The sequence below is a fragment of the Streptomyces sp. NPDC090021 genome, from assembly GCF_044748225.1.
In the GTDB taxonomy this organism is placed as follows: domain Bacteria; phylum Actinomycetota; class Actinomycetes; order Streptomycetales; family Streptomycetaceae; genus Streptomyces.
In genome coordinates, this window is sequence record NZ_JBIVFO010000033.1 from 1 (window position 1) to 54,772 (window position 54,772).

The following is a 54,772-nucleotide window of genomic DNA, read 5'->3' on the forward strand; positions in this document are numbered from 1 at the left end:
GTACGAGGACGATCCTCCGCCTTGCGATCGCACGCACCAGACGCCGCGGGGCCCGCCCTGCGGGCGGACGGCGCTACTTTCGAAACACGCCCTAGTCGGACCGGTCCGCCGGGCCAGTAGGCTCTGCGCTCATGGGAGAGCAGGAAACGCCTACCGGTCCGGTCAAGCGCCGGCTCGGCGTGATGGGCGGGACATTCGACCCGATCCACCACGGACACCTGGTGGCCGCCAGCGAGGTGGCCGCCCTTTTCCACCTCGACGAGGTGGTGTTCGTGCCGACCGGCGAGCCGTGGCAGAAGTCCCAGCGGGCCGTCTCGCCCGCCGAGGACCGCTACCTGATGACGGTCATCGCCACAGCGTCGAACCCGCAGTTCTCGGTCAGCCGTATCGACATCGACCGCGGCGGGCCGACCTACACGATCGACACCCTGCGGGACCTGAAGGCGCTGAACGACGACGCCGACCTGTTCTTCATCACGGGCGCCGACGCGCTCGCCCAGATCCTGACCTGGCGGAACGCCGAGGAGCTCTTCTCGCTCGCCCACTTCATCGGAGTCACCCGGCCGGGCCACGTGCTCACCGACGACGGGCTCCCCGAGGGCGGCGTCTCCCTGGTCGAGGTGCCCGCGCTGGCGATCTCCTCCACGGACTGCCGGGCCCGGGTCTCCCAGGGGGATCCCGTCTGGTACCTGGTGCCGGACGGCGTGGTGCGCTACATCGACAAGCGTGAGCTGTACCGGGGAGCCTGAGCTTCCGGAGAGAGGGGCCCCGCGGTGAACGACCGACAGGATCCGTACGACCCGTATGCCGGCCACGAGCAGCAGCTCATCGGCTACGACGCGTACGGGCGGCCGGTGTACGGCCGGGCGCCCGCGCAGTCCGCCCCCCAGTACGAACAGCAGGGCTACGGCTACGACCACCAGGACTACGGCCACCAGGACTACGGTCGGCAGCAGCCGCAGCAGTACTACCAGCAGCAGCCGGCGGGCCAGGAGTACGGGCAGCAGGAGTACACCCAGGCGCCCTCCTACGGGTACGACGCGCAGCAGGCCCCGCAGCAGGCCCCGCAGCAGGCCCCGCAGCAGGCCCCCCAGCAGACGCAGCAGCAGGCCCAGCAGTGGATCCCGCAGCAGACGGCGCCCGGGCCCGCGGCCGCCGAGCAGGCCCCCGCCGCCGCGGAACGGCCGGCGGGCCAGGTCCCCGAGCCGCGCCGGCCCGAGGGCGGGTCCGAGGCGGGGCGGGACTACCGCACCGAGATGTTCGCCTTCATCGACCAGCCGGACGAGGACTCCGAGGACGTCATCGACTGGCTCAAGTTCACCGAGAGCCGCACCGAACGCCGCGAGGAGGCCCGCCGCCGCGGCCGCAACCGGGTGGTCGCGCTCATCGTCGTCCTGGCGGTGTTCGTCGTCGCGGGCCTCGGCTACCTCTGGTACGCGGGCAAGCTGCCGTTCCTCGACGGTCCCGGCGGGAAGAAGACCGCGGCCACCGCGGACGCCGGGGCGCAGAAGCGCGACATGATCGTCGTACACCTGCACAACACCAAGAAGGGCGGTACCTCCTCGGCGCTGCTCGTCGACAACGTCACCGCGAAGCAGGGCGCCACCGTCCTGCTGCCGAACGCCCTCGCCCTGACCGGCCAGGACGGGACCGCCACGGCCCTCGGCAAGGCGGTCGGGGAGGGCGGTCTCGGCACCCGCGAGGCCCTCGACTCCGTGCTCGGCACCCGCATCGGCGGCACCTGGCGCCTGGACACCCCCTTCCTGGAGAACCTGGTCGAGCTGGTCGGCGGCATCGAGGCCGACACCGACACCGCGGTCCCGGCCGACGACGCGGCCAAGACCCCGGCCGTGGCCCAGGGCCAGAAGCAGAGCCTGAGCGGCCCGATGGCCGTCGCGTACGCCACGTACCGGGCCCAGGGCGAACCGGAGGCCAAGCAGCTGGAGCGGACGGGCAGGGTGCTCCACGCGGTCCTGCGCAAGTTCCCGGGCGACCCGAAGGCGGGGGCGGTCACGGTCGAGAGCATCGGCCAGATCCTCGATCCCGCACTGAACGCGCAGACCCTCGGAACGATGCTGTCCAAGCTCGGCGCGCACGCCAAGGTGGGTGCGTACCGCACTGACCTTCTCGCGGTGAAGCCGGACGGAACGCTCACGGACGAGGCCAACAAGAAGGTCGTCAAGGAGGTGCTCGGCGGGTCCGCCGGCGCGGCGCAGCCCGGCGCCACCCCGCGCGTCGGTCTCAAGGACGCCTCCGGCGACGAGAAGACGCAGGTCGCGGCCAAGGCGGCGCTGATGAACGGCGGCTACGCCTTCGTGGACGGCGGCAAGGCCGACAAGACCGCGTCCGCCTCGCAGATCACCTACCAGGACGACGCCCAGCGCGACCGCGCGATCGAGGTGGCCAAGACGCTGGGGCTGCCGGAGACGGTCGTGAAGAAGGCCGAGAACGTCGTGAACGCCGACGTCGTGGTGATCCTCGGCAAGGACTACAAGGCCTCCTGACCGGGCCGCGGCCCGGCCGGGAGGGGGCGTTCGCGCCCGCGCGGAACGTTCCGCGCGGGCGCCGTCGGCGGTACATGAGACCCTTGTAAGGATCTGCCCGCCAACCCGAAAGCATGGCCAGTGACCGCCACGGACCGCTCCATCGAGCTCATCACCACCGCTGCCCAGGCCGCGGCCGACCGGCTCGCGCACGACATCATCGCGTACGACGTCAGCGACGTGCTGTCGATCACCGACGCCTTCCTGCTCGCCTCGGCGCCCAACGACCGTCAGGTCAAGTCGATCGTCGACGAGATCGAGGAGCGCCTGCAGAAGGAGCTCGGCGCCAAGCCGGTGCGCCGTGAGGGCGACCGCGACGCCCGCTGGATCCTGCTCGACTACGTCGACATCGTCGTCCACGTCCAGCACAGCGAGGAGCGGGTCTTCTACGCGCTGGAGCGCCTGTGGAAGGACTGCCCCGAGATCGAGCTCCCCGAGGACGCCAAGCTCACCATCGGCAAGGCCGAGGAGCACGCCAAGCTGCGCGAGGCGGCGGGCGACGACGACCTGGACGGTGATCTGTTCTGAGCACGACCACCTCGGGCCGGTCGGGCCGGAAGATCGTCCTCTGGCGGCACGGCCAGACCTCGTGGAACCTGGAACGGCGCTTCCAGGGCTCGACGGACATCGAGCTCACCGAGACGGGCCTGGCGCAGGCACGCCGCTCGGCGCGGCTGCTCGCCTCGCTGAAGCCGGACGCCATCGTTGCCTCGGACCTCAAGCGCGCCGCTGCCACCGCGGCCGAGCTGGCCGCGGTCACGGGCCTGCCCGTGGCGCACACCGAGGCGCTGCGCGAGACGTACGCCGGCGAGTGGCAGGGCCTGACGCACGAGGAGATCGTCGAGAAGTACGGCGAGCAGTACGCGGCGTGGAAGCGCGGCGAGCCGGTCCGCCGGGGCGGCGGTGAGCTGGAGACCGAGGTCGCGGACCGCGCCGCGCCCGTGGTGCTGGACCACACCGGTCGGCTGCCGGTGAACGGCACCCTCGTCGTGGTCAGCCACGGTGGCACGATCCGTACGACCATCGGCCGGCTGCTGGGTCTGGAGGCGCGCTCCTGGGAGAGCCTGGGCGGGCTCTCCAACTGCTGCTGGTCCGTCCTCGGCGAGGGCGCACGGGGCTGGCGCCTGCTGGAGCACAACGCCGGCACCCTGCCGGAACCGGTGCTCGGCGACGACGACTGAGCAGGCTCCCTGCCGCTTCCCACCGGGGGTCCGACCCGGATTTCACTTTCCGGCTGGTCACAGGCTAGAGTTCTTCTTGTTCGCAGCGAAGAACACCGGAGACGGGGGAAGCGCAGCGGAGAGCGGGGCTATAGCTCAGTTGGTAGAGCGCCTGCATGGCATGCAGGAGGTCAGGAGTTCAATTCTCCTTAGCTCCACAATCAGGATCCCGTCCCCAAGTGGGGGCGGGATCCTTGTTTTTGTACCCTTTGCGTTTGCTGACCTGGCCCGCACCGGCGTGGCAGAATCGGACGGCCGGAGGGGGAGTCGACGGCCCGACGCGGGAGGGAGTCGCGAACGGATGGGTGCACACCGGCGCCGGTGCGACTGGTGCAACAACGGGACGCCGATCGTGCGGGACATGGACCCGGTCAACCCCGAATACCAGTACTGGTGCGAGGAATGCGCGCGGGCGCTGATCATAAAAGGCGACCCGATCGAGACGTACCGGGAGCTGGAAGGGGAGCCGATCTACGGACGGCTGCTCGACGAGCACTGCACGCTCAAGCGGTTCTATCAGTTCGCGAGAGCGTGACAGGCCGTCGCAAACCGGACATGGCCCGGGGTTGGTGGAAACCGATTTTTGGACCAGGGCCATGACCGTGTAATGTTTGGGACGTCGCCAAGGGGAACCGGCAAGGGAAACCGAAGCGGCAAGCAGGGCAAGGGGCTATAGCTCAGTTGGTAGAGCGCCTGCATGGCATGCAGGAGGTCAGGAGTTCAATTCTCCTTAGCTCCACGGTGAAGAGGCGGGCCACCCGGATCGGGTGGCCCGCTTCTCGTTGTGTCACCCGGTGGAACGGCCGAGCGTCGTCGGGGGCCGCTGCGGTACCCTGACGCCATGCGTGCCGTACGCCTCCTGCTTACCGAGCCGCGCTGATCAGTACCGACCTTCGAAACGGTCGGCCTCGGCGCGGCGCCCCCTCCTGTGCGAGGGGTTTTTTCGTTTGGACAGCAGGGACGGCAGAGACGATCGATGGAGCTTCAGAAATCATGAGCGAGACGAACACCCCGGCCCCCGAGGCGGCCGAGGCGCACCGTTACACGGCTGCCATGGCCGCCGACATCGAGGCACGCTGGCAGGACGTCTGGGACGCGCAGGGCACCTACGAGGCCCCGAACCCGACCGGTGACCTGGCCGGGGACCCGGCGGTCGTCGCGCGGCCCAAGAAGTTCATCATGGACATGTTCCCGTACCCGTCCGGTGCGGGCCTGCACGTCGGTCACCCGCTCGGCTACATCGCCACCGACGTCTACGCCCGCCACCAGCGGATGACCGGCCACAACGTCCTGCACACCCTGGGATTCGACGCCTTCGGCCTGCCGGCCGAGCAGTACGCCGTGCAGACCGGCACGCACCCGCGCGTGTCGACCGAGGCGAACATCGAGAACATGAAGATCCAGCTGCGCCGGCTGGGCCTGGGCCACGACAAGCGCCGCTCGTTCGCCACGATCGACCCGGACTACTACAAGTGGACCCAGTGGATCTTCCTGCAGATCTACAACTCCTGGTACGACGCGGACGCGAAGAAGGCCCGGCCGATCGCCGAGCTGGTCGCCGCCTTCGAGGACGGCTCCCGTGAGGTCCCCGGCGGCCGCGCCTGGGCCGGCCTGACCGCGGCCGAGCGGGCCGACGTACTGAACGGCTTCCGGCTGGCCTACTCCTCCGACGCGCCCGTCAACTGGTGCCCCGGGCTGGGCACCGTTCTGGCCAACGAGGAGGTCACCGCCGACGGCCGCTCCGAGCGCGGCAACTTCCCGGTCTTCAAGTCCAAGCTGAGCCAGTGGAACATGCGGATCACCGCGTACGCCGACCGGCTGCTGGACGACCTGGACGCGCTGGACTGGCCCGAGGCCATCAAGCTGCAGCAGCGCAACTGGATCGGCCGCAGCGAGGGCGCGCGCGTCGACTTCGCGCTGGGCGACGAGGCCATCACCGTCTTCACCACCCGCCCGGACACGCTGTTCGGCGCCACGTACATGGTGCTGGCGCCCGAGCACCCGCTGGTCGAGAAGTTCATCCCGGCCGCCTGGCCCGAGGGCACCCACCACGTGTGGACGGGCGGGCACGCCACCCCGGCCGAGGCCGTCACCGCCTACCGCAAGCAGGCCGCCTCGAAGTCGGACGTCGAGCGCCAGGCCGAGGCCAAGGACAAGACCGGTGTCTTCACCGGCGAGTACGCGATCAACCCGGTCAGCGGCGACAAGGTCCCGGTCTTCATCGCCGACTACGTCCTGATGGGCTACGGCACCGGCGCGATCATGGCCGTTCCGGCCCACGACAGCAGGGACTTCGAGTTCGCGCGCGCCTTCGAGCTGCCGATGCGCTGCGTCGTGCAGCCGTCGGACGGCCGCGGCACCGACCCGGCCGAGTGGGACGACGCCTTCGCCTCGTACGACGCGAAGCTGGTCAACTCCACGGGCGAGGGCATCTCGCTGGACGGCCTGGGCGTCGTCGAGGCGAAGGCCGCGATCACCGAGTGGCTGGCCGGGCGCGGCATCGGTGAGGGGACGGTCAACTTCCGCCTGCGCGACTGGCTGTTCAGCCGCCAGCGGTACTGGGGCGAGCCCTTCCCGATCGTCTACGACGAGGACGGCGTCGCGCACTCCCTGCCGGAGTCGATGCTGCCGCTGGAGCTGCCGGAGGTCGAGGACTACTCGCCGCGCACCTTCGAGCCGGACGACGCGGACTCGCAGCCGGAGACCCCGCTGTCGCGCAGGGCCGACTGGGTCAACGTCGAACTGGACCTGGGCGACGGCGTGAAGTCCTACCGGCGCGAGACCAACACCATGCCCAACTGGGCCGGTTCCTGCTGGTACGAGCTGCGCTACCTGGACCCGAACAACGCCTCCGCGCTGGTCGACCCGGAGATCGAGCAGTACTGGATGGGCCCCCGCGAGGGTGCCCCGCACGGCGGTGTCGACCTGTACGTGGGCGGCGCCGAGCACGCGGTGCTGCACCTGCTGTACGCCCGCTTCTGGTCGAAGGTGCTGTTCGACCTGGGCCACGTGTCGTCGGCGGAGCCGTTCCACAAGCTGTTCAACCAGGGCATGATCCAGGCGTACGCCTACACCGACGAGCGCGGTGTCTACGTCCCGGCGGCCGAGGTCGAGGAGCGCGACGGCGCCTACTTCCACGAGGGCAAGCGGGTCAAGCGCGAGCACGGCAAGATGGGCAAGTCCCTGAAGAACGCCGTCACGCCCGACGAGATCTGCGAGGAGTACGGCGCCGACACGCTGCGCCTGTACGAGATGGCGATGGGCCCGCTGGACGTCTCCCGTCCGTGGGACACGCGCGCCGTGGTCGGCCAGTACCGGCTGCTGCAGCGCCTGTGGCGCAACATCGTGGACGAGGAGACCGGCGCGGTCACCGTCGTCGACGCAGAGCCCGCCGAGGACACCCTGCGCGCGCTGCACAAGGCCATCGACGGGGCGGGTGCCGACATGGCGGGGCTGCGGTTCAACACCGCCATCGCCAAGATCACCGAGCTGAACAACACCCTGACGAAGGCGGGCCGCCCGCTGGAGCGCTCGGTGGCCGAGCGGCTGGTCCTGCTGGTCGCCCCGCTGGCCCCGCACATCGCGGAGGAGCTGTGGCACCGGCTGGGCCACAGCGAGTCGGTGGTCCACCAGGACTTCCCCGTGGCGGACCCGGCGTACGTGGTGGACGAGACCGTGACCTGCGTGGTGCAGGTCAAGGGCAAGGTCAAGGCGCGCCTGGAGGTCTCGCCGACGATCACCGACGCCGAGCTGGAGCAGCTGGCCGTGACCGAAGCCGGCGTCGTCGCGGCGCTGGGCGGCGCGGAGATCCGCAAGGTGATCGTGCGCGCGCCGAAGCTGGTGAACATCGTGATCTGAGCCGCCGGAAGGCTCCGCCCCCGGTATGGGGGAGATCCCGTACGGGCAGGTTGGGGGTTCGAATGGAACCCCTGGCCTGCCCGTGGCGTTTACCGTGGAAGGGAAGAGCCGACGCCTGGGGAAAGGGGCCGTCATGGAGGCCGCGTTGATCATCTTCGCGCTGATGTTGCTGACATTCGTGGGCCTCGGCGCGTACCTCACGGTCAAGGCGGTGGGCGCGGCCAAGCGAGGCGTGGAGCGCACCGTCGTACAGGCGCGGCGCACGGTGGAGGACACCACGCTGCGGGCCAGGAGTTTCGGACAGGTCGGAGTGGCGGGTGCGCTGGCGCAGCTGCGGCTCGACCTGCGGACGTCGATGCGCGCCACCCAGCAGGCGCTGGCGGAGGGGTCCCGGACGGACGCCTCGCTGCGGGAGTCCCTCGCGCTGTTCGAGCGGCTGAGCGCCCACGGGCACGAGCTCGACGGGGAGCTGAAGCGGCTGGAGCAGGAGCCCGACAAGCAGCGCACGGCACAGCTCCTGCCGGACCTGCGGGAGCGCGCGGGCCAGATCATCCAGGCGGCGGACTCCCTGCGGTGGGCCGCCCGCGACCGGGCCCGGCGCTTCGCGGAGGACGAGCTGTCGCTGCTGTCGGAGCAGATCGAGATGGAGTCGGGCGCGCTGCGCGACTGGTCCCGCGAACCGGTGGACGACCTGGCGGCGGCGGCCGCCGAGTGGGACGCGGCCCGGTCCGCGCAGACGCCGTCCGCTTCCCCTTCCCCTTCTCCTTCCCCGGCCTCTTCCCCTTCTCCTTCCCCGGCCTCGAACCCGACCTCGAAGCCGGCGCCCACACCCCCGCCGGCTGCCCTGAACCCGCCGACCCCGACGATGCAGTACCCCTGGCAGAAGACCCCCCGCCCGGAAAGCGCCGGCTGAACGGGTCCACCACCGCTGGGCCGACAGGGCCCAGGTGTATTGCCCAGCGAGATGGGGGACGCGGCCGGCGGGTGGTTTGCCTGCGGGAGGCGCACAGGAACGAGTTCCGTGCGCGCGGCCGCCCCTGCGGTTGCTCACCCTGACGCGTCGCTGTGAGGACCGGGTCCAGATAGGGCCGGAGCCGGGGGCGGGCCCCCGCCGGGCGGCTGCCACCGTATGTTCCGTAGGCTCTGCCCACCCCGGCGGAGGCCGAGTGACGCCTTCTCGCGTCCCCGGAGGGGGCCCGGCTGCCGTCCTGCCCCCACGAGCGGTAACCTCCGCCTCATGTCCCGCCATGTCGCCATCGTCACCGATTCCACGGCCTATCTGCCCCGACCGGCCATGGCACGGCACGGAATCACCGCCGTGCCGCTCACCGTGGTGCTCGGCGGCGAGGCGCTCGAAGACGGCACGGAGATCTCGGCGCGCAGCCTGGCCGTCGCCCTGCAGAAGCGCCGCTCGGTCACCACGTCCCGCCCCGGCCCGGAGGAGTTCGTACGGGCCTACCGGGCCGCCGCGGACGCGGGGGCGACCGGCATCGTCAGCCTGCACCTGTCCGCCGAGTTCTCGGGGACCTACGACGCCGCCGTGGTGGCCGCCAGGACCGCGCCCGTGCCCGTACGCGTCGTGGACACCGGCATGGTCGCGATGGCCCTCGGGTTCTGCGCGCTCGCCGCGGCCGAGGCCGCCGAGGCGGGCGGAACCGTGGACGAGGCCGTGGCGGCGGCCGAGAAGCGGGCGGCGGACATGGCCGCCTACTTCTACGTCGACACCCTCGACTATCTGCGCCGCGGCGGCCGGATCGGCGCCGCGCAGGCCCTGCTCGGCTCGGCCCTGGCGGTGAAGCCGCTGCTGACGCTGGACGGCGGGCGGATCGAGATGCTGGAGAAGGTGCGTACGGCCTCCAAGGCCATCGCCCGCCTGGAGGAGCTGGCGGTGGAGCGGGCCGGCTCCGCCGAGGTGGACGTGGCGGTGCACCACCTCGCGGCACCGGAGCGGGCCGAGAAGCTCGCGGAGCGGCTCCGCGAGCGGATCCCCGGCCTGGTCGAGCTGCACGTCAGCGAGGTCGGTGCGGTGATCGGCGCGCACACCGGACCGGGGCTCCTGGCTGCGGTCGTCTCACCCCGCTGATCACCGGAACGAGTGGCCCGGTTATCCACAACGGGGCGGTCATCCACCGGAATTGAAGGGTCCGCACGGCGGTCGGGATCTGCCCCTACGGTCGTGCCATGACTCTTCGAACGCGTACTTCCCGCACTTCGCGTACTTCCCGCACGTCCCGTACCTTCCGTCCGTCGGGCGCCACCAGCGGCCCGGGCCGTTCCCGCCTCTCCGACGGCCGTCAGCGCCACGGCGGTGGCCCCGGCAGGCGCCGCCACGGTCTCCGGGCCGCGTCTCCGCCTCCATCTCCACCTTCGCATCCCCGTCCGCGCCCCGGTCCGGGGGCGGCTCCAGGGCCTGCTCCCGGTCCGCATCCCGATCCGGGGGCGGACGCGGTGCGGCGCAGGGCCGAAGCGTTGCTCGGCGGCGGCTCGCCGCAGCAACCGCCACCGGCCGCGGAGGATCCCCCGGCACCGCGCGGTGAAGCGACCGCCGAAGCCCTGCCCGCCGGCAGGGCGCGCGGGCTGGCGGTGCGGGAGCGGCTGCCGCTGTGGCTGCAGGCCCGGTGCGCGGTGGAGCCGCGCACGGTGGCCGCGGTCGGGGTGGTGCTGGCCGTCGCGGTGGGCCTGGCCGGGCAGCAGTACTGGTCGGCCAGGCCGCGGGAGGTGACCGCACCGGCGCCGGCCGCTCCGCCGGTGCTGCCGGCAGGGGCCACCGCGTCGGCGCCGACGCCGGGCGCGGCAGGCGGCGGCGCGGGGCCTGCTCGGATCGTCGTCGACGTGGGCGGCAAGGTCCGGGATCCCGGAGTCCGGCGGCTGCCGGCCGGTTCACGGGTCGAGGACGCGCTGGCCGCCGCCGGGGGAGTGCGTCCGGGCACGGACACCACCGGGCTGAACCGGGCCCGGGTGCTGGTGGACGGCGAGCAGGTGCTGGTGGGGGTGACGGCGCAGCCGCCACCGGGCGGGGCCGCGGGCGGGCCGCCCGCCGGGCCGCTCAGCCTGGGCTCGGCCACCGTCGAACAGCTGGACGGCCTGCCGGGGGTGGGTCCCGTTCTCGCCCAGCACATCGTGGACTTCCGCACCGCACGCGGCGGCTTCCGTTCCGTGGAGGATCTCCGTCAGGTCAACGGCATCGGCGATCCTACATGTAGACGCTAACCTATGACCATGAAGCCAACAAGGGCCGTGCTGCTTGTTCGAATCAGCTACCGGAAGCCCGAGGAGGACGCCGAAGAGACCGGCGTCGAGGCAGGCGGAAAGCGCCGCCGCGCCGAGTTCTCCAAGGGCATCGGCCGCCAGGAGGACGACGGGCGTGCGCTCGCCGAACGTCTCGGCTGGCAGATCGTCGAGGTCATCCCCGAGGACGACACGTCCGCCTTCAAGCGCCGCAAGATCAAGCTTCCCGACGGGACCACCGCACTCCGCACGGTCCGGCCGGGCTTCCGGCGCGCTCTGGAAATGCTGGCCTCCGGCGAGGCCGATGGCCTCATCGCCGACGACCTCGACCGAGTAGCGCGCGACCCGCGCGACCTCGAAGACCTCATCGACGTCGTCGAGTCCCGCCGGCCCCGCATCCCCGTCGAGTCCGTCACCGGGTCCCTGCGGCTGGACAACGACGCCAACATCACCATGGCGCGCGTCATGGTCGCCGTCGCTAACAAGTCCAGCCGCGACACCGCCCGCCGCGTCACCCGCAAACACGAGGAACTGGCCGCCGAGGGCAAGCCGGGCGGCGGAGGCTTCCGCGGCTACGGCTACACCGCCGACGGCCACGAGCCGATCGAGGCGGAGGCCGCCATCGTCCGTGAGATCGCCGCCCGGGTGCTCGGCGAATGGGACGGCTGGACCGACGAGCAGCGCGCGAAGATCGTGCCCGAAGTCGGGGAAAGCCTGACCTCCATCGCCACCGACCTCACCCGCCGGAAGGTGCCCACGGTGACCGGTAAGCCCTGGGGTGACCGGTCCGTCCGGTCGGTCGTCACGAAGCCGTCCGTGGCGGGCCTACGCGGCTACAAGGGCGAAGTGGTCGGTAAGGCCGTGTGGGAGCCCATCATCCCCGTAGAGACGTGGGAGCGGGTCTGCGCCCGCCTCGCCGGCCGGGCCCGGAGCGTGGACCTGACGCTGCAACGGTGGCTGACCGGGGTGCTCCGGTGCTCGCTCTGCCAGTGCATGCTCATGGGCTGGCAGGGGACCGGCGGCGTGCGGTACTGGTGCGCCACGCCCGAGGGCGGTTGCGGGAAGATCGCGGTGAAGGCGTCGTTCGTCGAGGACGAGGTGGAGCGCCAGGTGCTGGAGCTGCTGGGTAAGCCGGCGGTCCTGGAGCAGCTGCGGCATGTCGCCGACGCCGAGACGACCGCGGACGCGCGCGCGGAGCTGGCCGAGGACGAGGCCCAGTTGAAGCAGATGGCGGGCATGTGGGCCCGCCGTGAGCTGACGTTCGCCGAGTACACCGAGGCTCGCCGGATCGTGGAAGCCCGCGTCAAGGAGTCCCGGGCCCTCATTCACTCCCGGGCCCCGCGGGTCCTGCGGGCGCTCCTGGAGGGCGATGTGCGGGCCGGGTGGGGGCGGCTGACTCCGGCGGAGCGGCGGGACGTTGTGCTCGCGCTGGTGCCTGGCTACGACGTGCTGCCGCACGACCGGAGCCAGGGCAACAAGTTCAACCCCGGCCGGCTGGTGCCGCTCGACTAGGCCTCGTCGCCGAACCGTTCCCGCGTCTGCTCGGCGTTCGCCTGGAGGAGACGCGGGCCGGGTTCGGCGCCTTCGCGGCCGGCGGCCCCAGGGCCGAGCCATCCATCCTTGCGAGCCTTCGCCACCCAGCTGGACACCGTGGCCTCTGGCCGCTCCAGTGCGGCCGCCAGTCGCTTTACCGCGCCCCGGGGCTTCCCTGGGGCTGACTCGGCGATGTACCCCTCCGCGACCGCCTGCATGAGTTCGTCGGGCAGTGCCGCCCGCCCCGGCGCCGACTTCGCCGGGCTGCTGGAGGCGATGATCTGGTCGGCTGTCCGGGTGGGGGCCTGGCCTGTAAATACCGTGCTGGTGATCGGGCCGACGGTCGGTGTGCCCTTCAACTCCTCGACTGCGAGGTGGTACCGGACGTCATCCAGGATCGCGCCGACGGGTACATCGCGGAGCATCCGGGACGTCACGCTCGCGCCGGCGCCGCCGTGGGGCCGCACTTCCAGCCGCGTGATGACGAGCCCCTGAGGGCCCCGCGAGACGTCTCCGTTGGCGCGCCAGTCGGCGCCGCCCTTCGCGAACTTCCGGACCACGCCACGTACGGCCTCTGCCTCAGTCGGCTCCATGAAGCTGGTCACCTGGGCAAACCGCTCGGAGAACTGAGTCTCTGTCTCTCGGGGGTTACTCACACTCCGAATGTCGCACCCCGTACAACGGCAGGTCAACGCCCCACGGCGAAAAAGGCCGGATTGGGCCCACCGCGAGATTGAACCAGTGGGGTAGGCCTACCTACTGGACAAACCTAGGGGGTGGGCCTACCGTATTTCCCATGAGTTCAACAACCTCCGAGCTCATCAGAGCCCGCCTGCGCATTCGCCGCAGCCTCCCGGAGCCGCACGTGTGTCGTGCGGCCCGAGAGGCCGCGGGGCTGACGCAGAAGGACGTTGCAGATGCCGTAGGCGTGACCATTCAGGCGGTCAGCTACTGGGAAGCCGGATTGCGGCGCCCCCGAGGTGAGCGCTTCGAGCGGTACGCCGAGGCCATCGCAGCCCTGCGGGACGCCGCATGAGCGCCCGCACCCTGTCCGACATCTACGCCGAACGGCCGCTCACCGAGCAGCAGGCCCGCCGGATCGTCGCTCTCCTCGGCCTCGCAGACCGGGCCACAACAACGAGGGGGAGGGCCGGGGGCGCAACCCCGAACCCTCCCGCCGAATCCGCTCCACAGCAAGCAGCTAGCTGACACGCCAAAGCCCCGGGACTCAATCGCTGGCCGGCGATCCCGAGGCTTCGACAGAACGGATGTGTTTCTGATGATGGCACACCACACCCCGAACACGCTCGCCTCCGCCCTCGACGCGACGGGCAAGACCCTTCCGCTCCTCGCCGACCTCCCGCCGGCCCCTGCCCGCCAGTCGCAGGCCGCCGACCTCCTGAAGCAGATCAAGCAGGCCGAGCAGGACAACCCGGCGATCGGCAAGCTCCTCGACGTCGTCGCCGAGGAGGTCCGCAAGGCCGCAGACCCCGCGGCCGTCATCGACCGCGTCCTCGAACTCCTCACCCCGAAGACGCCCTGCCCGGCCCTCGGCGGTGCCTGCGTCGCCGACCACACCGACTCCTTCGTCCACCCCGACGACGACGAGCACCGCGGCCAGCTCCACGGCTTCGCCGACGGCAACGGCCAGCCCGACCACCTGAACATGCGGCTCGCCAGCACCGCGGACGGCTCGCGCCGGTTCGTCGAGCTGTGGGGGTTCAGCCAGGACGGCGAACTCACCCCGGCCGAGGCCCGCGCCTACGCGATCCAGCTGCGGGCCTCCGCCGAGCGGCTGGACCAGCTCGCCGCCACCCTCGACGCCGTCGAGGACACACAGTGACACGCCCGCAGATCCGTCCCCGCCTGGCCCCCGCGGCTGGGCGGGGACGCCCCCTGCACGCGGTTCCCTCGCAGGCCACCCCCGGTCAAATCACCGGCCTCCGTGCGGAGTCGCAGATCGTCGCGCTCGGCGTCACCGACTGGCCCGTGTACGGGTCCGCCGAGTGGCTCCAGCTCCAGCCCCGAGACCCGCGCACGTACGCGGCCGTCCTGGAGGCCGCCGAACTGCACCGCCGCCTTCAGGCGGACCCTGACCTGCCGGACGCCGAGTGGTACGCCGCCGTGTATGGCGACGCGCGCCAGATCGCCGCCGCGGTTCTCGCGGCCACCAGAAGGGTCCGGTCCGTCCGCGAGATCCGCGGCGCCCGCGCGCAGCCGCGGCCGCCCCACATCCTCAAGGCCACCCCGGGGTGGCCGCCGATCGCGGTCCCGGGCCAGCCCGGCCGCTACCTCGTCCATGGCCAGGAGAACCCCGAGTGACCACCACGCACGACCCAGCAGGCCTGCCGCCGGAGTACATCCGCGCGGCAGGCCTTCCGGGCGTTCCCGCGCAGGACCGCGACGCGTCGCCGCTCTGGCTCCCCAACGAGACGGGCGTAACCCCCACAGCTGGGAAACTCTGGGCCCCCGACCCGCAGGCCGCTCTCACCTCCGAGGAGCACTTCGAGCAGCGCGTAGCCGCCATGGCGAGCGAACTCCTCGACACCGACGGCCTCGACAAACTCAGGCCGCTAGAGCCCCTCCTCGGCGACCTCCTGCACCGCAACACGCTCGCCCGGGCCATCGGCCCCTCCGGCACCTTCAAGTCATTCGTGCTCCTCGACATGTGCGGACACATCGGCACCGGCATGAAGTGGCACGGCCACTACGTCCGCCAAGGCCTCGTCGTCTACCTCGTCGCCGAGGGCGCCGAAGGCATCCGCAAGCGCGTCCGCGCATGGGAGCAACACCACGGCGTCCGCATGGACAACGTGCGGTTCCTGGCCCGCCCAGTACAGGCCATGGACCCCGAGTGGGAAGTCCTCACCGAGGTCATGCGCCGCATGGAACCGTCCCTCATCGTCGTCGACACCCAAGCCCGCATCACGGTCGGCATCGAAGAGAACTCCAACACCGAGATGGGCCGCGTCGTCGCCCGCCTCGACCGGCTCCGCGTCGTTACCGGCGCCTGCGTCACCCTCGTCCACCACACCGGGCACGTCGGCGAGCACGGCCGCGGCGCCTCCGCGGTCAAAGGCGCCCTGCACTCCGAGCTGATGATCAGCCGCAAAGGCGACCGGCTCTCCAACTTCGTGCTGACGGTCAAGAGCGGCAAGCAGAAGGACGAGGAGGAGGGCGACGGCCACCTGTTCGGCCTCCGGAAGATCTCCATCGACGGGGAGTTCAAGCCCGACGGCCGGCCCGTCACATCCCTCGTCCTGGTCTCCCTCGACGCCGTGCCCGACCGGGAGCCGCTCGAAGGGTCGTTGGAGTGGATCGTGGCCCGCCTCGACGCCGCCGGGGTGCCCGACGACTACGGCCGCCGACGGCTTCGCACCGAGCTTCAGAAGCTGGGCATCCCCGCCCGCGACGAAAAGCTTCAGGAGGTTGCCAACCTTCGTCGAGAGCGGCGCCAGGACCGGTTCCCGGGTCAACCCCCTCTAGCGGTTCCCGAGAGTGGCCCCGGCCCATCGAAAGTCGCAGATCAGAGCGGTTCCGCACCGGGTGGGAACACGTCGGAACCGCACCCATGTCCGCCGGTGGTTCCCTCTCTCTTTCTGGAGAGGGAACCGGCGGCGGTGGAACCGCCGATCTGCTCTGTCTGCGGCGGCGAACTCGACACCGAATGGGCCTCACAAGGCCACGACCGACACGTCATGTGCTGAAGGAGTCCCCATGCCCAACTTCACGAACCTCGTCGCCGGACCCGCCGACCTCATCGCGCACCTCACCGCGAACTACCGATGCGGCCACTGCAACAGCGAGACCGAAACCCGCACCGACCCCCACGGCTTCCCCCACCTCGTCATCCACCACGACGACGGATGCCCCGTCCTCGAAGGCACCCTCAGCAGCCTCCCCGACACCCTCCGAGCCGCCACCACCCCCTGACGTCCGGTCGCGGCGGCTGACTTCTCGCGCGCGCACGCGAGGCTCGCCGCCGCTCCGGTTCTCCCCCCTCTTCGCATGTGCAGCTACAGACACGGACGGAAGGACCCCCGACATGCCCACCCCCAAGACACCGCCCTACCCCCGCCGGCCCGAACTCGACGCCGCGAACGCCCGCATGCGGCACGCCTTCGCCCGCCTCGGCCGCGAGGCCGCACGGCACCAGGGCGAGGAGAAGACGACCGTCACCACGGCCCTGGACAAGCTCCTCGCCGAGGCCATCAGCACCCTCGACAGGCTCGCCGACGAGGCCGGGCGGGCCGAGGACCAGTCGCCCCGGAATCAGGCGCTGTACGCCCGCCACGGGGCGCGGATGGCCCAGTTCGAGGCCCGGATGTCGTCGCAGGCCCGCGGTGTCCGCGGCTGACGGGCCGCGGCTGCTGCCGGACGGGTCGGCGACCGTGCCGGCCCGCCTCGCATCCACCACCTTCCACGCCCTCATGCGCTACCTGACGGACCAGAACCGGGCGAACGGCGGCGCCCTCACCCCGGAGGCCCGCGAACTCCTCCGCGCCCTGCACACGAGCGCCCAGGGCCGTACCGCCCCACCTGCAACTTCCTCCGAAGGAAGCGTGATCGCCGACTCAGCCACGCTCGGAGCGAGTGAGGTTGCACGGGTCCTCGGCTGCTCCAGACGCTGGGCGACTCATCTCCTGGGGTCCGGCCGGCTACGCGCCTGGCAGGTCGGCCGGACATGGGTGACAACACAGCGCGACCTCGACCGATACCGCCACGGCGAGGAGACGCACAATGCCCGACACGAACCAGGAGCAGCGCCCGCGGCCTGACCTCCTGGCAGCGATCCACGCGGACCAGGCAGCCAAGCAGGCCGCCGCCGAAGAGGCCGCCGCACCCGAACGCGAGCGCCAGCAAGCCGAGATGGCCCACGACGCCGCCCTGTTCGGTACCCCCGGCTGGAGCCGCCTCAGTGACGCACGCCGGGCGCGGGCCGCCCGCTACTCGGCCGAGCAGGGAGCGGCAGCGTGATGACTCCCGCCGAGGCCCGCGAGGCCCTGGACACCGCCCGCAGCGAGGCCGCCGAGGCACACGCCACCGTCGAGGCCCTGGCCGAGCGGGTCCGCGACGGCGACGAGCACGTCACCCCCGAGGAACTGGCCGGACAGCGCAGCCTCGCCGAGCTCGCCGGCCTCCGCGTCGAGGCCGCAGAGCGCAAGCTCGCCGCCGCCGAGGCCGCGGACCGCGACGCCCGTGCGAAGGCCATCGCCGCCGCCGCACGCCAGCTCATCGAAACCGACGACACACAGCCCGTCCTCGACGCCGTACAGGCCGCTGTCGCCGCACTGAAGCACCTCGTCACCGTCACGACCGACCGCACGGCGCGGATCCTGACCGTAGCCACCGAGGCCGTCGGAATGAACGAGGAACTTAAACTCACCGACCCGGACGCCGGCCCCTGGCCGTCGACCCGGTACGGGTTCCGCGCCCAGACCTTCCCCGCACACGTCGCCGTCCTCGACGAGGGCAACGCCGCCGCCCTGCGACCCGGCCGCATGGTCGCCGCCGCGCTGGCCCTGGCCCTGGCGGATGACCAACCCATGGTCGAGGAGGCACGGCAGGTGCTCAGCGCCCCCTTCGCGGCCGTCATCGAGCGACTGAAGACGGAAGTCCCCGGCCTGGATGAGGCACTGCGGCAGCCGGCCCAGGGCTGACCCATGGCGATCACCGTCGGGGAACTCGTCGCGAACATCCGCGCGGACAGCGGCGACTTCGAGCGCGGCATGGCCCGGTCACAGCTGCGCATGGCGGGCTTCACACAGGACGCCGAGGGCCGCCTTCGCCGCCTCGACGGCACGTTCGCCAACATGGGCGAGCGGATCAGCATGGGGTTCGCCGAGGCCGAGCGAGACGGCCGTAGCTTCGGCCTGAGCCTCGGCAGCGTCTCGGGCGCCCTCGGAGGGCTCGGCGGTGCCGCGGCCAGCATCGGCAAGATCGCCGCCATGTTCGGGGCGGCCGCCCCCGTTGCCGCGGGCCTCGCGGCCACCGTGGCATCGATCGCCCCGGCGGCCGGTGTGGCCGCTACCGGCCTCGTCGCCGTACAGCTCGCCACCCAGACCCTGAAGCTCGGCATGAAGGGCGTCGGCGACGCCGTCAGCGCCGCCCTGGACCCCTCAGACCCCGAAGCGTACGCCGAGGCGCTGGAGAAGCTGACGCCGGCCGCCCGCTCGTTCGTCGGCGAGGTCCGCACCCTCCAGCCCCAGCTGAAAGCCCTACAGCAGGGCGTCCAGGAACGCATGTTCCAGGGCCTCGACGGCATCCTCCGCGAGATGGGCACCACCACCCTGCCCATTCTCAGGAACGGCCTGCTCAACACGGCCGACGCCCTGAACCTGATGGGCAAGAACATCGGCAACACCGCCGTCGGCATGTCCACGTCGGGCGTGCTCGGGCAGGCCATCTCCGGCGCGAACATCGGCCTCACCAACCTCGCCCGGGTCCCCTCTCAGCTCATCCTCGGCCTCGGCCAGATTGCCGCAGCCGGCGCCCCCGCGTTCGGTCGGCTCACCGCAGCCGCAGGGGCGGGCGCGGACAGCATCTCGGCGAAGCTGAGCAAGGCCTTCGAGAGCGGCGGCATCGAGCGCGCCATCGATCAAGCCATCGCGGTGCTCGGGCAGCTCGGCAGCATCGCGGGGAACGTCGGATCGATCATCGGCTCCATCTTCACGTCGGCGCAGGCCAACGGCGGCGGCTTCCTCGGCACGTTGCAGCAGATCACGGGGGCGATGGCCACGGCGTTCTCCTCGCCAGCTGTGCAGTCTGGCATGCAGGCGATCTTCCAGACCATGAGCACGCTGGCGTCCACGATCGGCCCGCTCCTCACGCAGGCGCTCGGCGCGCTGGGTCCGGTGTTTACCGCGCTCGGCCCGCCCATCCAACGACTGATTCAGACCCTGGGCCCGGCGATCGGGAACATCATCGGCGCACTCGGCCCCGTGCTGGAGGTCGCGGCCGTCGCCGTCGGCTCCCTGCTGGACGCCATCAGCCCGCTGATCCCCGTGTTCGCCAACCTGATCGTAGGCCTCCTGCCCGCGCTCACACCGATCCTCACGATGGTTGCCGGCCTGTTCACGCAGATGGCACCGCTGGTCGCCCAGCTGGCCGGGGTGCTGATGTCGGCGCTCCAGCCGATCCTGGCCGCGCTGGTGCCCGCACTCGAACCGATCATCGCCGCGTTCATGACGCTGACGACGGCAATCCTGCCGATCCTGTCGACGCTGATCGCCTCGCTCGCACCGGTCATCGCCCAGCTCGCGGGCATCTTCGCGCAGCTGATGGTGGCGCTGGCACCGGTCATCGCCCAGCTGGTCCTGTTGGTGGCAGACGTCCTCACGAAGATGCTGCCGGTCCTGCTGCCGATCATCGAGACCGTCGGACAGCTCGCGAGCATGTTCGCGGATGAACTCGGCAGGGTCATCGAGGGCGTCATCATGCCCGCCTTCGAGGCCATCACCAGCCTGCTGTCCGGGGACTTCTCAGGGGCGTGGGACGCCGCGAAGCGCATGGTGTCGGGCGTGATCGACTCGTGGATCCGTATCTTCAAGGAACTGCCCGGCAAGGCCGGAGAGGCTCTCTCGGGGCTCGGCGCCGCGATCTGGGCGAAGGTGTCGGAGGCGGGCGGCCGGATGCTCTCCAGCATCAAGGAGAAGGTGTCCGAGGCCGTCGCCAAGCTCCGGGAGTTGCCCGGCATGGCGAGGGACGCGCTCGGCAACCTCGGCTCGATGCTCTACGACTCCGGCGCAGCGCTGGTGCGGGGGTTCATCAACGGCCTCAAGTCGATGATCGGGAACGTGAAGGACGGGGCGAAGGCGGTCGTGTCCGCCGCCCGGAACTTCTTCCCGTTCTCCCCGGCCAAGGAAGGCCCGTTCTCCGGGAAGGGCTGGACGCTCTATTCCGGGCAGTCCCTCGCACAGGGCCTCGCGGACGGCATCGGCTCGCGGTCCGGCCTCGTAGCCGGGGCGTTGGGCGACATGATGCGGCGGGCGCAGGGTTCCCTCGACGGCATGCACGGTCTCCAGGGCCTGCCCGGCGGCCTGCCGCTCGGCATGGCCCTGCCGTCCGCCAGCGCGACCGCTGCGGCCCAGCCCACGAGGCTCATCCTCGAAGTCACGGGCCCCGACGAGGTCAAGTCGTTCATCCGGAAGGTCGTGCAGGTCGATGGCCGCGGCGACGTCCAGGTGGCGTTCGGAAGCTACTGAGGAGACGAGAGATGCCCGACCACATCGGCACCCCGCACAGCGCAGCGTTCATGTTCAGCGCCCTCGACAGCCCCGGAGGCGGGTGGACGATGCACCTCGTCGACGACCAGGGCGTCATGTCGGACATCCTCATGAGCTGGCCCGCGGCCGCCGCGCCCCTGCCGCTGCTGGAGCGGTACGACGCGCTCGCCCTCGTCGGCTTCGCGCCGGCCGTGGGCGGCGTCGAGGCCTGGCAGTGGCGCGAGGGCAGCAGCGAGGGCATCGGCAGCTACTGGGTCGGCACGACCGCCGTGCGGCCCGTGACGGCCGAGGAGAAAGCCCACGGCGACGCCGCGCGCCGGGCGGTCCTCGACCCGGGGCCTGCTACTCGCTGACGAACGAGCCGAGGCCGGGCTCTGTGTAGATGAGACCCTCCTCGCGCAGCGCCCGGTGGACTTTCTGACCGGTGGCCTGCGCGATGCCGAACTCGGCCTGCAGCTGCAGCACGGACGGGACGCGGGTCCGCGGCGGGTACTCCCCGGAAGCGATCCGCGCCCGTATGACGGCCGCGACCTGCTTCCATCGCGGCTGGTCAGGGGCAAACGTGATCATTCGTCCACGCTAGGCAGACCATCGCATGTCAGGCGAGATGTGGCATGCCTAGCACGCCATAGCATGGTGCCGCTACGCTGCGGGAATGCGAAAGCCCCGCGGCCGATGGGACGGCCCGGGGCTGTGACGACGCTGCAAGGAGCGACGTATGCAGAAGCCTACTCTCGTCGTGCCCATAGAGCCCCTGTCTCGCGGGGCCTGCACCACGGCGCCCGTCCCCGCCCCGTACGGCCTCGCGTGGGACCAGCGGGCCGGCCGCGCCTGCGTGGTCTGTGGCCAGCCCCTGACGACGGGCGCGGTGTCCCGCGGCTGGATCTACGGCAAGCACGGAGCGCACCGCCTCGACGTCGAGGTGTGGTGCTGCCCGAAGACGGAGGAGCCCTGATGCGTATCTGCTGCCGCTGTGACCGCACGATCCGGAGCAGCACGTACGAGACCATCCCGGTGGACTCGGCGTCCGCTGTGCGTCCGGACCAGTACGCGCACCGGCACGGCGACCCGAAGTGCCGGCCGATCACGATCGGGGATCCGCCCGATCTCCACTGAGCCCCCGGCCGCCCGTGGTCACGGCGGACCACGGTAGGCCGGGCAGCACTGGACCCCCGACGCGATCCGCACGCGTCGGGGGCCCTTTGTGCAACTAGTTGCAGAGCGGTCGGGTCAACAGGCGCAGGATCACGATCCGTCCACCTCCTCCCGGACAACGTGAACGGTGCACGTAACCCCTTCCGGGCCCCTCTCCACGCGGTCGACGCGCAGCACCTCACCTGCATAGACGTCGCCGGAAGGGGTTTCCGGAAGCGGTGGGGGAGTGGCGGGCGAATCGGACATGGCCCATGCGGCCCACAGCCAGCCGACCGGCACCGCGTAGATCAGGTGCGGGGCCCGCTCCAGCACTCGGCCGGCGAACGCGAGGCCGCCCACGGGCACGGCCAGGCGGACCACCAGGGCGCCCATGGTGGACACCTCGAACCAGCGGGACGGGGACTCCAGCAGCAGCCCCGTACCGCGCGCGAGACGCTGTCCGGTCGCGGCCAGGCGGCCGGTCACAGCAGGCCCATCACAGCGTCGCCGGCGGCCGAGACGACCGGTGAGAGGACGTACCCGGCGACCCCGGCGACACCGGAGGCCAGGCCGAGGCTGATCCCCGAGAGCAGGGCGCGGGCGATCATCCAGTTGAAGCCCCGCCGCCGCGTCCACACCGCGATCAGGACCACGGTGGCGATGACGACGACCGCGTGCCCGCCGTCGGTCAGCACGAGGTGCGAGGAGCGGGTGACGTCCGGGGTGCCGCCTCCGACCCCGTAGGCGAGGGCCGCGTTCCCGATCGCGCTGGAGCCCCACAGGGACCAGTCGGCGCCGCCGCCGAGCAGGCCGCCGGCGGACAGGATGAGGAGCATCCCGTAGAGCCACACGAGGAGGAACGGCAGGAGCTTCACGAGGTGCTTGGGCTTGGCGGCCTGCTTGGCGCCGGGCCACCAGCGGGTGATCTCCCAGCCGAGGAGGGAGAGGCCGACGGTGACGCCGCCGAGGGAGACGACGGCGTAGGTGGGGAGGTTCATGAGGGTCCTCGGAGGAGGGCCGCGCCGAGCGCGGCGAGCAGCAGAATGAGCGCGCACGTCCCCAGAGCGGGGAGGGCGTAGAGGCCGCGGGCGCGAGCCGGTGCCGCGAGGACGAGCCCCGCAGCACCGCCCGCCGTCGCCGCGGCGAAGAACACGGCGAGCAGCACGGTCACACCGCGCCGGGCGGGTCCGTCACACGCTCGGGCGGGCCGTCATACGCGGGCACCCTGACTGCCATACGGGCAGGTGAGACGCCGTCCGGGTAGAGGCCGGACTCCCACACCCAGTTGTAGCCGTGGGCGAGGAAGGCGACCGCGAACCGGACCGCGTCCGACGCCGTCATACCGGTGCGCATGATCGTGGCCAGGTCGTCGGACAGGGTCTCGTCGACGCGGACGGACAGGGACTTGCCGGCCTTCGGCGGGGTACTCACCAGCCACCCCCCGCGCGGAGCACGGCCAGGCGGAGCGCCAGGCGCCGCAGCTCGGCAGCCCGCTCCTCCAGGACTACGGCCAGGCCCTCCAGCCCGGGCGGGTCCATGGTGGCCGTGGGGACGAACAGCTCCACGTAGAGGCTGGGCGGGACCGGGTGGTCGCCGAACGGGAACTCGACGACCTCGGCGGCGAGGACGGCCCGCCGGTCGGTGTCGACGAGGTACTCGGGGCCGGTGTGGTGGACGTCGGCCCGGTACTCGGCGGGCCCCTCGGGGTGGCCAAGGCACCACACGGGCTCGGGGATGGTGATCGTGCCTGCGTCGAGGGTGTGCACCGTCACGGTGCGGGCCCCGGTCATCGGCCGGCCTCAGCGTCGAGGGCGTCGAGCAGGTTGCGGAGTCGGATCTCCAGCGCAACGGCAGCGCCGAGCATGGCGCGGTCGTCGTAGATGTTGGCCTGCTGCTGCTCGGCGAGCGTTTCGCGGGCCAGGTCGAGGGCCATGTCGAGCGGCGGGGTCCACTGACCGGCGGCCCGCTCGGGGTCGTGCAGGGGGCTGTGGTCGGTCGTCATCGGGCACCGCCTGCGGCGTCGAGGAGCTGCTGGGCGTACTGGGCGCGGGTGAGGCCCGGCTCGACGTCCGGGGCGTGGGCGAGGACGTTCTCCTCGGCGGTCGCGGCCCGGTCGGTGCCGTAGCCGTGGCGGCGGGCGGCGAAGGTGAGGGCGAGCGCGAGACGGAGCGTCTTGCGCATGGGGTGGGTGGGGCGCTCGGCGGCGAGCCGCGCGGCGATCTGCTGGAGCAGGGCGCGGGTGTCGGCGTCGGGCAGGCGTGTAGCGTCAGCCATGGGTCTGCACTCCCTTTGTATGGAAGGGGTTCGGGCCAAGGCCCCCGTGCTGGTGCTCCAACACCACCCGGGGGCCGCTCTTTGCTCTTTTGCTAGATGGGTAACACCATCTCGGCGAGCGGCGCTTCGCCGATCTGCGCAACCTGGTGCGGCCGTGAACCGCCCGGAGGGGGCGGGACCGGCGGATCTGCGTCTCGCGGTGCCGGCCGTGGCCGCCTGGGCGGCGGCCGCCCTCGCCCTCGACGCACCCGTCGGGCGGACCGCCCTCGCGGTGGGCCTGGCGACGGTCGGAGCGGGGCTCCTGATTCTGGTCCAGGGACGGCGCCCGGGGGCGCTGTGGAGGGTCGCCCCGGCCGCGGCGGCGGCCCTGCTGTGCGCGGCCGCCGGAGCCGGTGTCGCGGCGCTCCAGTCGGCCGAGGCGCGGGCCGGGCCGGTCGCCGGACTGGCGCGGGAGCACGCCAGGGTCCTCGCGGAGCTCACCGTCGACTCCGACCCCAGGACCGCGCGGAGCGGGAGCGGGCCGCCGGTGGTGGTGCTGGACGCGGTGGTGACCCGGGTGACCGGGCCCGGCGGGGTGAGCACCCGGGTCGAGACCCCGGTGCGGGTGCTGGCCGCTCACGCGGGATGGGCCGGGCTCCTGCCCTCCACCCGCGTGGCGGTGGTCGCCCGGCTGGCCCCGGCGCGGGACGGGGAGCGGGCCGTGGCGCTGCTCCGCCCGGGCGGTGACACGCCGCCGCAGGTGACCGGCGGCCCGGACGCCGCGCAGCGGCTGGCGGGGCGGCTGAGGGCCGGGCTGCGCGGGGCCACCGAGGGGCTCGCACCGGATGCGCGGGCCCTGCTGCCGGGACTGGTCGTCGGGGACACCTCCAGGGTTCCGCCCGACCTGCACGAGGCCTTCCGGGCCACCGATCTGCTGCACCTGCTCGCCGTCTCCGGGTCGAACCTGACCGTGGTGCTGTTCCTGCTCATCGGGCCCCCGGCCCGCGCGCAGCAGGCGGAGCGGCGCGGGCTGGCGCCCCGGCTCGGACTGTCGCTGCGGACGACGGCCCTGTGCGGGGCGGCACTGACGCTGGCGTTCGTGGTGGTGTGCCGGCCGGAGCCGAGCGTGCTGCGGGCAGCGGCCTGCGGGGCGGTCACCCTGCTGGCCATCGCCACCGGCCGGCGCAGGTCCCTGATCCCCGCGCTGGCAGCCGCGGTGCTGCTGCTGGTGCTCTTCGACCCGTGGCTGGCCCGCAGCTACGGCTTCCTGCTCTCGGTCCTGGCCACCGGGGCGCTGCTGACCCTCGCCCCCCGGTGGAGCGACGCACTGCGGCGGCGCGGGATGGGGCCCCGGCTCGCCGATGCGGTGGGCGCGGCCGCCGCCGCCCAGGCGGTGTGCGCGCCGGTGGTCGCCGTGCTCGCGGCCCGGGTGAGCCTGGTGGCGGTGCCCTGCAACCTGCTGGCCGAGCTGGCCGCCGGGCCGGCGACCGTCCTCGGCTTCGCCGCGCTGGCGGCGGCCCCGCTGTCGATGACGGCCGCGGAGGTGCTCGCCCGGTGCGCCGGGGTGCCCGCGGGGTGGATCGCTGCCGTCGCGCGGGCCGGGGCGGGGTTTCCCGGCGCGGAGCTGTCCTGGCCGGGCGGGCTCGCCGGCGGGCTGCTGCTGGCCGGGGTCACGCTGGCGGTGGTCGTTCTCGGTGCCCGGTGGGGGCGGCGGCGGTGGCTGTGCTGCGGGCTGGCGGTGCTGCTGCTCCTCGCCGTGCTGAGGCCGCCGCAGCTCACCCGTACGCTCACCGGCTGGCCTCCGCCCGACTGGAGCTATGTCCAGTGCGCGGTGGGGCAGGGGGACGCGGCCGTCCTCTCCGTGGGGCCGGGGGAGGCGCTGGTGGTGGACACGGGCCCGGATCCCGGGCCGGTGGACGAATGCCTGCGCGAGCTGGGGGTGCGCCGGGTGCCGATGCTCCTGCTGACGCACTTTCACGCCGACCACGTGGGAGGTCTGCAGGGCGTCCTGCGGGGCCGTTCCGTGGGGATGATCCAGACCTCGGTGCTGGAAGAGCCCGCCGGGCAGGCGGAGTTCGTCCGCCGGGCCGCGGCGGCGGCCGGGGTGCCGGTCGTACGGGCCGTGCAGGGGGAGCGGCGCCGGGCCGGCCCGTTCGCATGGCAGGTGCTGTGGCCGCCGCCTGCCGGGTCGTACGTCGAGGGGCCCAACGATGCGAGCGTCGTGCTGCTGGTACGCGGTGCGGGGCTCACCCTGCTGCTGCTCGGCGACCTCGAGCCGGCGGCGCAGGAGGCCCTCCTGAGGGAGCATCCGCAGCTCGGACCGGTCGATGTCCTCAAGGTCGCCCACCACGGCTCGGCGCACCAGGATCCCGGGTTGCACGAACGGGTCCGGCCGCGTCTGGCGATTGTTCCCGTCGGTACAAAAAACCGCTACGGGCACCCCGCGCCGGGTACGCTCGCCCGCCTGCGGGCCGTGGGCGCGACGGTGCTCCGCACCGACACCGACGGTTCGGTCGCGGTCAGCGGAACCGGTGTCCGGCTGCGTGCGTTTCCAGCCAGGGGACGGCGCATTCGACGCGGGCATACCGGGCGTGACCGCTCTGTTTGCCCACAACCCGACAGCATGATCGAATGCCTCTTCGCCAGAACGGTCCAAGTCCACACTGCACGGGGGTGCACACGTCATGTTCGGTCGCCGACGGGGGATGGAGTCGGCCGGAACTTCCAGCCCGCATACATCCGCGACACTGACGCTGCCGCCGACGGCGCGTCTGCTCAGCTGCCGAGTCCTCGACACGGTCCACCGGCCCATCCGGCAGGCCGCGTTCGAGGTGACGGATCCGATCGGCCGCCGGATCGTCGGCGGCGAGACCGATCCGTTCGGCGGTTTCACGGCCGCCGTACCGGAAGGGGAGTACCGGCTCTCCGTCACCGCCGAGGGGTACACACCCTTCCACGGAGTCACGCTCGTGGGAGATCCGGCGCAGCCCGGCACGGCGGAGATCATCCTCGATGCGGTGGAGCCGCCGGTCCTGCCGCAGCCCGGTCACTGGGAACTCGACCCGGCGCATTCGTCCATCGGCTTCACGGCCCGGCACATCGGTATGGCCCGGATCAACGGACGGTTCAACACGTTCGCCGGGGCGGTGCGGATAGCCGACCGCATGGAGGAGTCCTCCATGCACGTGATCATCGACGCGGCGAGCATCGACACCGGGCTGCGGCTGCGCGACGACCACCTGCGGTCGGGCGACTTCCTGGACGCGGCCCGCCACCCCACGGTGGAGTTCTACAGCGAACGGTTCATGCACCGCACCGGCAGCCGCTGGGCCGTCGCGGGCGCCCTGACGCTTCACGGGGTGAGCCGGTCCGTGACCCTGGACACCCAGTACCTGGGTCTCGGAACGGGCATGGAGGGCGAGGTGCGGGCGGCGTGCCGGGCCACCGCCGAACTGCACCGCGAGGACTTCACCCTCAACTGGCAGTCGATGCTGGCTCACGGGATCGCGGCGATCGGTTCGAGCGTGGACGTGACGTTGGACATCCAGATCGTGCACAAGGCCTGACCCCGGACGGGCTCAGGGGGCCTCCAGCCAGCCTTCGTACTCGGAGGCGAGGTCGTCCAGGGCGGTGGCGTCGAGCCGGTCCTGCGGGTCCTCGACGACGACCAGCCACTGGGCGTCCTCGGCGTCGTCCTCGCCGGCCAGTGCGTCGCGGACCAACTGCGGCTCCTCCGGGAGGCCGAAGCGGTCCACGGCCTCCTGCGCCACCTCCTCGGCGGCGTCGCGGTCGGGCAGGACGAGTACATGTCGCACGTTCACCCGGCCATTGTCGGGCACCCGGTGGAGGGGGCCGGGGCGCGGGGGGCTGTCAGTGCGGCGTGGGATGCTGGGGGCGATGGCCACCAGGAAGAATTCCACCGACGATCCGCTTGCCCCGATCACCCTCGCGGTGGGGCAGGAGGAGCTGCTGCTCGACCGCGCCGTGCGGGAGGTGGTGGCGGCCGCCCGTGCCGCCGACGCCGACACCGACGTCCGCGACCTCACCTCCGACCAACTGCAGCCCGGCACGCTCGCCGAGCTGGCGAGCCCTTCGCTCTTCTCCGAGCGCAAGGTGCTGGTCGTGCGCAACGCGCAGGACCTGTCCGCCGACACGGTCAAGGAGGTCAAGGCCTATCTCGCCGCTCCGTACGAGGAGATCGCGCTGGTCCTCCTCCACGCGGGCGGCGTCAAGGGCAAGGGCGTGCTGGACGCAGCGCGCAAGGCGGGCGCCCGGGAGATCGCCTGCCCGAAGATGACGAAGGCGGCGGACCGGCTCGCGTTCGTACGGGGTGAGTTCCGCACACTGGGCCGGTCGGCGACCCCGGAGGCGTGCCAGACCCTGGTCGACGCGATCGGCAGCGACCTGCGGGAGCTGGCGAGTGCCGCGGCGCAGCTGTGCGCGGACGTCGAGGCGACCATCGACGAGGCCGTCGTCGGCCGCTACTACACGGGCCGGGCCGAGGCCTCCAGCTTCACGGTCGCCGACCGGGCGGTCGAGGGGCGTGCGGCGGAGGCCCTGGAGGCCCTGCGCTGGTCCCTGGCCACCGGGGTGGCCCCGGTCCTGATCACCAGTGCCCTGGCGCAGGCGGTCCGGGCGATCGGCAAGCTCGCCTCCGCCCCGCGCGGCGCCCGGCCCGGGGACCTCGCCCGGGACCTCGGCATGCCGCCCTGGAAGATCGACCGGGTCCGCCAGCAGATGAGGGGCTGGTCGGCGGACGGCGTCGCGGACGCGCTGCGCGCCGTGGCCGCCGCCGACGCGGGCGTCAAGGGCGGGGGCGACGATCCCGAGTACGCGCTGGAGAAGGCGGTCGTCGCGGTCGCCCGCGCCGCCCGTCCCCAGCGCCGCTGATCGGGGCGACGCGAAGGCCCCGGTCGCCGTCCTGGGGAAGGACGGCGACCGGGGCCTTCGGTCACTGCTTGTGCGCCGCACCCGCGTGGCGAACGCTTCGTGTGCGGAGCGGGGTGCCGGTCAGGAGCGGGAGAGAGGGCCCACTGGGTCCCTTCCGGCGATCACATCGAGTGCGGAACTCAGATGGCGGCAACCTTGGAGGCCAGCGCCGACTTCTTGTTGGCGGCGGCGTTCTTGTGGATGACACCCTTCGAGACGGCCTTGTCGAGCTTCTTGGAAGCCAGACGGGCCGCAGCGGTGGCCTTCTCCGCGTCGCCGGCGAGGATGGCCTCGTTGGCCTTGCGGATGAAGGTGCGCAGCTCGGACTTGACCGACTTGTTGCGAAGGCGAGCCTTCTCGTTGGTCTTGTTCCGCTTGATCTGGGACTTGATGTTCGCCACGAAAGAGCCTTTTCAGGTTCAGAGGTTGATCTTCGGATTGTGCCTCGACGGCTGAGAGGGCACACGAGACACAGCTGCCCAGGCTACCAGGCGCGCTCCCGGCGGCCCAAACCGAGCGCACTGCCCCGTCCATGGGACCATGGGAGCCTGCGTATGGACCGACATCGCGCCGCCGAGAGCGACCGGAGCCGGACCGTCCGCTGCGACCGACGCTCCGAGAACGCTTCCGACTGCGACCCGAGAATCAGGACACTGCGTGCCCGCGATCCCCAGCCACGTGCCCGAGCCGAGCCGTACCGACCCGGCGCTGATCCGCAACTTCTGCATCATCGCGCACATCGACCACGGCAAGTCGACCCTCGCCGACCGGATGCTCCAGCTCACCGGTGTCGTCGATCAGCGGCAGATGCGCGCCCAGTACCTCGACCGCATGGACATCGAGCGTGAGCGCGGCATCACGATCAAGTCCCAGGCGGTGCGACTGCCCTGGGCGCCCACCACGGGCGAGGGTCAGGGCAGCACCCACATCCTCAACATGATCGACACCCCCGGGCACGTCGACTTCACCTACGAGGTCTCGCGCTCCCTCGCCGCGTGCGAGGGCACGATCCTCCTGGTGGACGCCGCCCAGGGCATCGAGGCCCAGACCCTCGCCAACCTGTACCTGGCGATGGAGAACGACCTCGCGATCGTCCCCGTCCTCAACAAGATCGACCTGCCGGCCGCCCAGCCGGAGAAGTTCGCCGAGGAGCTCGCGAACCTGGTCGGCTGCGACCCCGACGACGTGCTGCGCGTCTCCGCCAAGACCGGCATGGGCGTCGACGCCCTGCTGGACAAGGTCGTCGCCACCGTCCCGGCCCCGGTCGGCGTCAAGGACGCCCCCGCCCGCGCGATGATCTTCGACTCGGTCTACGACTCGTACCGCGGCGTCGTGACGTACGTCCGTGTGGTCGACGGCCAGCTCAACAAGCGCGAGCGCATCCGGATGATGTCCACCGGCGCCACCCACGAGCTGCTGGAGATCGGTGTCTCCTCCCCGGAGATGACCCCGGCCGACGGCATCGGCGTCGGCGAGGTGGGCTACATCATCACCGGCGTGAAGGACGTCCGTCAGTCCAAGGTCGGTGACACCATCACCAGCCTGAACAACGGCGCGACCGAGGCCCTCGGCGGCTACAAGGACCCGAAGCCGATGGTCTTCTCGGGCCTCTACCCGCTCGACGGCTCGGACTACCCGGACCTGCGCGAGGCCCTGGACAAGCTCCAGCTCAACGACGCCGCGCTGGTCTACGAGCCCGAGACCTCGGCGGCCCTCGGCTTCGGCTTCCGCGTCGGCTTCCTCGGCCTGCTCCACCTGGACGTGGTCCGTGAGCGCCTGGAGCGCGAGTTCGGCCTCGACCTGATCGCCACCGCGCCGAACGTGGTCTACCGGGTGGTCCTGGAGGACGGCAAGGAAGTCACCGTCACCAACCCGAGCGAGTTCCCCGAAGGCAAGATCAAGGACGTCTTCGAGCCGGTCGTCCGGGCCACCGTGCTCGCCCCGACCGAGTTCATCGGCGCGATCATGGAGCTCTGCCAGCAGCGCCGCGGCACGCTCCTCGGCATGGACTACCTCTCCGAGGACCGCGTCGAGATCCGCTACACCCTCCCGCTCGCCGAGATCGTCTTCGACTTCTTCGACCAGCTGAAGTCCAAGACCCGCGGCTACGCCTCCCTCGACTACGAGCCCACCGGCGAGCAGGCCTCCAGCCTGGTCAAGGTCGACATCCTGCTGCACGGCGACAAGGTCGACGCCTTCTCCGCCGTCTGCCACAAGGACGCCGCCTACGCCTACGGCGTGCGCCTCGTCGCCAAGCTGCGCGAGCTGATCCCGCGGCAGGCCTTCGAGGTGCCCGTCCAGGCCGCCATCGGCTCCCGCGTCATCGCCCGCGAGACCATCCGCGCCATCCGCAAGGACGTCCTCGCCAAGTGCTACGGCGGTGACATCTCCCGTAAGCGGAAGCTGCTGGAGAAGCAGAAGGAAGGCAAGAAGCGCATGAAGATGGTCGGCTCCGTGGAGGTCCCGCAGGAGGCCTTCATCGCCGTCCTCTCCAGTGACGAGTCCGGCGGCAAGAAGAAGTAGCCACCTCTCCGTCACCCGGCGTACACAGGCCCCCGCTCATCGGTGCGGGGGCCTGTTTCGTTATGAACCGGCCGCTCGTCAGCTCTTACGCGGGCGCCGGACGCGCTCTAGTCTGATCACTGCTCAACGGTTACTCACCAGTTCAGAAAGTCAACGGCTGCAACCCGCCAGTCCCAAGCGCCCCCAGCGCCCCACGCCCACGCGCTGTCGCGTGGATCGGTCCGGAGGATGTCGTGAGCGACACACAGACCTATCTCGAGAACCGCCCGCCCACCGTGGCGGTGCTCTTCCGCGAGCGCGTCGCCGCGACGCCGAACGCCGAGGCCTACCGTTACCCGGTGCCATCGACCGACGGCCGGGGCGCCACCGACGACTGGAAGTCGCTGAGCTGGAGCCAGGCGGCCGAGCGGGTCAACGCCATCGCCGCCGGAATGATCTCCCTCGGCCTCGAAACGGAAGAGCGCGTCGCGCTCGCCTCCAACACCCGGGTCGAGTGGATCCTGTCCGACCTCGGCGTGATGTGTGCGGGCGGCGCGGTCACCACGATCTACCCCAGCACCAACGCGGACGAGTCGGCGTTCATCCTCGCGGACTCCGAGAGCCGGGTGCTCATCGCCGAGGACGCCGCGCAGCTGGCGAAGGCCCGTGAGCGCCGCGCCGACCTGCCGAAGCTGCGCCACGTCGTGGTCCTGGAGGCCGCCGACGCGGTCGCCGCCGAGGGCGACCCGGAGGGCTGGGTCCTCTCGCTGGCCGACCTGGAGGCGAGAGGCAAGGAGCACCTCGCCAAGCACCCCGAGGCCGTCGACGAGCGCATCGCCTCCATCACCCGCGAGCAGCTCGCCACCCTCATCTACACCTCCGGCACCACGGGCCGCCCCAAGGGCGTCCGGCTGCCGCACGACAACTGGTCGTACATGGCCAAGGCCATGGTCGCCACCGGGCTGATCGGCAAGGAGGACGTCCAGTACCTGTGGCTGCCGCTGGCCCACGTCTTCGGCAAGGTCCTGACCTCCGGGCAGATCGAGGCCGGGCACGTCACCGCGGTCGACGGCCGCATCGACAAGATCATCGAGAACCTGCCGGTCGTGCAGCCGACGTACATGGCGGCCGTCCCGCGCATCTTCGAGAAGGTCTACAACGGCGTGGCCGCCAAGGCCCGGGCCGGCGGCGGCGCCAAGTACAAGATCTTCCAGTGGTCGGTGGGCGTCGCCCGCGAGTACGCCAAGGTCACGCAGGACAACTTCCGGCGCACCGGGCGGGCCACCGCCCCCTTCGCCCTGACCGCCAAGCACAAGGTCGCCGACGCGCTCGTCTACTCCAAGCTCCGTGAGGCCTTCGGCGGCAGGCTGCGCGCCGCCGTCTCCGGCGCGTCCGCCCTGGCGCCCGAGATCGGCTTCTTCTTCTCCGGCGCGGGCGTCCACATCCTGGAGGGCTACGGCCTGACCGAGTCCAGCGCGGCCTCCTTCGTCAACCCCGGCGAGGCCTACCGCACCGGCACGGTCGGCAAGCCGCTCCCCGGCACCGAGGTACGCATCGCCGACGACGGCGAGGTCCTGCTGCGCGGCCCCGGCATCATGGAGGGCTACCACGGACACCCGGACAAGACCGCCGAGGTCCTGGAGTCCGACGGCTGGCTGCACACCGGTGACATCGGCGAGCTGTCGGCCGACGGCTACCTGCGCATCACCGACCGCAAGAAGGACCTGATCAAGACCTCGGGCGGCAAGTACGTCGCCCCCGCGGAGATCGAAGGCCAGTTCAAGGCGATCTGCCCGTACGTGTCGACCATCGTCGTGCACGGTGCCGACCGGAACTTCTGCTCGGCACTGATCGCGCTCGACGAGCCCTCGATCCTGACCTGGGCGGCCGAGAACGGGCTGGAGGGCAGGACGTACAAGGAGGTCCTGGCCGCGCCCGAGACCGACCGGATGATTGAGACCTACGTCCAGACCCTCAACGAGGGCCTCCAGCGCTGGCAGACGGTCAAGAAGTTCCGGATCCTGCCGCGCGACCTGGACGTCGAGCACGGCGACCTCACCCCCAGCCTCAAGCTGAAGCGCCCGGTGGTCGAGCGTGAGTTCAAGCACCTGATCGACGAGATGTACGAGGGCGCCCGCGAGGCGTAGCGCCCGCCAGGGGCCCGGCGGGGCGGGGCGGTGGCCCGCCCCGCGCACCCCTGCCGGCTCTCCGCCCCGGCCCGCGCCCCGAAGCGCGGGCCGGAGCCCGTCGGCGGGTGCGGGATGATGGGGGTATGCCTTCCGCACTCCCCGACGGTGAACCCATGCCCGAAGACGGCTCGCTGCCGTCGCACGCCCTGGCGGGCGCGGGGGAGCGGCCTCTCGGGTTCTACCTGCACGTCCCCTACTGCGCCACGCGCTGCGGGTACTGCGACTTCAACACCTACACGGCCACCGAGCTGCGGGGCACCGGAGGCGTGCTCGCCTCCCGCGAGAACTACGCCGACACCCTGATCGACGAGGTCCGGCTCGCCCGGAAGGTGCTCGGCGACGACCCGAGGGCCGTCCGCACCGTCTTCGTCGGCGGCGGCACGCCGACGCTGCTGCCCGCCGCCGACCTCGTACGGATGCTCGCGGCGATCCGGGACGAGTTCGGCCTGGCCGACGACGCCGAGGTCACGACGGAGGCCAACCCGGAGTCCGTGGACCCGGCGTACCTGGCCGAGCTGCGCGCCGGGGGCTTCAACCGGGTCTCCTTCGGCATGCAGAGCGCCAAGCAGCACGTCCTGAAGGTCCTGGACCGCACCCACACCCCCGGACGCCCCGAGGCGTGCGTGGCGGAGGCCCGCGCGGCGGGCTTCGAGCACGTCAACCTCGACCTGATCTACGGGACGCCGGGCGAGACGGACCAGGACTGGCGGGACTCCCTCGCCGCCGCCCTCGGAGCCGGCCCGGACCACGTCAGCGCCTACGCGCTGATCGTCGAGGAGGGCACGCAGCTGGCGCGCCGGATCCGCCGCGGCGAGGTCCCCATGACCGACGACGACGTCCACGCCGACCGCTACCTGATCGCCGACGAGGTCATGGCCCAGGCCGGGTACTCCTGGTACGAGGTGTCGAACTGGGCCACCTCGGAGGCCGGGCGCTGCCTGCACAACGAGCTGTACTGGCGCGGCGCCGACTGGTGGGGCGCGGGTCCCGGCGCGCACTCGCACGTGGGCGGGGTGCGCTGGTGGAACGTCAAGCACCCCGGCGCCTACGCCGCCGCCCTCGCCGAGGGACGCTCCCCGGGCGCGGGGCGCGAACTCCTCTCGGACGAGGACCGCCGCGTGGAGCGGATCCTGCTGGAGCTGCGACTCGTGGACGGCGTCCCGCTGTCCCTGCTGGCCCCGGCCGGCCTCGCGGCGTCCCGCGGGGCCCTCGCGGACGGCCTCCTGGAGCCGGGCCCCTACGAGGCCGGGCGGGCCGTGCTGACCCTGCGCGGACGGCTGCTGGCCGACGCGGTGGTCCGGGACCTGGTCGACTGATCACCTGGCGGAGTGAATACCCCCGGATCCTTGTCCGGACTGCCTACGCTGTCCCTAGGCTGCCGCCGACAGCACGCGGCGGATGTGGAGGACCACGGAGATGACCGCTGTGGACGAGCGTGGGATGGCCAAGTTCTTCGAGGGGTTCCAGCCTCCCGACGGAGTCAAGGCCGAGCTCCTCCGGGGGGAAATCGTCATGATGGCCGGCCCCGATCTGGTGCACAACCTGATCGTGGAGGACGTGCAGGATCAGATTCCGCGCAAGCGGTGGGCGCGCCTGCAGACCCAGGACGTCGACATCGTCGACGAGGCGAGCGAACCCGTGCCCGATCTGGTGGTCCTGGATCGCGAGGCGCAGCCCGGGTCGGGCCGTCTCCTGCCCTCGCAGCTGATCACGCTGGTGGTGGAGGTCGTCTCCAAGACCAGCGTCGACCGCGACTACGTGGTCAAGCGCTCCGTCTACGCCGCGGGCCGGGTGCCCGCCTACCTGATCATCGACCCCATCGTCGCGCAGTGCGTCCTGCTGACGATCCCGGCCGGCAGGGGTGACGACGCCGACTACCGCTCCCAGAGGGTCTCGAAGTTCGGTGAGCCGCTGCCGCTGGAACTGCTCGGCATCGAGCTGGACACGAGCGACTTCGGAACCTTCGAGGGTGTCAGGCCCCACCGTCACCCGTGACGAAGTCGATGAGCTCCTCCACGCGGCCCAGCAGGGTCGGCTCCAGGTCCTTGTAGGAGGTCACCCGGGACAGGATGTGCTGCCAGGCCGCCCCGATGTTCTCCGGCCAGCCCAGGGCCCGGCAGACGCCCGTCTTCCAGTCCTGGCCGCGCGGGACCACCGGCCACGCGGCGATGCCCAGCGCCGAGGGCTTCACCGCCTGCCAGACGTCCACGTACGGGTGACCCACCACCAGCACGTCCGGCGAGGTCACCGCGGCGGCGATACGGGACTCCTTCGAGCCCGGCACCAGATGGTCCACCAGCACCCCCAGCCGGGCGTCCGGCGCCGGACCGAAGTCCGCCACCACCGCCGGCAGGTCGTCGACCCCCTCCAGGTACTCGACCACCACGCCCTCGATGCGCAGGTCGTCGCCCCAGACCCGCTCCACCAGCTCGGCGTCGTGGCGGCCCTCGACGTAGATCCGGCCCGCCCGGGCCACCCGCGCCCGGGCTCCGGGGACGGCGATCGACCCCGAGGCCGTCCGGGCCGGCGCCGCCGGGCCCCGCGGCGGGCGGACCAGGGTGACCACCGCGCCGTCCAGCAGGAAGCCCCGCGGCTCCATCGGGAACACCCGGCGCTTGCCGAAGCGGTCCTCCAGGGTTACCGTGCCCGCCTCACAGGCCACCACCGCGCCGCAGAAGTCCGTACCGGCCACCTCGACGACCAGGTCCGGTTCGGCGGCGACCTCGGGGACGGCCCTGGGCCGCTTCCACTGCGGGGTCAGGTCGGGGGAGTACTCGCGCATCCGGCCGACACTAGAAGAGCCGTGCGCGTCCCGCCTACGACACGCCGGAACGGGCCGCCAGTGTGGCGCGTTGCGCACGGACGAACTCCGCGGTGACCACCGCTCCGTGACCGGGTACGTACCACGCGTCCTCGCCGCCCAGCGACAGCAGCCGGTCCAGGGCGGCGGGCCACTGCCGGGGCATCGCGTCCGGACCCGCCACCGGCTCGCCCGACTCCTCCACCAGGTCCCCGCAGAACACCGTCTCGCGGTCGCCCGGGACGAAGACGGCCAGGTCGTGCCCGGTGTGCCCGGGCCCCACGTTGGCCAGCAGCACCTGCACCCCGCCCAGGTCGAGGGTCCACTCGCCCGACACCTGATGGCCGGGCAGCACCAGCCGTTCCACGGCCTCGGCCGCCTCCGCCTCGGCGAGCCCGTGCCGCACCGCGTCCCCGCGCAGCTCCGCGCGGTCCGCGGCGAGCAGCGCGGCCAGTCCGACCGCCCCGTAGACCTCGGCCCCGGGGAAGGCGGACGCACCCAGGACGTGATCGAAATGGCCGTGCGTGAATGCGATATGGGTCACGCTCCGGCCCGTCAGCCGCTCGGCCTCGGCCCGCACCCCGGCGCCCTCGCGCACGCACGACCCAGGGTCGATCAGGAGTACGGACTCGTCCCCCACCACCAGCCCCACCGTGCAGTCCCACACCGGCAGACGCCGTCGGCCGGTCCGTCCGGTGAGCCGTTCCCAGCCCACCTCTTCCCATCGCACGTCCATGCCGCGACGCTACCCTGGCGGGCCTCCCTTGCCATGGTCTTACCACCCGGCCGTACACTGAGCGGGGGCTCTCTGGCACTCGAACCCACAGAGTGCCAACGAACGTCAGAACACGTCGGAACACGTCGGAACACGGCAACGGATCACGCTGGAGGTGTGCGCGATGCTCAGCGAACGCAGACTCGAAGTGCTGCGCGCCATCGTCCAGGACTACGTCGGGACGGAGGAGCCGGTCGGCTCCAAGGCGCTCACCGAGCGGCACCGGCTCGGCGTCTCGCCCGCCACCGTGCGCAACGACATGGCGGTGCTGGAGGAGGAGGGCTACATCGCGCAGCCCCACACCAGCGCCGGCCGGATCCCCACCGACAAGGGCTACCGCCTCTTCGTCGACAAGCTGGCCGGGGTCAAGCCGCTCTCCACGCCCGAGCGCCGGGCCATCCAGAACTTCCTCGACGGGGCCGTCGACCTCGACGACGTCGTCGGCCGCACGGTGCGGCTGCTCGCGCAGCTCACCCGGCAGGTGGCGGTCGTCCAGTACCCGAGCCTGACCCGGTCGACCGTCCGGCACGTGGAGCTGCTCTCGCTCGCCCCGGCGCGCCTGATGCTCGTGCTGATCACGGACACCGGACGGGTCGAGCAGCGGCTCGTCGACTGCCCGAGCCCCTTCGGCGAGGCCTCGCTGGCCGACCTGCGGGCCCGGCTCAACAGCCGGGTCGTCGGCCGTCGTTTCACCGACGTGCCGCCGCTCGTCCAGGACCTGCCGGAGTCCTTCGAGGCCGACGACCGCAGCACGGTCTCCACCGTGCTGTCGACCCTCCTCGAAACGCTGGTGGAGGAGGCGGAGGAGCGGCTGATGATCGGCGGTACCGCCAATCTCACCCGCTTCGGACACGATTTCCCCCTGACGATCAGGCCGGTGCTGGAGGCGCTGGAGGAGCAGGTCGTGCTCCTCAAGCTGCTCGGCGAGGCCAACGAGTCGGGGATGGCCGTAAGGATCGGGCACGAGAACGCCTACGAGGGGCTCAACTCCACGTCGGTCGTCTCGGTCGGTTACGGTTCGGGCGGCGAAACGGTCGCCAAACTCGGCGTGGTCGGACCGACCCGCATGGACTACCCCGGAACGATGGGAGCGGTACGCGCAGTGGCACGTTACGTCGGACAGATCCTGGCGGAGTCGTAAGTGGCCACGGACTACTACGCCGTTCTCGGCGTGCGCCGCGACGCATCGCAGGACGAGATCAAGAAGGCCTTCCGGCGCCTCGCGCGTGAACTCCACCCGGACGTGAATCCGGATCCGAAGACGCAGGAGCGCTTCAAGGAGATCAACGCGGCCTACGAGGTGCTCTCGGACCCGCAGAAGAAGCAGGTCTACGACCTCGGCGGCGACCCGCTGTCCGCCTCCGGCGGTGGCGGCGGAGCCGGCGGCTTCGGCGCGGGCGGCTTCGGCAACTTCTCCGACATCATGGACGCCTTCTTCGGCCAGGCCTCGCAGCGCGGCCCGCGCTCGCGGACCCGGCGCGGCCAGGACGCCATGATCCGCCTCGACCTGGAGCTCGACGAGGCGGCCTTCGGGACCACCAAGGACATCCAGGTCGACACGGCCGTCGTCTGCACCACCTGCTCCGGCGAGGGCGCCGCCCCCGGCACCTCGGCGCAGACGTGTGACATGTGCCGCGGCCGCGGTGAGGTCTCGCAGGTCACCCGGTCCTTCCTGGGCCAGGTCATGACCTCGCGCCCCTGCCCGCAGTGCCAGGGCTTCGGGACCGTCGTCCCGACCCCCTGCCACGAGTGCGCGGGCGACGGCCGGGTCCGCTCCCGCCGCAGCCTCACGGTCAAGATCCCGGCCGGTGTCGAGAACGGCACCCGGATCCAGCTCGCGGGCGAGGGCGAGGTCGGCCCCGGCGGCGGCCCCGCCGGCGACCTGTACGTGGAGATCCACGAGCTGGCGCACCCGACCTTCCAGCGGCGCGGGGACGACCTGCACTGCACGGTCACCATCCCGATGACGGCGGCGGCGCTGGGCACCAAATGCCCGCTGGAGACGCTCGACGGGCTGGAGGAGATCGACATCCGGCCCGGCACCGGGTCCGGCCAGGCGATCCCGCTGCACGGGCGCGGCGTCACCCACCTGCGCGGCGGCGGGCGCGGCGACCTGATCGTCCACGTCGAGGTGACCACCCCGACCAAGCTGGACGCCCAGCAGGAGGAGCTGCTGCGCCAGCTGGCGAAGCTGCGCGGCGAGGAACGGCCCATGGGCCAGTTCGCGCCGGGCCAGCAGGGCCTGTTCAGCCGTCTGAAGGACGCGTTCAACGGTCGCTGACCGAAGGCCGCGCACCGCTTCGAGCCCGGTCCGGGGACGCCCCCGGCCGGGCTCTTCGCGTGCCCCGGCAGCCGCCCGCGGGCCCGCCGGGAGCCGGCTATGCCAGGCGGATGCGGTGATTCGGCCCCATGGGCGGGACGTGGCACGATGCAGTCCATGTCCACCGCCGCGAACGGTCTCTCCCTCCCCCCGATCGTGCAGGCTCCCATGGCGGGCGGCGCCTCCTGCCCGCCGCTCGTCGCCGCCGTGTGCGAGGCGGGCGGGCTGGGCTTCCTCGCCGGGGGCTACAAGACCGCCGACGGGATGTACCAGGAGATCAAACAGGTGCGCGCGCTCACCCGGTACCGCTTCGGCGTGAACCTCTTCATGCCGCAGACCGGGCACGTCGACCCGGCCGCGGTGGAGGCGTACCGCGGGCAGCTGGCCGGCGAGGCGAGCTGGTACGAGATCTCGCTCGCCGAGGAGGACATCATCGGCACCAGCGACGACGGCTACGACGCCAAGCTCGCCATCCTCCTGGAGGACCCGGTCCCGGTGGTGTCGTTCACCTTCGGCTGTCCCGACGCCACGGCGCTGGCCGCGCTGCGCAAGGCCGGCACGTACACCGTCGTCACCGTGACCTCCGTCGAGGAGGCCCGCAGCGCCCAGCAGGCGGGCGCCGACGCCGTCTGCGTCCAGGGCGTCGAGGCGGGCGGCCACCAGGGCACCCACCGGGACGACCCGCAGATCGACGGCACGGCGGCCGTGGGACTGCTCGCACTGGTGGCGCAGGTACGGGAAGCCGTGGCCCTGCCGATCATCGCCGCGGGCGGGGTCATGCGGGGCGCGCAGATCGCCGCGCTGCTGGCGGCCGGCGCGGCGGCGGCGCAGCTCGGCACGGCCTTCCTGGTGTGCCCCGAATCGGGAGCGGACCCCGTCCACAAGAAGGCGCTGACCGATCCGCTCTTCGTCCGGACGGAACTGACCCGGGCCTTCTCCGGGCGGCCGGCACGGGGGCTGGTCAACCGCTTCGTGCGGGAGCACGGCCCCTACGCCCCGGCCGCCTACCCCCAGGTCCACCACCTGACCTCGGGGCTGCGCAAGGCCGCAGCGGCGGCCGGGGACCCGCAGGGCATGGCCCTGTGGGCGGGCCAGGGGCACCGGCTGGCGAGAGCGCTTCCGGCGGCGCAGCTGGTGGAGGTCCTGGCGGCCGAACTGGCCCAGGCACAGAGCATGTTGAAGGAAATGCAGATGAGGAGTGCGTCATGACGGCCCCGGTGTTCGTGGTCGAAGAGGTCCCCGCAGGGGCGGAGTTCGTCCTGGACGGGCCGGAGGGCCGGCACGCCGTGTCGGTGAAACGGCTCAACCCGGGCGAGCAGGTGGTCCTCACCGACGGCCGCGGCGGCTGGGCGGAGGCGGTCGTGAAGGCCGCCGAGGGCAAGGATCGGCTCGTCGTGGCGGTCGCCGCCACCGGGCGGGAGGCGGAGCCCGGGGTCCGTATCACCGTGGTCCAGGCCCTGCCCAAGGGGGACCGGGGCGAGCTGGCCGTCGAGACGATGACCGAGACCGGCGTGGACGCGATCGTGCCCTGGCAGGCCTCGCGCTGCATCACCCAGTGGCGCGGCGACCGCGGGGCCAAGTCCCTGGCCAAGTGGCGGGCCACGGCCCGCGAGGCGGGCAAGCAGTCCCGACGCGTCCGCTTCCCGGAGGTGGCCGAGGCCATGTCCACCAAGCAGGTCGCCGCGCTGCTGGCCGGCGCCGACCTGGCGATGGTCCTGCACGAGGACCGCGACACCCCGTCGCAGGCCCTGGCCACGGCCGAGCTGCCCGCCTCCGGTTCCCTCGTCCTGGTGGTCGGGCCGGAAGGCGGTGTCTCCCCGGAGGAGCTGGAGGTCTTCGCCGCGGCGGGCGCCCACCCCTACCGTCTGGGCCGCTCCGTCCTGCGGACCTCCACCGCCGGCACCGCGGCCGCCGCGGTCCTGCTCGCCCGTAGCGGACGCTGGGCCTGACCGGCCGGAATACGCGCCCGCGGCGGGCCCCCGGCTGGATACGATGCCCGGACCGATCAACATCACGGGAGGGTGAGCAATGGCCGGGGAACCGCAGGCCGACTGCCTGTTCTGCAAGATCGTCGAGGGTGCCGTCCCGGCGACCGTGGTCCGGGAGACCGAGACCACCGTCGCCTTCCGGGACATCAACCCGCAGGCGCCCACGCACGTGCTCGTCATCCCCAAGGTGCACTACCCCGACGCCGCCTCCCTCGCGGCCGCCGAGCCGGGCGTCGCCGCCGACATACTGCGTGAGGCCGCACAGGTCGCCGCCGACGAGAAGATCGACGACCACGGCTACCGGATCGTCTTCAACACCGGATCCGGCGCCGGCCAGACCGTCTGGCACGCCCACGCGCACGTCCTGGGCGGCCGCGGCCTCCAGTGGCCCCCGGGATAGCACGTGTCCGTCAGAGAGTTCGTGGTGCTGGGCACCGCAAGCCAGGTGCCCACCCGCCACCGCAACCACAACGGCTACCTGCTGCGCTGGGACGGCGAGGGCATCCTCTTCGACCCGGGCGAGGGCACGCAGCGCCAGATGCTGCGGGCCGGCGTGGCCGCGCACGACATCGACCGGATCTGCATCACTCACTTCCACGGCGACCACAGCCTCGGCCTCGCCGGGGTGATCCAGCGGATCAACCTCGATCAGGTCCCGCACCCCGTCGCCGCGCACTACCCGGCGTCCGGACAGAAGTTCTTCGACCGGCTCCGGTACGCCACGGCCTACCGGGAGACGGTGCCGCTCCTGGAGGAACCGGTGTCCGAGGACGGGCCGGTGGCGCAGGGGGCCTCGTACGTCCTTCAGGCCCGGCGGCTCTCGCACCCCGTGGAGTCCTTCGGCTACCGGATCACCGAGCCCGACGGGCGCCGGATGGTGCCCGAACTGCTCGCCCGGCACGGGATCAAGGGCCCCGACGTGGGCCGGATCCAGCGTGAGGGGCGCCTCGGCGAGGTCACGCTGGAGGAGGTCAGCGAGCCCAGGCCCGGGCAGCGCTTCGCCTTCGTCATGGACACCCGGCTCTGCAGTGGCGTGGACGAGCTCGCCGAGGGCTGCGACATGCTGGTGATCGAGTCGACCTTCCTCGACGAGGACGAGCGCCTGGCCACCGACCACGGGCACCTCACCGCCGGCCAGGCGGCCCGGGCTGCCCGGGACGCGGGCGTACGCCACCTCGTGCTGACGCACTTCTCGCAGCGGTACACCGACCCCACCGCATTCGAACGCCAGGCGCGGGCGGCCGGGTTCGAGGGCGAACTCACCGTGGCCGCGGACCTGATGCGGGTGCCGCTGCCGAAACGGCTCTGACGCGGGCGGCCCGGGCCGCGCTCGGCGGCCAGGGCTGCGCCGCGGCCTCCGGGGACCGCCCCGGAGGGCACGGTGTGGGTGATCTGCGCCACACTGGGTTCTGATCCCGCCCGGGGCGGGGAGACCTGGCAGCTTCACCGAGAAACGGCCCTTCGAGACCGACAGGGGAGACCACCGTGGCCAGTGGGGACCTCGACAGCCGCACCGCAGCCCTGGACCCGCTCGGTCCGCTGCGCGACCCGGAGGAACCGGGCTGCGACGTCTTCCTGACCGGGACGGTCTTCCTCGACATCATCTTCACCGGCCTGGACTCGGCGCCGGTGCGCGGTACGGAGTCCTGGGCGCGCGGTATGGGCTCCAGCCCCGGCGGCGTCGCCAACATGGCCACCGCCCTGGCCCGGCTCGGCCTGCGCACCTCGCTGGCCGCGGCCTTCGGCGACGACCACTACGGCGAGTACTGCTGGGACGCCCTGGAACAGGGCGAGGGCATCGACCTGTCCATGTCGCGGACCGTCCCCGGCTGGCACAGCCCCGTCACCGTCTCGATGGCCTACGAGGGCGAGCGCACGATGGTCTCCCACGGCCACGAGGCCCCTCCGCCCGCGGGCCCCGGCCCCTTCCCGCAGTGCCCGCCGAGGGCCCGCGCCGCCGTCGCCTCGCTGGAGCCCGGCCGCGGCGAGGAGTGGATCGGCGAGGCCGCCCGGCGCGGTTCGCGGATCTTCGCCGACGTGGGCTGGGACGAGAGCGGACGGTGGGACCTGGGCGCCCTCGCCGACCTGGAGCACTGCGAGGCCTTCCTGCCGAACGCGGGCGAGGCGATGCGGTACACGCGCACCGACTGTCCGCGGGCGGCGGCCCGCGCACTGGCCGACAAGGTCCCGGTCGCGGTGGTGACCATGGGTGCGGAGGGTTCCTACGCGGTCGACAGCCGTACCGGGGAGACCGCCCACGTCCCCGGGATCGCCGTGGAGGAGCTGGACCCGACGGGGGCGGGGGACGTCTACGTGGCGGGCTTCGTCACCGGCACCCTGGCGGGCTGGCCGCTCGCGGACCGGCTGGCCTTCGCCGGGCTGACCGCGGCCCTGTCGGTCCAGGAGTTCGGCGGGTCCCTGTCGGCGCCCGGCTGGCCGGAGGTGGCCCACTGGTGGCGGGCGGCCCCGCACGCGCTGCGCGGCCGCTACGGCTTCCTGGACGAGCTGATCCCGCCGGCCGCGACCCCGGCCGCCCGGCGCAGGGCCGTGCCGACCATCGGCTTCCGGCACTCCGCGTAGCCGCGTAGCCGCGTAGCCGCGGGACTGCGAACGCGGCCGGGGCCGGGGCGGCGGTGAAAACCTCTCGGGGAAGCCGCGGCGGCGACGTACGCTTGGTACTCCGGAGGTCGTCGATCGGCGCGGCCCCTCAGCGGGAGGTATGCGCAGGCCACAGTGCCGGCCCATGACGCAGACATCGACAGCCCACATCCCCGCGCCGGGGCAGGCGCGAGCACACTTCACCGTACCGGCGACACACCCGATGGTGATGGTGCTCGGCTCGGGCGACGCCCTGTTGCGCGTGATCGAGAAGGCCTTCCCGAAGGCCGACATCCATGTTCGGGGCAATCAGGTCAGCGCGATCGGAGAGGCGGCGGAAGTCGCCCTGATCCAGCGACTGTTCGACGAGATGATGCTGGTGCTCCGCACCGGGCAGCCGATGACGGAGGACGCGGTGGAACGCTCGATCGCCATGCTCAAGGCGAGCGGCAACGGCAACGGGCCGGAGGAGACCCCGGCGGAGGTGCTCACCCAGAACATCCTCTCCAACCGCGGCCGGACCATCCGCCCCAAGACCCTCAACCAGAAGCGGTACGTCGACGCGATCGACAAGAACACGATCGTCTTCGGCATCGGCCCCGCCGGTACCGGAAAGACCTACCTGGCCATGGCCAAGGCGGTCCAGGCCCTCCAGTCCAAGCAGGTCAGCCGGATCATCCTGACCCGCCCGGCCGTCGAGGCGGGGGAGCGGCTCGGCTTCCTGCCGGGCACCCTCTTCGACAAGATCGACCCCTACCTGCGCCCGCTCTACGACGCGCTGCACGACATGCTCGACCCCGACTCGATCCCGCGGCTCATGGCGGCGGGCACGATCGAGGTCGCGCCGCTGGCCTACATGCGGGGCAGGACCCTCAATGACGCGTTCGTGGTCCTCGACGAGGCCCAGAACACGACCACCGAGCAGATGAAGATGTTCCTGACCCGGCTCGGCTTCGACTCGAAGATCGTGATCACCGGTGACATCACCCAGATCGACCTGCCCGGCGGGGCCAGGAGCGGTCTGCGCCAGGTCCAGGAGATCCTCGACGGGGTACCGGACATCCACTTCTCCAGGCTCACGTCCGAGGATGTCGTCCGGCACAAGCTGGTCGGCCGTATCGTCGACGCGTACGAGAAGTACGACGACGGCCAGCAGGCCGCCAACGGCTACCAGCGGAAGTAGAACCCAGCGCACCATGTCGATCGACGTCAACAACGAGTCCGGAACCGAGGTCGACGAGCAGGCGATCCTCGACATCGCCCGTTACGCGCTCACCCGGATGCGGATCCACCCGCTCTCGGAGCTCTCCGTCATCGTCATCGACGAGGACGCCATGGAGCAGCTCCACATCCAGTGGATGGACCTGCCCGGCCCGACCGACGTCATGTCCTTCCCGATGGACGAGCTCCGTCCGCCGTCGAAGGACGACGAGGAGCCCCCGCAGGGGCTCCTCGGCGACATCGTGCTCTGCCCCGAGGTCGCGAAGAAGCAGGGCGAGGAAGCCCCGACGCAGCACTCCATGGACGAGGAGCTCCAGCTCCTGACCGTCCACGGGGTGCTGCACCTGCTCGGCTACGACCACGAGGAGCCCGACGAGAAGGCCGAGATGTTCGGCCTCCAGGCGGCCATCGTGGACGGGTGGCGCGGTGAGCGCGGGCTGACCGGCCCGTCCCCGGCTCCGACCGTCTCGTGAGCGCCCCGCAACTGATCACCGGCGCGGTACTGCTGGTGGTCGTGGCCTGGTTCGCGGCGTGCGCGGAGTCCGGCATCGCCCGCGTCTCGATCTTCCGCGCCGAGCAGGCCGTACGGGAGGGCCGGCGCGGCAGCGAGAAGCTCGCCCAGGTCGCCGGCGACCCCACCCGCTACCTCAACGTGGCCCTGCTGGTCCGGGTCACCTGCGAGATGGCGGCCGGGGTCCTCGTCACGTACGTCTGCCTCGACGCGTTCGGCGAGAACTGGACCGCGCTGCTCGTGGCCATCGCCGTGATGGTGCTGGTCTCCTTCGTCGCCGTGGGCGTCTCCCCGCGCACGATCGGCCGCCAGCACCCGCTGAACACGGCGACGGCCGCCGCGTACGTCCTCGTACCGCTCGCCAGGATCATGGGGCCGATCCCGCAGCTGCTGATCCTCGTCGGCAACGCGCTCACGCCGGGCAAGGGCTTCCGCAAGGGGCCCTTCGCTTCCGAGGCCGAGCTGCGGGCGATGGTCGACCTCGCCGAGAAGGAGTCGCTCATCGAGGACGAAGAACGCCGGATGGTGCACCAGGTCTTCGAACTCGGCGACACCCTCGTGCGCGAGGTGATGGTGCCGCGCACCGACCTCGTCTGTATCGAGCGCTACAAGACGGTCCGTCAGGCCACCACGCTCGCCCTGCGGTCGGGTTTCTCGCGCATCCCGGTGACCGGGGAGAACGAGGACGACATCGTCGGGATCGTCTACCTCAAGGACCTGGTCCGCAAGACGCACATCAACCGGGAGTCCGAGGCCGACCTGGTGTCGACGGCGATGCGGCCGGCCGTCTTCGTGCCGGACACCAAGAACGCGGGCGATCTGCTGCGCGAGATGCAGCAGGTGCGCAACCACGTGGCCGTCGTGATCGACGAGTACGGCGGCACGGCCGGCATCGTCACCATCGAGGACATCCTCGAGGAGATCGTCGGCGAGATCACGGACGAGTACGACCGGGAGCTCCCGCCGGTCGAGGACCTGGGCGAGGACCGCTACCGGGTCACGGCGCGCCTGGACATCACCGACCTCGGCGAGCTGTTCAAGGTCGAGGCCTTCGACGACGAGGACGTCGAGACGGTCGGCGGACTGCTGGCGAAGGCGCTGGGCCGGGTGCCGATCGCGGGCGCCTCGGCGGTCGTGGAACTGCCCGACGGTCGTCCGCTGCGGCTGACGGCGGAGGCGCCCGCGGGCCGGCGGAACAAGATCGTGACGGTGCTCGTCGAACCGGTGGCCGCGGCGCAGGCCGCGGGGGAGGAGGGGGAATGACCCCGGCCCAGCTGCGGGAGTTCTGTCTCGGCTTCAACGCGGCGGTGGAGGAGTTCCCCTTCACCCCGGAGACCTCGGTGTTCAAGGTGAAGGGCAAGATGTTCGCGCTCAGCACGCTGGACGCCGAGCCCCTGAAGATCAACCTCAAGTGCGAGCCGGAGCTGGCCGTGCGGCTGCGCGAGGAGCACGAGGCGATCGCGCCGGGCTATCACATGAACAAACGGCACTGGAACACGGTGACGGTGGGCGGGATCCCCGACGCGATGCTGCGCGAACTCGTCGAGGACTCCTACGACCTGGTGGTCGCGGGGCTGCCGCGTGCGGAGCGCCTGAAGCTCGACCGGCCCTGATACGTGCCCCGGCCCCGGCTCGGATCCGTGCCCCGGCCGCGGCCTGATCCGTGCCCCGGCCGCGGCCCTGATCCGGGCCGCGGCGGGGTCGTTGCGCGGTCCGGGCGGGGGCTCCCTATGCTTTCGACCATGACGGAGAGCACCGGGATCGACCCCGAGGACAGCAAGATCATCACGCTGGCGCGCAGCGCCCGGGCCCGCAACGGGGTGCCCGAGGGGGCGGCGGTGCGGGACGAGACGGGACGGACGTACGTCGCGGGCACGGTGGAGCTCGACTCCCTGAAGCTGAGCGCGCTGCGGACCGCGGTCGCGATGGCCGTGGCCAGCGGGGCGCAGTCCCTGGAGGCCGCCGCCGTGGTGAGCGCGGCCGACGTTCCGGCCGACACCGACCGGGCCGCGGTCCGCGACCTCGGCGGCCCGGACACCCCGGTCCTCCTGGCGGCCCCGGACGGCACGCTGAAGTCCACGACCCCGGCCGGGTCCTAGCCTCTGGCCTCCCGGCGGCGTCGCCGTCCCGTGCCCGGCCGCCGCCCGGCAGGCTCTGCCCGCCGATGCTGCCCCGGCCGATCCAGCGCCTGCCGCTGTTCGGCCTCGGCCGCACCATTTCAGCCTCGCCGGCGTTCGAGGCGAGGGTCCGGGCGGAGCCCGGTGCCCGGCGGAGCCGGGTTTCCCGGGGCGCCGCCCCCCGCCCCGCCGGGAGGCCGACGGCGGATGACCATCGCCATCAGCGCCGCCATCGCGCACAGCGCGCCCGACGCGTACCAGACGACGTCGTACGAGCCCGTGAGGTCGCGGGCCAGGCCGCCCAGGAAGGCCACCACCGCCGCACCGATCTGGTGCGAGGCCAGCACCCAGCCGAAGACGATCGCGCCGTCGTCCCCGTAGTGCTCGCGGCACAGGGCGATCGTCGGGGGGACGGTCGCGACCCAGTCCAGGCCGTAGAAGACGATGAAGAAGACCAGTGGCGGCCGCACCGACGGCGCCAGCAGGATCGGCAGGAACAGCAGCGACACCCCGCGCAGGGCGTAGTAGACGGCCAGCAGCCGCCGGGACTCGTAGCGGTCGGTGAACCAGCCGGAGGCGATCGTGCCGACGACGTCGAAGACACCGATCACGGCCAGCAGCCCGGCAGCCGCCGTCACCGGCATGCCGTGGTCGTGCGCGGCGGGCACGAAGTGCGTCCGCACCAGCCCGTTCGTCGAGGCCCCGCAGATCGCGAAGGTGCCCGCGAGGAGCCAGAAGGGGCCGGTCCGGGCCGCGTCGGCCAGGACCTTCAGCGTCCGCCGGGCCGCACCCACCGCCGGGGCGGGCCTGGGCGCGTACGTGCCGCCGTACGGCGCGAGGCCCACGTCCGCCGGATGGTCGCGCAGCAGCAGCCAGACGAAGGGCACGACGGCCAGCGCGGCCACGGCGACCGTCACCGTCGCCGGGCGCCAGCCGTGCCGGTCCACCAGCCACGCCAGCAGCGGCAGGAAGACCAGCTGCCCGGAGGCCCCGGCGGCGGTCAGGAGCCCGGTGACCAGGCCGCGCCGGGCGGTGAACCAGCGGCCCGTCACCGTCGCGGCGAAGGCCAGGGCCATCGAGCCGCTGCCCAGTCCCACCAGCAGGCCCCAGCACAGCACCAGCTGCCAGGGCGCGGTCATCCACACCGTGGCCACCGCACCGGCCGCGATGACGGTCAGGGCCACCGCCACCACGCGCCGGATGCCGAAGCGGTCCATCAGCGCCGCGGCGAAGGGCGCGGTGATCCCGTAGAGGGCCATGTTCACGGAGACGGCCACGCCGATGGTGCCGTGCGACCAGCCGAACTCCTCGTGCAGCGGCTCGATGAGCAGCCCTGGCAGGGAGGCGAAACCGGCGGCGCCGATGATCGTCACGAAGGTGACGGCGGCGACGAACCAGGCGCGGTGGACGCGTGCGGTGTGCGGAGGGGGAGGGGAGTGCGGGAGTGCGCCGGGGGCGGGGACTGTCTGGGTCACGGCGACAGCTTCCGGCCGGCGGGCCACCGTCCGACAGTGGCCTGACTGTCATGGTTCGATACGATCGGGCCATGGAGCCTTCGCCGCACCGCGTCGTCGTCCTGGCCCTTCCGGGACTGCTGCCCTTCGAGCTCGGGATCCCCCACCGGATCTTCGGCCGCGCCAGGGACGGTGCCGGGCGGCCGCTGTACGAGATCCTCACCTGCGGGCTCGCCCCCGGCCCGGTCCCCACGGACGCCGACTTCGACATCCAGGTGGCACAGGGCCCCGAGCTGCTCGCCACCGCCGACACGGTGGTCGTGCCGGCCTCGTACGAGCTGGGCCCGGTCCACGAGGAGGGCAGGCTCACCGGCGAGCTCGCGGCGGCCCTCGCGCACATCCGGCCCGGGACCCGGCTTGTCTCCATCTGCACGGGCGGCTACGTGCTGGCCGCCGCCGGCCACCTGGACGGCAGGCGGGCCACCACCCACTGGGCCTCCGCCGAGCACTTCCAGCGGCTCTTCCCGGCCGTGCGGGTCGACCCCGACGTGCTCTACACCGACGACGGGGACGTGCTGACCTCGGCGGGTGTCGCCGCCGGCATCGACCTGTGCCTGCACATCGTGCGCCGCGACCACGGGGCGGCCGTCGCGAACGACGCCGCCCGGCGGACCGTCGTACCGCCCCACCGCGAGGGCGGGCAGGCGCAGTTCATCGAACGCCCGATGCCGGAGCCGCAGCTCGCCACCACCACCGCGGCCCGCGCCTGGGTGCTGGACCGGCTGCACGAGCCGCTCCGGCTCAGCGACATGGCCCGGCAGGAGGCCATGTCGGTACGGACCTTCACGCGCCGCTTCCGGGAGGAGACGGGCATCAGCCCGGGCCAGTGGATCACCGGCCGGCGGGTGGAGCGGGCGCGGCGACTGCTGGAGCAGACGGAGCTGTCGATGGAACAGGTCGCGCGGGAGAGCGGCTTCGGAACGGCGCAGTCGCTGCGCAAGCATGTGCAGGCGGCGCTGGGGGTGAGCCCGACGGCCTACCGGCGCACCTTCCGGGCCACCGGAGAAGGGGGAGGGGGTGGTGTCACACCGCCATCTCCTGATGAGCCATCAGTTGAGGCCGGGTTCGTGCACTGACTTCTCCCGTCGCCCGCTCGTGAACGGCCCCCTGCGCGGGGCGCGGCGCGAGGGAACCCAGGGGGCGGGCAGTGCGAACACGGGCACGGAAGCGGAGACGGCCGGCAGCCGTCGGCATGGCCGCCCTCGCGGCCACGCCCGCCCTCGCCGTCCGGGACGTCACCGTGGACCGCCGCGGCCCCACCGCGGAGGTCTCGTACACCCTCCGGACACCCCCGGGCCACCCTCACGGCCTCCGGTGCGCTCGGCCGCCGGCTGTTCGAGCGCGGGCTCACCGGACTGCCCGCCGAACTGCTGCCGGGTCAGGCAGTGCGGCTGCGGGCCCGCTGGGACGGCCCGCCCGCGGTCGAATCGGCCCGGGTGCTGGTACGGGTGCGATCCGACGGAACCACAGCTCAGGGCCGTGCCGCCGACGCCGCGCACCCGCCGCTCGCGGCTGCGCTCGCCGTCACCGCCCTGGCCTGGTCGGCGCTGGGAGCGGCATCGGGGAGAATGGCCCGTATGAGCGATCGTTCCCCCGAGTCCACCGCCCCGCACCGTGCGGGCTTCGCCTGCTTCGTCGGCCGTCCCAACGCCGGGAAGTCGACCCTCACCAACGCACTCGTGGGCACGAAGGTCGCGATCACCTCCAACCGGCCGCAGACCACCCGCCACACCGTCCGCGGCATCGTGCACCGCCCCGACGCCCAGCTCGTCCTCGTGGACACGCCCGGTCTGCACAAGCCGCGCACCCTGCTCGGCGAGCGCCTCAACGACGTCGTGCGCACCACCTGGGCCGAGGTCGACGTCATCGGCTTCTGCCTGCCGGCCGACCAGAAGCTCGGCCCCGGTGACAAGTTCATCGCCAAGGAGCTCGCGGGGATCAAGAAGACCCCCAAGATCGCCATCGTCACCAAGACCGACCTGGTCGAGTCCAAGGCGCTGGCCGAGCAGCTGCTCGCCATCCACCAGCTCGGCGCCGAGCTCGGCATCGAGTGGGCCGAGATCGTCCCCGTCTCGGCGGTCGGCGACAACCAGGTCCAGCTGCTGGCCGACCTGATCGCGCCGCTGCTGCCGGAGAGCCCGCCGCTGTACCCGGAGGGCGACCTCACCGACGAGCCCGAGATGGTCATGGTCGCCGAGCTGATCCGCGAGGCCGCCCTGGAGGGCGTACGCGACGAGCTCCCGCACTCCATCGCCGTGGTCGTCGAGGAGATGATCCCGCGGGAGAACCGCCCGGCCGACCGCCCGCTGCTCGACATCCACGCCAACGTCTACATCGAGCGGCCGAGCCAGAAGGGCATCATCATCGGCCCGAAGGGCTCCCGCCTGAAGGAGGTCGGGATGAAGTCGCGCAAGCACATCGAGGCGCTGCTCGGCACCCCCGTCTTCCTCGACCTGCACGTGAAGGTCGCCAAGGACTGGCAGCGGGACCCCAAGCAGCTGCGCAAGCTCGGCTTCTGACGGCCGCCCGGGACCACCCCCCCCGGGAGCCCGCCCCCAGCACTACAACCAGGCGAGGCGCCGGATCTTCAGCACGTTGTCGGGACGGGTCCCGGGCCGGCCCTCGGGGTCGGTCATGGCCTGCACGTGCTCGGCCGCGGTGAGGACCTCCCAGCCGGCCTCCGGCAGCTCCAGCTGCGCCAGGACCTCGTGCGGGGTCGGGAAGTGGATGTCGGCGAGGGCCTCCGGGTTCCACGACGGCCCGCCCGCGTGGCCCACCACGAGGAGGGTCCCGCCGGGGGCCACCGCGGCGGCGGCCCGGCGCAGGATCCGCTCGCGCGGGAAGTCCCCGTAGCTGTGCAGGAAGCACGCCGAGACCAGGTCGAACTCCCCCTCGGGGAAGGACTGCGCGAAGTCGTGCCGCTGCCAGTCGACGAGGTCCTCGACCCCGGCCTCGACGGCGTGCTCGGCGGCGCGGCCGAGGGCCACCTTCGAGATGTCGGTGGCGGTCACCCGCCATCCGTGGCGGGCCAGCCAGACGGTGTCCGCGCCCTCCCCGCAGCCGAGGTCGAGGGCCCGGCCGGGGGCGAGGTCCTGGGCCTCGCGGACCAGGAGGGCGTTGGGGTTGCCGCTCCAGATGCGCGTGCTCTCGCCGTAGCGCTCGTCCCAGAACTCCGCGCCGCCGGCCGCGGGAGCGTTCCCGTTCTCCCGCGTCTCGTGCGTGTGCTCGTGCGTGTGCTCGTGGTCGTGCGTCGCCATGGGGGCCTCTTCCACTCGGGTCTTCGTGCCCCCGATGCTGCGCCCACCCCGCCCCTCTCGGCAAACAATGTTGCCGACCCGGCAAACGACGATGCGGTCGGGGCACGGCCCGGGCCCCGCCCACCCGCGGCACCGCGTCGTAGTACCGCTCCAGCTCGGACAGCGGCGAATCGATCATGTGATGGGCCATCCGGCCAACCAAGCAAGGGGCCGGTGGTCAGGCACCTTCTTTCAGGACCCGGGAGATCAGTGCCCGCTGGGCCTGCGACAGGCGTGGCTCGGCGCAGGAGACCGTCCGTCCGTCCACCGTGATCCGGTAGGAGAATCCGTCCCGCACCCGGTCCGCCGGGTCGCCGGGCGGACCGGGCCGCAGCGCGAGCTGGGCCAGGGCCCGCCACTCGTCCTCGTCCGGCAGGCCGGAGGTGTCCACCTCGGCCCGTCGCTCGATGCCCGCGAAGCCGCCCGTCCGTACCACCAGAATCCGCATGGGAGCCGTCCTACCCCGAGAACGGGACGCCCACGACCGACCATGCCTTCTGGAGTGCCTGGTGCTCCGCCCCGCCGTCCCCGTAGCGGGTGGCGGCGGCGGCCGTCGAGAGCCGGGCGAAGTCCGCGAAGTCCGCCCTGGGGGTGAGGTCCCCTCCGGTCAGGGTGTCGTACCAGATCTGTCCGGCCCGCTCCCAGGCCTTGCCGCCGAGCTCGGTCGCGGCGACGTAGAAGGCGTGGTTGGGGATGCCGGAGTTGATGTGGACCCCGCCGTTGTCGCTGTGGGTGTCGACGTAGTCGTCCATGGTGGCCGGCTGCGGGTCCTTGCCGAGCTCGTCGTCGTCGTACGCGGTGCCCGGCGCTTTCATGGAGCGCAGGGCGACCCCGGTCACGTTGGGGCCGAGCAGTCCGGCCCCGATCAGCCAGTCGGCCTGGTCGGCGGTCTGTTCCAGCGTGTACTGCTTGATCAGGGAGCCGAAGACGTCCGACATCGACTCGTTCAGCGCCCCCGACTGGCCGCGGTAGCGCAGGTTCGCCGTGTACTGGGTGACGCCGTGGGTCAGCTCGTGCCCGATGACGTCCACCGACACGGTGAAGTCGAGGAAGAGGTCCCCGTCCCCGTCGCCGAAGACCATCTGCTGTCCGTCCCAGAAGGCGTTGTTGTAGTCCTCGCCGTAGTGGACGGTGGCGTCCAGCGCGAGCCCGGAGTCGTCGATGGAGCGGCGCCCGAAGCCCTTGAGGAACAGGTCGTACGTCGCCCCGAGGCCCGCGTAGGCACGGTTGACGGTGGCGTCCTTGTTCGGCGGGTCGCCCTCCCCGCGGACCTTCGTCCCCGGCAGCCGCGTACGGTGCTGGGCGTCGAAGACCGTCCGCCGGGGGTCGTCGCCCGCCGGTGCGGCGAGGGTGGGCACGAGCCCGCGCACGGCGGTGACCCGGCGCCGGGTGCGCAGCAGGGAGTCGTGTTCGAGGGTGCGCTGGGCGAGGTCGGCGCGCCGGGTGTCCCCGGACAGTGCGGCCCTGTCGAGGAGGTGCGGCGGCACGACCGTGCAGAAGACGGGATGACGGTGAGTGTGGGAGGCATCCATGCCCGGCAATGTGGCACCGGGTCACCGACATGTCACCAGTTGCAACCATGATTCATTCGGTTGTGTCACCTTCCGTCGCGGCAGAAACGTGTCTGGTGTCTTCGCACGGCTGGACCGGGGCGCTTTGGGGGGATCGCCCCGACCTGGGGGCGAAAAGGAGGTTTGGCTCACATTTGGTGCAAATCGGACGCCCGGGTCTTGCATACTGAAACAGGTCCTCGCGTTACGGCGCGGCTCGGCTAGGCTCGGCCCATCATGCGTTTCGGGCTGCTTCTCCTTAGCTGCCGCGGCGAGGGTCTGTAGTCGTAGGCCGGCCCCCTCCCCGCGGAGTTTGGTGTTGCGGTTTTCACTACCGCCGTCGGCCGTCCCAGCGAACTACCGCGGACACGCGAGGAGCCCAACGCCATGAGCCAGCAGCCTTTTGTCGGTCGCCCCACGCCCATCACGAACGCGACCCACACCCAGAAGTCGTCCGGGATGCCGATC

Annotated in this window: 60 protein-coding genes, 2 tRNA genes and 1 pseudogene (1 of these 63 cut by a window edge); 46 read left to right on the top strand and 17 right to left on the bottom strand. The window is 72.0% G+C overall.

From position 1 onward, the window contains the following. The first annotated feature begins 131 nt into the window (after positions 1-131). The 12 genes from nadD to ACIPXC_RS24835 all read left to right on the top strand — a co-directional run bounded on the left by nadD (position 132) and on the right by ACIPXC_RS24835 (position 12,361). The gene (gene nadD / locus ACIPXC_RS24780; protein WP_401622171.1) at positions 132-749 is read left to right on the top strand and encodes a nicotinate-nucleotide adenylyltransferase; all 618 of its coding nucleotides are present in this window, start codon (positions 132-134) and stop codon (positions 747-749) included. Positions 750-773: 24 nt separating this feature from the next. Continuing rightward, positions 774-2,504, top strand: coding sequence for an LCP family protein (locus tag ACIPXC_RS24785; RefSeq protein ID WP_401622174.1), 1,731 nt, complete (start codon positions 774-776; stop codon positions 2,502-2,504). A gap of 120 nt (positions 2,505-2,624) precedes the next feature. Next, positions 2,625-3,071, top strand: a complete 447-nt coding sequence (gene rsfS / locus ACIPXC_RS24790) for a ribosome silencing factor (protein ID WP_030027741.1) — start codon at positions 2,625-2,627, stop codon at positions 3,069-3,071. Beyond that, positions 3,068-3,724: a histidine phosphatase family protein gene (locus tag ACIPXC_RS24795; RefSeq protein ID WP_401622406.1), complete on the top strand. Its 657-nt coding sequence runs from the start codon at positions 3,068-3,070 to the stop codon at positions 3,722-3,724. The genes rsfS and ACIPXC_RS24795 overlap by 4 nt, the downstream gene beginning before the upstream one ends. A 124-nt stretch (positions 3,725-3,848) precedes the next feature. Then, positions 3,849-3,921 (top strand) — tRNA-Ala (locus ACIPXC_RS24800). Between the two features lie 143 nt (positions 3,922-4,064). Next, positions 4,065-4,298: a hypothetical protein gene (locus ACIPXC_RS24805; protein WP_031145414.1), complete on the top strand. Its 234-nt coding sequence runs from the start codon at positions 4,065-4,067 to the stop codon at positions 4,296-4,298. A 131-nt stretch (positions 4,299-4,429) separates the two neighbouring features. Continuing rightward, positions 4,430-4,502, top strand: a tRNA-Ala gene (locus ACIPXC_RS24810). A 254-nt stretch (positions 4,503-4,756) separates the two neighbouring features. Beyond that, a complete protein-coding gene (gene leuS, locus ACIPXC_RS24815) occupies positions 4,757-7,621 on the top strand; it encodes a leucine--tRNA ligase (RefSeq protein ID WP_401622179.1) in 2,865 nt (954 codons plus the stop codon). Between the two features lie 133 nt (positions 7,622-7,754). After that, entirely contained in the window at positions 7,755-8,534 is a 780-nt protein-coding gene (locus ACIPXC_RS24820; RefSeq protein ID WP_401622182.1) for a hypothetical protein, read from the top strand. A gap of 324 nt (positions 8,535-8,858) precedes the next feature. After that, positions 8,859-9,704 (top strand): DegV family protein, encoded by an 846-nt coding sequence (locus tag ACIPXC_RS24825; RefSeq protein WP_401622189.1) that lies wholly within the window; start codon positions 8,859-8,861, stop codon positions 9,702-9,704. A gap of 365 nt (positions 9,705-10,069) precedes the next feature. After that, complete coding sequence (locus ACIPXC_RS24830) at positions 10,070-10,831, top strand: helix-hairpin-helix domain-containing protein (RefSeq protein WP_401622192.1); 762 nt, start codon at positions 10,070-10,072, stop codon at positions 10,829-10,831. Between the two features lie 9 nt (positions 10,832-10,840). Beyond that, positions 10,841-12,361: a recombinase family protein gene (locus ACIPXC_RS24835; protein ID WP_401622195.1), complete on the top strand. Its 1,521-nt coding sequence runs from the start codon at positions 10,841-10,843 to the stop codon at positions 12,359-12,361. On the opposite strand, the gene ACIPXC_RS24840 is transcribed toward ACIPXC_RS24835, so the two are convergent. Further along, positions 12,358-12,975, bottom strand: coding sequence for a hypothetical protein (locus tag ACIPXC_RS24840; protein ID WP_401622198.1), 618 nt, complete (start codon positions 12,973-12,975; stop codon positions 12,358-12,360). The two genes, ACIPXC_RS24835 and ACIPXC_RS24840, sit on opposite strands and share 4 nt — an antisense overlap. 203 nt (positions 12,976-13,178) lie before the next feature. On the opposite strand from ACIPXC_RS24840, the gene ACIPXC_RS24845 reads away from it, so the two are divergent. The 11 genes from ACIPXC_RS24845 (at position 13,179) to ACIPXC_RS24895 (ending at position 20,960) form a co-directional block, all read left to right on the top strand. Continuing rightward, entirely contained in the window at positions 13,179-13,418 is a 240-nt protein-coding gene (locus tag ACIPXC_RS24845) for a helix-turn-helix domain-containing protein (RefSeq protein WP_401622201.1), read from the top strand. 243 nt (positions 13,419-13,661) lie between these two features. After that, positions 13,662-14,225: a DUF6907 domain-containing protein gene (locus ACIPXC_RS24850; RefSeq protein ID WP_401622203.1), complete on the top strand. Its 564-nt coding sequence runs from the start codon at positions 13,662-13,664 to the stop codon at positions 14,223-14,225. Further along, positions 14,222-14,704 (top strand): hypothetical protein, encoded by a 483-nt coding sequence (locus tag ACIPXC_RS24855; RefSeq protein ID WP_401622206.1) that lies wholly within the window; start codon positions 14,222-14,224, stop codon positions 14,702-14,704. The genes ACIPXC_RS24850 and ACIPXC_RS24855 overlap by 4 nt, the downstream gene beginning before the upstream one ends. After that, the gene (locus ACIPXC_RS24860) at positions 14,701-16,089 is read left to right on the top strand and encodes an AAA family ATPase (protein ID WP_401622208.1); all 1,389 of its coding nucleotides are present in this window, start codon (positions 14,701-14,703) and stop codon (positions 16,087-16,089) included. The genes ACIPXC_RS24855 and ACIPXC_RS24860 overlap by 4 nt, the downstream gene beginning before the upstream one ends. Positions 16,090-16,099: 10 nt before the next feature. Next, entirely contained in the window at positions 16,100-16,315 is a 216-nt protein-coding gene (locus tag ACIPXC_RS24865; protein WP_401622211.1) for a hypothetical protein, read from the top strand. A gap of 112 nt (positions 16,316-16,427) precedes the next feature. Next, positions 16,428-16,739 (top strand): hypothetical protein, encoded by a 312-nt coding sequence (locus ACIPXC_RS24870; RefSeq protein WP_401622214.1) that lies wholly within the window; start codon positions 16,428-16,430, stop codon positions 16,737-16,739. Positions 16,740-16,812: 73 nt separating this feature from the next. Continuing rightward, positions 16,813-17,160, top strand: a complete 348-nt coding sequence (locus ACIPXC_RS24875; protein WP_401622409.1) for a helix-turn-helix domain-containing protein — start codon at positions 16,813-16,815, stop codon at positions 17,158-17,160. Next, on the top strand, positions 17,123-17,359 hold the full coding sequence (locus ACIPXC_RS24880; protein WP_401622217.1) for a hypothetical protein: 237 nt from the start codon (positions 17,123-17,125) through the stop codon (positions 17,357-17,359). The genes ACIPXC_RS24875 and ACIPXC_RS24880 overlap by 38 nt, the downstream gene beginning before the upstream one ends. Further along, positions 17,359-18,042 (top strand): hypothetical protein, encoded by a 684-nt coding sequence (locus ACIPXC_RS24885; RefSeq protein WP_401622220.1) that lies wholly within the window; start codon positions 17,359-17,361, stop codon positions 18,040-18,042. Before ACIPXC_RS24880 ends, ACIPXC_RS24885 begins: the two co-directional genes overlap by 1 nt. Positions 18,043-18,045: 3 nt before the next feature. After that, a complete protein-coding gene (locus ACIPXC_RS24890) occupies positions 18,046-20,586 on the top strand; it encodes a hypothetical protein (RefSeq protein ID WP_401622223.1) in 2,541 nt (846 codons plus the stop codon). An 11-nt stretch (positions 20,587-20,597) separates the two neighbouring features. Beyond that, the gene (locus tag ACIPXC_RS24895) at positions 20,598-20,960 is read left to right on the top strand and encodes a hypothetical protein (protein WP_401622225.1); all 363 of its coding nucleotides are present in this window, start codon (positions 20,598-20,600) and stop codon (positions 20,958-20,960) included. On the opposite strand, the gene ACIPXC_RS24900 is transcribed toward ACIPXC_RS24895, so the two are convergent. After that, positions 20,950-21,177 carry a GntR family transcriptional regulator gene (locus ACIPXC_RS24900; RefSeq protein WP_401622228.1) on the bottom strand — a complete coding sequence of 76 codons (228 nt, stop codon included), beginning with the start codon at positions 21,175-21,177 and terminating at the stop codon, positions 20,950-20,952. The two genes, ACIPXC_RS24895 and ACIPXC_RS24900, sit on opposite strands and share 11 nt — an antisense overlap. A gap of 148 nt (positions 21,178-21,325) precedes the next feature. On the opposite strand from ACIPXC_RS24900, the gene ACIPXC_RS24905 reads away from it, so the two are divergent. Beyond that, positions 21,326-21,562 carry a hypothetical protein gene (locus ACIPXC_RS24905; RefSeq protein ID WP_401622231.1) on the top strand — a complete coding sequence of 79 codons (237 nt, stop codon included), beginning with the start codon at positions 21,326-21,328 and terminating at the stop codon, positions 21,560-21,562. A gap of 290 nt (positions 21,563-21,852) precedes the next feature. On the opposite strand, the gene ACIPXC_RS24910 is transcribed toward ACIPXC_RS24905, so the two are convergent. From ACIPXC_RS24910 to ACIPXC_RS24940, 7 genes are read right to left on the bottom strand one after another with little or no spacing between them, the layout of a single operon-like run. Further along, positions 21,853-22,227 carry a hypothetical protein gene (locus ACIPXC_RS24910; RefSeq protein ID WP_401622234.1) on the bottom strand — a complete coding sequence of 125 codons (375 nt, stop codon included), beginning with the start codon at positions 22,225-22,227 and terminating at the stop codon, positions 21,853-21,855. Further along, the gene (locus ACIPXC_RS24915; RefSeq protein ID WP_401622237.1) at positions 22,224-22,739 is read right to left on the bottom strand and encodes a hypothetical protein; all 516 of its coding nucleotides are present in this window, start codon (positions 22,737-22,739) and stop codon (positions 22,224-22,226) included. Before ACIPXC_RS24915 ends, ACIPXC_RS24910 begins: the two co-directional genes overlap by 4 nt. Next, entirely contained in the window at positions 22,736-22,906 is a 171-nt protein-coding gene (locus ACIPXC_RS24920; protein WP_401622240.1) for a hypothetical protein, read from the bottom strand. The genes ACIPXC_RS24915 and ACIPXC_RS24920 overlap by 4 nt, the downstream gene beginning before the upstream one ends. A 2-nt stretch (positions 22,907-22,908) precedes the next feature. After that, positions 22,909-23,172 carry a hypothetical protein gene (locus ACIPXC_RS24925; protein WP_401622243.1) on the bottom strand — a complete coding sequence of 88 codons (264 nt, stop codon included), beginning with the start codon at positions 23,170-23,172 and terminating at the stop codon, positions 22,909-22,911. Continuing rightward, positions 23,169-23,531, bottom strand: coding sequence for a DUF6907 domain-containing protein (locus ACIPXC_RS24930; protein WP_401622246.1), 363 nt, complete (start codon positions 23,529-23,531; stop codon positions 23,169-23,171). Before ACIPXC_RS24930 ends, ACIPXC_RS24925 begins: the two co-directional genes overlap by 4 nt. After that, entirely contained in the window at positions 23,528-23,743 is a 216-nt protein-coding gene (locus ACIPXC_RS24935; RefSeq protein WP_401622248.1) for a hypothetical protein, read from the bottom strand. Before ACIPXC_RS24935 ends, ACIPXC_RS24930 begins: the two co-directional genes overlap by 4 nt. After that, a complete protein-coding gene (locus tag ACIPXC_RS24940) occupies positions 23,740-24,015 on the bottom strand; it encodes a hypothetical protein (RefSeq protein WP_401622250.1) in 276 nt (91 codons plus the stop codon). The genes ACIPXC_RS24935 and ACIPXC_RS24940 overlap by 4 nt, the downstream gene beginning before the upstream one ends. 154 nt (positions 24,016-24,169) lie before the next feature. On the opposite strand from ACIPXC_RS24940, the pseudogene ACIPXC_RS24945 reads away from it, so the two are divergent. Both ACIPXC_RS24945 and ACIPXC_RS24950 read left to right on the top strand, forming a co-directional pair. Then, positions 24,170-26,542, top strand: a pseudogene (locus ACIPXC_RS24945) (ComEC/Rec2 family competence protein); the annotation flags it as partial. Between the two features lie 136 nt (positions 26,543-26,678). Next, positions 26,679-27,560, top strand: coding sequence for a YceI family protein (locus ACIPXC_RS24950; RefSeq protein ID WP_401622253.1), 882 nt, complete (start codon positions 26,679-26,681; stop codon positions 27,558-27,560). Positions 27,561-27,572: 12 nt separating this feature from the next. Here the strand turns inward: ACIPXC_RS24950 and ACIPXC_RS24955 are convergent, their stop codons facing one another. Further along, the gene (locus tag ACIPXC_RS24955) at positions 27,573-27,815 is read right to left on the bottom strand and encodes a hypothetical protein (RefSeq protein ID WP_401622256.1); all 243 of its coding nucleotides are present in this window, start codon (positions 27,813-27,815) and stop codon (positions 27,573-27,575) included. 76 nt (positions 27,816-27,891) lie between these two features. Here ACIPXC_RS24955 and holA point away from each other — a divergent pair, with 76 nt between their 5' ends. Further along, complete coding sequence (holA, locus tag ACIPXC_RS24960) at positions 27,892-28,884, top strand: DNA polymerase III subunit delta (RefSeq protein ID WP_401622259.1); 993 nt, start codon at positions 27,892-27,894, stop codon at positions 28,882-28,884. Positions 28,885-29,063: 179 nt separating this feature from the next. On the opposite strand, the gene rpsT is transcribed toward holA, so the two are convergent. Next, positions 29,064-29,324, bottom strand: coding sequence for a 30S ribosomal protein S20 (gene rpsT, locus ACIPXC_RS24965; RefSeq protein ID WP_030030523.1), 261 nt, complete (start codon positions 29,322-29,324; stop codon positions 29,064-29,066). Positions 29,325-29,580: 256 nt separating this feature from the next. Between rpsT and lepA the strand changes: the two genes are divergently transcribed. The 4 genes from lepA to ACIPXC_RS24985 all read left to right on the top strand — a co-directional run bounded on the left by lepA (position 29,581) and on the right by ACIPXC_RS24985 (position 35,609). Next, positions 29,581-31,446 (top strand): translation elongation factor 4, encoded by a 1,866-nt coding sequence (gene lepA / locus ACIPXC_RS24970; protein WP_030030524.1) that lies wholly within the window; start codon positions 29,581-29,583, stop codon positions 31,444-31,446. A 233-nt stretch (positions 31,447-31,679) separates the two neighbouring features. Then, a complete protein-coding gene (locus tag ACIPXC_RS24975; RefSeq protein ID WP_401622264.1) occupies positions 31,680-33,572 on the top strand; it encodes an AMP-dependent synthetase/ligase in 1,893 nt (630 codons plus the stop codon). 125 nt (positions 33,573-33,697) lie between these two features. Beyond that, positions 33,698-34,930 (top strand): radical SAM family heme chaperone HemW, encoded by a 1,233-nt coding sequence (gene hemW, locus ACIPXC_RS24980; RefSeq protein ID WP_401622267.1) that lies wholly within the window; start codon positions 33,698-33,700, stop codon positions 34,928-34,930. 82 nt (positions 34,931-35,012) lie between these two features. Then, positions 35,013-35,609 carry a Uma2 family endonuclease gene (locus ACIPXC_RS24985; RefSeq protein WP_046774938.1) on the top strand — a complete coding sequence of 199 codons (597 nt, stop codon included), beginning with the start codon at positions 35,013-35,015 and terminating at the stop codon, positions 35,607-35,609. On the opposite strand, the gene ACIPXC_RS24990 is transcribed toward ACIPXC_RS24985, so the two are convergent. Then, positions 35,587-36,396 (bottom strand): DUF3097 domain-containing protein, encoded by an 810-nt coding sequence (locus tag ACIPXC_RS24990; RefSeq protein WP_401622272.1) that lies wholly within the window; start codon positions 36,394-36,396, stop codon positions 35,587-35,589. The two genes, ACIPXC_RS24985 and ACIPXC_RS24990, sit on opposite strands and share 23 nt — an antisense overlap. Before the next feature lie 34 nt (positions 36,397-36,430). Further along, entirely contained in the window at positions 36,431-37,150 is a 720-nt protein-coding gene (locus ACIPXC_RS24995; RefSeq protein ID WP_401622275.1) for an MBL fold metallo-hydrolase, read from the bottom strand. Between the two features lie 163 nt (positions 37,151-37,313). Here ACIPXC_RS24995 and hrcA point away from each other — a divergent pair, with 163 nt between their 5' ends. The 12 genes from hrcA to ACIPXC_RS25055 all read left to right on the top strand — a co-directional run bounded on the left by hrcA (position 37,314) and on the right by ACIPXC_RS25055 (position 47,926). Next, positions 37,314-38,330 carry a heat-inducible transcriptional repressor HrcA gene (gene hrcA, locus ACIPXC_RS25000; protein WP_401622277.1) on the top strand — a complete coding sequence of 339 codons (1,017 nt, stop codon included), beginning with the start codon at positions 37,314-37,316 and terminating at the stop codon, positions 38,328-38,330. Continuing rightward, the gene (gene dnaJ / locus ACIPXC_RS25005; RefSeq protein WP_030840893.1) at positions 38,331-39,470 is read left to right on the top strand and encodes a molecular chaperone DnaJ; all 1,140 of its coding nucleotides are present in this window, start codon (positions 38,331-38,333) and stop codon (positions 39,468-39,470) included. It begins immediately after the preceding gene. Positions 39,471-39,626: 156 nt separating this feature from the next. After that, positions 39,627-40,718, top strand: coding sequence for a nitronate monooxygenase (locus ACIPXC_RS25010; protein WP_401622281.1), 1,092 nt, complete (start codon positions 39,627-39,629; stop codon positions 40,716-40,718). Next, positions 40,715-41,458 (top strand): 16S rRNA (uracil(1498)-N(3))-methyltransferase, encoded by a 744-nt coding sequence (locus ACIPXC_RS25015; RefSeq protein ID WP_401622283.1) that lies wholly within the window; start codon positions 40,715-40,717, stop codon positions 41,456-41,458. Before ACIPXC_RS25010 ends, ACIPXC_RS25015 begins: the two co-directional genes overlap by 4 nt. Before the next feature lie 79 nt (positions 41,459-41,537). Next, positions 41,538-41,897 carry a histidine triad nucleotide-binding protein gene (locus ACIPXC_RS25020; protein ID WP_030027777.1) on the top strand — a complete coding sequence of 120 codons (360 nt, stop codon included), beginning with the start codon at positions 41,538-41,540 and terminating at the stop codon, positions 41,895-41,897. A 3-nt stretch (positions 41,898-41,900) separates the two neighbouring features. Further along, entirely contained in the window at positions 41,901-42,806 is a 906-nt protein-coding gene (locus ACIPXC_RS25025) for a ribonuclease Z (protein ID WP_401622286.1), read from the top strand. A 212-nt stretch (positions 42,807-43,018) separates the two neighbouring features. Beyond that, positions 43,019-44,077, top strand: a complete 1,059-nt coding sequence (locus tag ACIPXC_RS25030; RefSeq protein ID WP_401622412.1) for a carbohydrate kinase family protein — start codon at positions 43,019-43,021, stop codon at positions 44,075-44,077. Between the two features lie 163 nt (positions 44,078-44,240). Beyond that, positions 44,241-45,278, top strand: a complete 1,038-nt coding sequence (locus tag ACIPXC_RS25035; protein ID WP_401622289.1) for a PhoH family protein — start codon at positions 44,241-44,243, stop codon at positions 45,276-45,278. A gap of 13 nt (positions 45,279-45,291) precedes the next feature. Next, positions 45,292-45,789, top strand: a complete 498-nt coding sequence (gene ybeY / locus ACIPXC_RS25040) for an rRNA maturation RNase YbeY (RefSeq protein WP_030957671.1) — start codon at positions 45,292-45,294, stop codon at positions 45,787-45,789. Further along, a complete protein-coding gene (locus ACIPXC_RS25045) occupies positions 45,786-47,090 on the top strand; it encodes a hemolysin family protein (protein ID WP_401622292.1) in 1,305 nt (434 codons plus the stop codon). Before ybeY ends, ACIPXC_RS25045 begins: the two co-directional genes overlap by 4 nt. Beyond that, the gene (locus tag ACIPXC_RS25050; RefSeq protein ID WP_401622295.1) at positions 47,087-47,440 is read left to right on the top strand and encodes an MmcQ/YjbR family DNA-binding protein; all 354 of its coding nucleotides are present in this window, start codon (positions 47,087-47,089) and stop codon (positions 47,438-47,440) included. The genes ACIPXC_RS25045 and ACIPXC_RS25050 overlap by 4 nt, the downstream gene beginning before the upstream one ends. Before the next feature lie 129 nt (positions 47,441-47,569). Further along, positions 47,570-47,926, top strand: a complete 357-nt coding sequence (locus ACIPXC_RS25055) for a cytidine deaminase (protein ID WP_401622298.1) — start codon at positions 47,570-47,572, stop codon at positions 47,924-47,926. A 119-nt stretch (positions 47,927-48,045) separates the two neighbouring features. On the opposite strand, the gene ACIPXC_RS25060 is transcribed toward ACIPXC_RS25055, so the two are convergent. Further along, entirely contained in the window at positions 48,046-49,419 is a 1,374-nt protein-coding gene (locus ACIPXC_RS25060; protein WP_401622300.1) for an MFS transporter, read from the bottom strand. A 71-nt stretch (positions 49,420-49,490) separates the two neighbouring features. Here ACIPXC_RS25060 and ACIPXC_RS25065 point away from each other — a divergent pair, with 71 nt between their 5' ends. Continuing rightward, entirely contained in the window at positions 49,491-50,534 is a 1,044-nt protein-coding gene (locus ACIPXC_RS25065) for a GlxA family transcriptional regulator (protein WP_401622303.1), read from the top strand. 492 nt (positions 50,535-51,026) lie between these two features. Next, a complete protein-coding gene (era, locus tag ACIPXC_RS25070; protein WP_037878811.1) occupies positions 51,027-51,977 on the top strand; it encodes a GTPase Era in 951 nt (316 codons plus the stop codon). A gap of 42 nt (positions 51,978-52,019) precedes the next feature. Here the strand turns inward: era and ACIPXC_RS25075 are convergent, their stop codons facing one another. From ACIPXC_RS25075 to ACIPXC_RS25085, 3 genes are all read right to left on the bottom strand, one after another. Continuing rightward, positions 52,020-52,715, bottom strand: coding sequence for an SAM-dependent methyltransferase (locus tag ACIPXC_RS25075; protein WP_401622306.1), 696 nt, complete (start codon positions 52,713-52,715; stop codon positions 52,020-52,022). Between the two features lie 217 nt (positions 52,716-52,932). Further along, on the bottom strand, positions 52,933-53,202 hold the full coding sequence (locus ACIPXC_RS25080) for a protealysin inhibitor emfourin (protein ID WP_401622309.1): 270 nt from the start codon (positions 53,200-53,202) through the stop codon (positions 52,933-52,935). Between the two features lie 10 nt (positions 53,203-53,212). Further along, positions 53,213-54,286, bottom strand: a complete 1,074-nt coding sequence (locus ACIPXC_RS25085; RefSeq protein ID WP_401622312.1) for a M4 family metallopeptidase — start codon at positions 54,284-54,286, stop codon at positions 53,213-53,215. Between the two features lie 405 nt (positions 54,287-54,691). On the opposite strand from ACIPXC_RS25085, the gene leuA reads away from it, so the two are divergent. Beyond that, positions 54,692-54,772, top strand: the 5' portion of a protein-coding gene (gene leuA, locus ACIPXC_RS25090; RefSeq protein ID WP_401622315.1) for a 2-isopropylmalate synthase. It continues 1,683 nt past the right edge of the window; the window shows 81 of its 1,764 coding nt (coding positions 1-81); it begins with the start codon at positions 54,692-54,694; its stop codon lies off the right edge, out of view.

What these genes read in the sequence shown, in the direction of transcription:
- nadD (WP_401622171.1), top strand. Translation starts at nt 132, where the DNA reads ATGGGAGAGCAGGAAACGCCTACCGGTCCGGTCAAGCGCCGGCTCGGC.
- ACIPXC_RS24805 (WP_031145414.1), top strand. Translation starts at nt 4,065, where the DNA reads ATGGGTGCACACCGGCGCCGGTGCGACTGGTGCAACAACGGGACGCCG.
- leuS (WP_401622179.1), top strand. Translation starts at nt 4,757, where the DNA reads ATGAGCGAGACGAACACCCCGGCCCCCGAGGCGGCCGAGGCGCACCGT.
- ACIPXC_RS24820 (WP_401622182.1), top strand. Translation starts at nt 7,755, where the DNA reads ATGGAGGCCGCGTTGATCATCTTCGCGCTGATGTTGCTGACATTCGTG.
- ACIPXC_RS24825 (WP_401622189.1), top strand. Translation starts at nt 8,859, where the DNA reads ATGTCCCGCCATGTCGCCATCGTCACCGATTCCACGGCCTATCTGCCC.
- ACIPXC_RS24835 (WP_401622195.1), top strand. Translation starts at nt 10,841, where the DNA reads ATGAAGCCAACAAGGGCCGTGCTGCTTGTTCGAATCAGCTACCGGAAG.
- ACIPXC_RS24840 (WP_401622198.1), bottom strand. Translation starts at nt 12,975, where the DNA reads ATGGAGCCGACTGAGGCAGAGGCCGTACGTGGCGTGGTCCGGAAGTTC.
- ACIPXC_RS24845 (WP_401622201.1), top strand. Translation starts at nt 13,179, where the DNA reads ATGAGTTCAACAACCTCCGAGCTCATCAGAGCCCGCCTGCGCATTCGC.
- ACIPXC_RS24850 (WP_401622203.1), top strand. Translation starts at nt 13,662, where the DNA reads ATGATGGCACACCACACCCCGAACACGCTCGCCTCCGCCCTCGACGCG.
- ACIPXC_RS24865 (WP_401622211.1), top strand. Translation starts at nt 16,100, where the DNA reads ATGCCCAACTTCACGAACCTCGTCGCCGGACCCGCCGACCTCATCGCG.
- ACIPXC_RS24870 (WP_401622214.1), top strand. Translation starts at nt 16,428, where the DNA reads ATGCCCACCCCCAAGACACCGCCCTACCCCCGCCGGCCCGAACTCGAC.
- ACIPXC_RS24875 (WP_401622409.1), top strand. Translation starts at nt 16,813, where the DNA reads ATGCGCTACCTGACGGACCAGAACCGGGCGAACGGCGGCGCCCTCACC.
- ACIPXC_RS24880 (WP_401622217.1), top strand. Translation starts at nt 17,123, where the DNA reads ATGCCCGACACGAACCAGGAGCAGCGCCCGCGGCCTGACCTCCTGGCA.
- ACIPXC_RS24885 (WP_401622220.1), top strand. Translation starts at nt 17,359, where the DNA reads ATGACTCCCGCCGAGGCCCGCGAGGCCCTGGACACCGCCCGCAGCGAG.
- ACIPXC_RS24890 (WP_401622223.1), top strand. Translation starts at nt 18,046, where the DNA reads ATGGCGATCACCGTCGGGGAACTCGTCGCGAACATCCGCGCGGACAGC.
- ACIPXC_RS24895 (WP_401622225.1), top strand. Translation starts at nt 20,598, where the DNA reads ATGCCCGACCACATCGGCACCCCGCACAGCGCAGCGTTCATGTTCAGC.
- ACIPXC_RS24900 (WP_401622228.1), bottom strand. Translation starts at nt 21,177, where the DNA reads ATGATCACGTTTGCCCCTGACCAGCCGCGATGGAAGCAGGTCGCGGCC.
- ACIPXC_RS24905 (WP_401622231.1), top strand. Translation starts at nt 21,326, where the DNA reads ATGCAGAAGCCTACTCTCGTCGTGCCCATAGAGCCCCTGTCTCGCGGG.
- ACIPXC_RS24915 (WP_401622237.1), bottom strand. Translation starts at nt 22,739, where the DNA reads ATGAACCTCCCCACCTACGCCGTCGTCTCCCTCGGCGGCGTCACCGTC.
- ACIPXC_RS24930 (WP_401622246.1), bottom strand. Translation starts at nt 23,531, where the DNA reads ATGACCGGGGCCCGCACCGTGACGGTGCACACCCTCGACGCAGGCACG.
- ACIPXC_RS24935 (WP_401622248.1), bottom strand. Translation starts at nt 23,743, where the DNA reads ATGACGACCGACCACAGCCCCCTGCACGACCCCGAGCGGGCCGCCGGT.
- ACIPXC_RS24940 (WP_401622250.1), bottom strand. Translation starts at nt 24,015, where the DNA reads ATGGCTGACGCTACACGCCTGCCCGACGCCGACACCCGCGCCCTGCTC.
- ACIPXC_RS24950 (WP_401622253.1), top strand. Translation starts at nt 26,679, where the DNA reads ATGTTCGGTCGCCGACGGGGGATGGAGTCGGCCGGAACTTCCAGCCCG.
- holA (WP_401622259.1), top strand. Translation starts at nt 27,892, where the DNA reads ATGGCCACCAGGAAGAATTCCACCGACGATCCGCTTGCCCCGATCACC.
- hemW (WP_401622267.1), top strand. Translation starts at nt 33,698, where the DNA reads ATGCCTTCCGCACTCCCCGACGGTGAACCCATGCCCGAAGACGGCTCG.
- ACIPXC_RS24985 (WP_046774938.1), top strand. Translation starts at nt 35,013, where the DNA reads ATGTGGAGGACCACGGAGATGACCGCTGTGGACGAGCGTGGGATGGCC.
- ACIPXC_RS24990 (WP_401622272.1), bottom strand. Translation starts at nt 36,396, where the DNA reads ATGCGCGAGTACTCCCCCGACCTGACCCCGCAGTGGAAGCGGCCCAGG.
- ACIPXC_RS24995 (WP_401622275.1), bottom strand. Translation starts at nt 37,150, where the DNA reads ATGGACGTGCGATGGGAAGAGGTGGGCTGGGAACGGCTCACCGGACGG.
- hrcA (WP_401622277.1), top strand. Translation starts at nt 37,314, where the DNA reads ATGCTCAGCGAACGCAGACTCGAAGTGCTGCGCGCCATCGTCCAGGAC.
- ACIPXC_RS25010 (WP_401622281.1), top strand. Translation starts at nt 39,627, where the DNA reads ATGTCCACCGCCGCGAACGGTCTCTCCCTCCCCCCGATCGTGCAGGCT.
- ACIPXC_RS25015 (WP_401622283.1), top strand. Translation starts at nt 40,715, where the DNA reads ATGACGGCCCCGGTGTTCGTGGTCGAAGAGGTCCCCGCAGGGGCGGAG.
- ACIPXC_RS25020 (WP_030027777.1), top strand. Translation starts at nt 41,538, where the DNA reads ATGGCCGGGGAACCGCAGGCCGACTGCCTGTTCTGCAAGATCGTCGAG.
- ACIPXC_RS25035 (WP_401622289.1), top strand. Translation starts at nt 44,241, where the DNA reads ATGACGCAGACATCGACAGCCCACATCCCCGCGCCGGGGCAGGCGCGA.
- ybeY (WP_030957671.1), top strand. Translation starts at nt 45,292, where the DNA reads ATGTCGATCGACGTCAACAACGAGTCCGGAACCGAGGTCGACGAGCAG.
- ACIPXC_RS25050 (WP_401622295.1), top strand. Translation starts at nt 47,087, where the DNA reads ATGACCCCGGCCCAGCTGCGGGAGTTCTGTCTCGGCTTCAACGCGGCG.
- ACIPXC_RS25055 (WP_401622298.1), top strand. Translation starts at nt 47,570, where the DNA reads ATGACGGAGAGCACCGGGATCGACCCCGAGGACAGCAAGATCATCACG.
- ACIPXC_RS25065 (WP_401622303.1), top strand. Translation starts at nt 49,491, where the DNA reads ATGGAGCCTTCGCCGCACCGCGTCGTCGTCCTGGCCCTTCCGGGACTG.
- era (WP_037878811.1), top strand. Translation starts at nt 51,027, where the DNA reads ATGGCCCGTATGAGCGATCGTTCCCCCGAGTCCACCGCCCCGCACCGT.
- ACIPXC_RS25075 (WP_401622306.1), bottom strand. Translation starts at nt 52,715, where the DNA reads ATGGCGACGCACGACCACGAGCACACGCACGAGCACACGCACGAGACG.
- ACIPXC_RS25080 (WP_401622309.1), bottom strand. Translation starts at nt 53,202, where the DNA reads ATGCGGATTCTGGTGGTACGGACGGGCGGCTTCGCGGGCATCGAGCGA.
- ACIPXC_RS25085 (WP_401622312.1), bottom strand. Translation starts at nt 54,286, where the DNA reads ATGGATGCCTCCCACACTCACCGTCATCCCGTCTTCTGCACGGTCGTG.